The organism is Vibrio comitans (assembly GCA_024346835.1).
Classification (GTDB): domain Bacteria; phylum Pseudomonadota; class Gammaproteobacteria; order Enterobacterales; family Vibrionaceae; genus Vibrio; species Vibrio comitans.
In genome coordinates this window covers 691,591-749,261 of record AP024867.1, presented here as the reverse complement: position 1 = coordinate 749,261, position 57,671 = coordinate 691,591, and the positions used below count along the sequence as shown (strand labels likewise).

General features: G+C 45.9%; 46 protein-coding genes (2 of these 46 only partly in view). 19 read left to right on the top strand and 27 right to left on the bottom strand.

What is annotated here, in order from left to right:
- From atpD to OCU46_RS17145, 8 genes are all read right to left on the bottom strand, one after another.
- Positions 1 to 421 carry the beginning of a F0F1 ATP synthase subunit beta gene (atpD, locus tag OCU46_RS17180; RefSeq protein WP_141271619.1) on the bottom strand. Its footprint begins 965 nt before the window's first position, so only the first 421 of its 1,386 coding nucleotides appear in the window; it begins with the start codon at positions 419 to 421; its stop codon lies beyond the left edge, outside the window.
- A 29-nt stretch (positions 422 to 450) separates the two neighbouring features.
- A complete protein-coding gene (gene atpG, locus OCU46_RS17175; protein ID WP_141271620.1) occupies positions 451 to 1,320 on the bottom strand; it encodes a F0F1 ATP synthase subunit gamma in 870 nt (289 codons plus the stop codon).
- A gap of 45 nt (positions 1,321 to 1,365) precedes the next feature.
- Entirely contained in the window at positions 1,366 to 2,907 is a 1,542-nt protein-coding gene (atpA, locus tag OCU46_RS17170; protein WP_141271621.1) for a F0F1 ATP synthase subunit alpha, read from the bottom strand.
- Between the two features lie 9 nt (positions 2,908 to 2,916).
- Complete coding sequence (locus tag OCU46_RS17165; RefSeq protein WP_141271622.1) at positions 2,917 to 3,468, bottom strand: F0F1 ATP synthase subunit delta; 552 nt, start codon at positions 3,466 to 3,468, stop codon at positions 2,917 to 2,919.
- A gap of 11 nt (positions 3,469 to 3,479) precedes the next feature.
- Complete coding sequence (locus tag OCU46_RS17160; RefSeq protein WP_141271623.1) at positions 3,480 to 3,950, bottom strand: F0F1 ATP synthase subunit B; 471 nt, start codon at positions 3,948 to 3,950, stop codon at positions 3,480 to 3,482.
- Between the two features lie 63 nt (positions 3,951 to 4,013).
- Positions 4,014 to 4,250: a F0F1 ATP synthase subunit C gene (gene atpE, locus OCU46_RS17155; protein WP_004730405.1), complete on the bottom strand. Its 237-nt coding sequence runs from the start codon at positions 4,248 to 4,250 to the stop codon at positions 4,014 to 4,016.
- A gap of 46 nt (positions 4,251 to 4,296) precedes the next feature.
- Entirely contained in the window at positions 4,297 to 5,064 is a 768-nt protein-coding gene (gene atpB / locus OCU46_RS17150; protein WP_141271624.1) for a F0F1 ATP synthase subunit A, read from the bottom strand.
- A gap of 1 nt (position 5,065) precedes the next feature.
- Positions 5,066 to 5,467 (bottom strand): ATP synthase subunit I, encoded by a 402-nt coding sequence (locus OCU46_RS17145; protein ID WP_141271625.1) that lies wholly within the window; start codon positions 5,465 to 5,467, stop codon positions 5,066 to 5,068.
- A gap of 637 nt (positions 5,468 to 6,104) precedes the next feature.
- Here OCU46_RS17145 and OCU46_RS17140 point away from each other — a divergent pair.
- The 3 genes from OCU46_RS17140 to OCU46_RS17130 all read left to right on the top strand — a co-directional run bounded on the left by OCU46_RS17140 (position 6,105) and on the right by OCU46_RS17130 (position 8,806).
- Positions 6,105 to 6,590: an arginine repressor gene (locus tag OCU46_RS17140; protein WP_141271626.1), complete on the top strand. Its 486-nt coding sequence runs from the start codon at positions 6,105 to 6,107 to the stop codon at positions 6,588 to 6,590.
- 185 nt (positions 6,591 to 6,775) lie between these two features.
- Entirely contained in the window at positions 6,776 to 7,867 is a 1,092-nt protein-coding gene (locus OCU46_RS17135) for a DUF3541 domain-containing protein (RefSeq protein WP_141271627.1), read from the top strand.
- A 174-nt stretch (positions 7,868 to 8,041) separates the two neighbouring features.
- On the top strand, positions 8,042 to 8,806 hold the full coding sequence (locus tag OCU46_RS17130; protein ID WP_141271628.1) for a hypothetical protein: 765 nt from the start codon (positions 8,042 to 8,044) through the stop codon (positions 8,804 to 8,806).
- Positions 8,807 to 8,889: 83 nt separating this feature from the next.
- On the opposite strand, the gene ureG is transcribed toward OCU46_RS17130, so the two are convergent.
- The 16 genes from ureG to OCU46_RS17050 form a co-directional block, all read right to left on the bottom strand.
- Entirely contained in the window at positions 8,890 to 9,531 is a 642-nt protein-coding gene (gene ureG / locus OCU46_RS17125) for an urease accessory protein UreG (RefSeq protein WP_141271629.1), read from the bottom strand.
- Positions 9,532 to 9,581: 50 nt separating this feature from the next.
- A complete protein-coding gene (locus tag OCU46_RS17120) occupies positions 9,582 to 10,280 on the bottom strand; it encodes an urease accessory protein UreF (protein ID WP_141271630.1) in 699 nt (232 codons plus the stop codon).
- A 23-nt stretch (positions 10,281 to 10,303) separates the two neighbouring features.
- Positions 10,304 to 10,876: a HupE/UreJ family protein gene (locus tag OCU46_RS17115; RefSeq protein ID WP_141271631.1), complete on the bottom strand. Its 573-nt coding sequence runs from the start codon at positions 10,874 to 10,876 to the stop codon at positions 10,304 to 10,306.
- Between the two features lie 53 nt (positions 10,877 to 10,929).
- Positions 10,930 to 11,379, bottom strand: coding sequence for an urease accessory protein UreE (gene ureE, locus OCU46_RS17110; RefSeq protein ID WP_141271632.1), 450 nt, complete (start codon positions 11,377 to 11,379; stop codon positions 10,930 to 10,932).
- A 39-nt stretch (positions 11,380 to 11,418) separates the two neighbouring features.
- Positions 11,419 to 13,122 carry an urease subunit alpha gene (ureC, locus tag OCU46_RS17105; protein ID WP_141271633.1) on the bottom strand — a complete coding sequence of 568 codons (1,704 nt, stop codon included), beginning with the start codon at positions 13,120 to 13,122 and terminating at the stop codon, positions 11,419 to 11,421.
- A 34-nt stretch (positions 13,123 to 13,156) separates the two neighbouring features.
- A complete protein-coding gene (locus tag OCU46_RS17100) occupies positions 13,157 to 13,492 on the bottom strand; it encodes an urease subunit beta (RefSeq protein ID WP_141271634.1) in 336 nt (111 codons plus the stop codon).
- Positions 13,493 to 13,500: 8 nt separating this feature from the next.
- Positions 13,501 to 13,803 carry an urease subunit gamma gene (gene ureA, locus OCU46_RS17095; RefSeq protein WP_141271635.1) on the bottom strand — a complete coding sequence of 101 codons (303 nt, stop codon included), beginning with the start codon at positions 13,801 to 13,803 and terminating at the stop codon, positions 13,501 to 13,503.
- A gap of 120 nt (positions 13,804 to 13,923) precedes the next feature.
- The gene (locus OCU46_RS17090; RefSeq protein ID WP_141271636.1) at positions 13,924 to 14,853 is read right to left on the bottom strand and encodes an urease accessory protein UreD; all 930 of its coding nucleotides are present in this window, start codon (positions 14,851 to 14,853) and stop codon (positions 13,924 to 13,926) included.
- The gene (gene urtE / locus OCU46_RS17085) at positions 14,850 to 15,545 is read right to left on the bottom strand and encodes an urea ABC transporter ATP-binding subunit UrtE (RefSeq protein ID WP_141271637.1); all 696 of its coding nucleotides are present in this window, start codon (positions 15,543 to 15,545) and stop codon (positions 14,850 to 14,852) included. The genes OCU46_RS17090 and urtE overlap by 4 nt, the downstream gene beginning before the upstream one ends.
- 1 nt (position 15,546) lies before the next feature.
- Positions 15,547 to 16,389, bottom strand: coding sequence for an urea ABC transporter ATP-binding protein UrtD (gene urtD, locus OCU46_RS17080; protein WP_141271638.1), 843 nt, complete (start codon positions 16,387 to 16,389; stop codon positions 15,547 to 15,549).
- Positions 16,386 to 17,534, bottom strand: coding sequence for an urea ABC transporter permease subunit UrtC (gene urtC / locus OCU46_RS17075; RefSeq protein ID WP_141271639.1), 1,149 nt, complete (start codon positions 17,532 to 17,534; stop codon positions 16,386 to 16,388). The genes urtD and urtC overlap by 4 nt, the downstream gene beginning before the upstream one ends.
- 10 nt (positions 17,535 to 17,544) lie before the next feature.
- A complete protein-coding gene (gene urtB, locus OCU46_RS17070) occupies positions 17,545 to 19,170 on the bottom strand; it encodes an urea ABC transporter permease subunit UrtB (protein WP_141271640.1) in 1,626 nt (541 codons plus the stop codon).
- 110 nt (positions 19,171 to 19,280) lie between these two features.
- Entirely contained in the window at positions 19,281 to 20,564 is a 1,284-nt protein-coding gene (urtA, locus tag OCU46_RS17065; RefSeq protein ID WP_141271641.1) for an urea ABC transporter substrate-binding protein, read from the bottom strand.
- A 292-nt stretch (positions 20,565 to 20,856) separates the two neighbouring features.
- Complete coding sequence (locus OCU46_RS17060) at positions 20,857 to 21,663, bottom strand: fumarylacetoacetate hydrolase family protein (RefSeq protein WP_141271642.1); 807 nt, start codon at positions 21,661 to 21,663, stop codon at positions 20,857 to 20,859.
- A 77-nt stretch (positions 21,664 to 21,740) separates the two neighbouring features.
- Complete coding sequence (locus OCU46_RS17055; RefSeq protein WP_244311413.1) at positions 21,741 to 21,923, bottom strand: hypothetical protein; 183 nt, start codon at positions 21,921 to 21,923, stop codon at positions 21,741 to 21,743.
- Positions 21,924 to 22,127: 204 nt separating this feature from the next.
- Positions 22,128 to 23,012: a LysR family transcriptional regulator gene (locus OCU46_RS17050; RefSeq protein WP_141271644.1), complete on the bottom strand. Its 885-nt coding sequence runs from the start codon at positions 23,010 to 23,012 to the stop codon at positions 22,128 to 22,130.
- A gap of 234 nt (positions 23,013 to 23,246) precedes the next feature.
- Here OCU46_RS17050 and rimK point away from each other — a divergent pair, with 234 nt between their 5' ends.
- The 3 genes from rimK to OCU46_RS17035 are packed head-to-tail and all read left to right on the top strand — an operon-like array spanning position 23,247 to position 25,592.
- Positions 23,247 to 24,152 (top strand): 30S ribosomal protein S6--L-glutamate ligase, encoded by a 906-nt coding sequence (gene rimK, locus OCU46_RS17045; RefSeq protein WP_141271645.1) that lies wholly within the window; start codon positions 23,247 to 23,249, stop codon positions 24,150 to 24,152.
- Positions 24,152 to 25,168, top strand: coding sequence for a succinylglutamate desuccinylase/aspartoacylase family protein (locus OCU46_RS17040; protein ID WP_141271646.1), 1,017 nt, complete (start codon positions 24,152 to 24,154; stop codon positions 25,166 to 25,168). Before rimK ends, OCU46_RS17040 begins: the two co-directional genes overlap by 1 nt.
- Positions 25,161 to 25,592 carry an ATP-dependent zinc protease family protein gene (locus OCU46_RS17035; RefSeq protein WP_141271647.1) on the top strand — a complete coding sequence of 144 codons (432 nt, stop codon included), beginning with the start codon at positions 25,161 to 25,163 and terminating at the stop codon, positions 25,590 to 25,592. Before OCU46_RS17040 ends, OCU46_RS17035 begins: the two co-directional genes overlap by 8 nt.
- Before the next feature lie 49 nt (positions 25,593 to 25,641).
- Here the strand turns inward: OCU46_RS17035 and OCU46_RS17030 are convergent, their stop codons facing one another.
- On the bottom strand, positions 25,642 to 26,196 hold the full coding sequence (locus OCU46_RS17030) for a cysteine hydrolase family protein (protein ID WP_141271648.1): 555 nt from the start codon (positions 26,194 to 26,196) through the stop codon (positions 25,642 to 25,644).
- A gap of 217 nt (positions 26,197 to 26,413) precedes the next feature.
- Between OCU46_RS17030 and OCU46_RS17025 the strand changes: the two genes are divergently transcribed.
- From OCU46_RS17025 to OCU46_RS17015, 3 genes are all read left to right on the top strand, one after another.
- Positions 26,414 to 26,752 (top strand): hypothetical protein, encoded by a 339-nt coding sequence (locus OCU46_RS17025; RefSeq protein WP_141271649.1) that lies wholly within the window; start codon positions 26,414 to 26,416, stop codon positions 26,750 to 26,752.
- Positions 26,753 to 26,962: 210 nt separating this feature from the next.
- Positions 26,963 to 27,460 (top strand): GNAT family N-acetyltransferase, encoded by a 498-nt coding sequence (locus tag OCU46_RS17020; protein ID WP_141271650.1) that lies wholly within the window; start codon positions 26,963 to 26,965, stop codon positions 27,458 to 27,460.
- 110 nt (positions 27,461 to 27,570) lie between these two features.
- A complete protein-coding gene (locus OCU46_RS17015) occupies positions 27,571 to 28,230 on the top strand; it encodes an HAD family hydrolase (RefSeq protein ID WP_141271651.1) in 660 nt (219 codons plus the stop codon).
- 48 nt (positions 28,231 to 28,278) lie between these two features.
- Here OCU46_RS17015 and OCU46_RS17010 read toward each other — a convergent pair whose 3' ends face one another.
- Together OCU46_RS17010 and hpf are read right to left on the bottom strand one after the other, a co-directional pair.
- Entirely contained in the window at positions 28,279 to 43,074 is a 14,796-nt protein-coding gene (locus OCU46_RS17010; RefSeq protein ID WP_337972470.1) for an Ig-like domain-containing protein, read from the bottom strand.
- A gap of 346 nt (positions 43,075 to 43,420) precedes the next feature.
- Positions 43,421 to 43,777 (bottom strand): ribosome hibernation-promoting factor, HPF/YfiA family, encoded by a 357-nt coding sequence (hpf, locus tag OCU46_RS17005; protein WP_141270323.1) that lies wholly within the window; start codon positions 43,775 to 43,777, stop codon positions 43,421 to 43,423.
- A 666-nt stretch (positions 43,778 to 44,443) separates the two neighbouring features.
- Here hpf and OCU46_RS17000 point away from each other — a divergent pair.
- The 10 genes from OCU46_RS17000 to OCU46_RS16955 form a co-directional block, all read left to right on the top strand.
- A complete protein-coding gene (locus OCU46_RS17000; protein WP_141270325.1) occupies positions 44,444 to 46,522 on the top strand; it encodes a DUF4962 domain-containing protein in 2,079 nt (692 codons plus the stop codon).
- Positions 46,523 to 46,766: 244 nt separating this feature from the next.
- Complete coding sequence (locus OCU46_RS16995; protein WP_141270327.1) at positions 46,767 to 47,228, top strand: hypothetical protein; 462 nt, start codon at positions 46,767 to 46,769, stop codon at positions 47,226 to 47,228.
- Between the two features lie 92 nt (positions 47,229 to 47,320).
- Positions 47,321 to 48,214 (top strand): LysR family transcriptional regulator, encoded by an 894-nt coding sequence (locus OCU46_RS16990; RefSeq protein ID WP_141270329.1) that lies wholly within the window; start codon positions 47,321 to 47,323, stop codon positions 48,212 to 48,214.
- Positions 48,215 to 48,355: 141 nt separating this feature from the next.
- Positions 48,356 to 48,787, top strand: coding sequence for a universal stress protein (locus tag OCU46_RS16985; protein ID WP_141270331.1), 432 nt, complete (start codon positions 48,356 to 48,358; stop codon positions 48,785 to 48,787).
- Positions 48,788 to 49,058: 271 nt separating this feature from the next.
- A complete protein-coding gene (locus OCU46_RS16980) occupies positions 49,059 to 50,684 on the top strand; it encodes a phosphoethanolamine transferase (RefSeq protein WP_141270333.1) in 1,626 nt (541 codons plus the stop codon).
- Positions 50,685 to 51,377: 693 nt separating this feature from the next.
- A complete protein-coding gene (gene aspT, locus OCU46_RS16975; RefSeq protein ID WP_141270335.1) occupies positions 51,378 to 53,093 on the top strand; it encodes an aspartate-alanine antiporter in 1,716 nt (571 codons plus the stop codon).
- An 88-nt stretch (positions 53,094 to 53,181) separates the two neighbouring features.
- Positions 53,182 to 54,777, top strand: coding sequence for a bifunctional aspartate transaminase/aspartate 4-decarboxylase (locus OCU46_RS16970; RefSeq protein WP_141270337.1), 1,596 nt, complete (start codon positions 53,182 to 53,184; stop codon positions 54,775 to 54,777).
- A 424-nt stretch (positions 54,778 to 55,201) separates the two neighbouring features.
- Positions 55,202 to 56,161 (top strand): TRAP transporter substrate-binding protein, encoded by a 960-nt coding sequence (locus OCU46_RS16965; RefSeq protein ID WP_141270339.1) that lies wholly within the window; start codon positions 55,202 to 55,204, stop codon positions 56,159 to 56,161.
- Positions 56,162 to 56,229: 68 nt separating this feature from the next.
- The gene (locus OCU46_RS16960; protein WP_141270340.1) at positions 56,230 to 56,730 is read left to right on the top strand and encodes a TRAP transporter small permease; all 501 of its coding nucleotides are present in this window, start codon (positions 56,230 to 56,232) and stop codon (positions 56,728 to 56,730) included.
- Position 56,731: 1 nt separating this feature from the next.
- Positions 56,732 to 57,671: the 5' portion of a TRAP transporter large permease gene (locus tag OCU46_RS16955; RefSeq protein ID WP_141270342.1), read on the top strand. 365 nt of this gene lie beyond the right edge of the window; the window shows 940 of its 1,305 coding nt (coding positions 1-940); it begins with the start codon at positions 56,732 to 56,734; its stop codon lies off the right edge, out of view.

Below are 57,671 nucleotides of genomic sequence, written 5' to 3'. Positions count from 1 at the left end.
AAGGACAGATAAGGTCGATAACCTTAACACCGGTTTCCAGTAGCTCAGTGCTGTTCGCTTGATCTTCATAAGAAGGCGCTTCACGGTGAATCTCGTAGTTTTCTTTCTGGCCAATCTCACCACATTCATCGATAGGTTGACCTAGCACGTTCATGATACGGCCTAGTGTCTCTTCACCTACAGGTACTGTGATTGGAGAGCCTGTGTTCTCAACTTCAAGGCCACGACGAAGGCCGTCAGAGGTACCCATCGCGATACAGCGAACGATACCGCCACCCATTTGTTGTTGAACTTCTAACACTAGCGAGCCTACATCGTCGCCTAATACTGTTAATGCGTCATAAACGCGAGGACCGTTATTGTGGCTGAATTCGACATCCACCACCGCACCGATCACTTTTACTATTTTTCCAACACTCATGTCTAAATCCTCAAATTCTTTTCCGAACCCTATACCGCTTGGGCACCTGAAACGATCTCGCTCAGTTCTTGGGTTATGGCAGCCTGACGCGCTTTGTTGTAAACCAACTGCAAGTTGTCAATCAGTTGGCCGGCGTTGTCGGTGGCCGCTTTCATGGCTACCATTCGGGCTGCTTGCTCACACGCAATGCTCTCTACAATGCCTTGGTACACCTGCGATTCGATGTAGCGGTGTAACAATTCAGAGAGAATGTCTTTTGGTGCTTGCTCGTAGATGTAGTCCCAGCGACGTGCTTCTCTTGCATTGGCGTCTGCTTCTACATCTGACGGGTGTGGCAGCAATTGTGCTGTCGTTGGCTCTTGCACCATGGTGTTAACGAACTTGTTGTAAACCAAATACAAACTGTCGATCTTACCTTCGTCATAGTGTTCCAACATCGCGTTTACTGTGCCTAAGATGTCTTCCAATTTTGGAGAGTCACCCAGACCTGCAGTTTGCGCTACGACGTTACCGCCGCGTTGGAAGAAGCCGATAGCCTTTGAACCGACTAAAGTGGTATCAACCTCTACACCTTTTGCTCGCCACTGTTGCATCTCTTCAAGCACCTTCTTGAACAAGTTATTGTTCAAGCCGCCACATAAGCCGCGGTCAGATGAAATGATGATATAAGCAACGCGTTTTGGCTCACGCTGTTGAAGGTAGGGATGTTGGTACTCCAACGAACCCGATGCGACGTGAGAGATAACGTGACGCATATTCTCGGCATATGGGCGAGTTTGCTCCATATGGTCTTGAACTTTACGCATCTTACTTGCCGCAACCATCTCCATTGCACTGGTGATTTTTTGAGTGTTACCAACACTGCCTATCTTGGTGCGAATCTCTTTGGTATTTGCCATTATCTGCTCCTATTTGTTTCGATTTCCAGTCAACAAACCGGAGCTTTACAGTGATTTCACTGAAACAAAACCTTTCAGTATCTCGTGTAAACCCGCATCAATTTCGTCGTTGTAGTCACCCGTTGCGTTGATTTTTGCCATCAACTCTGGGTTTTGGCTGTTTGCGTAAGCCAACAACTCTTGCTCGAAATAACCGATCTTAGAAAGCTCTACATCAGACAAGTAACCCTTCTCTGCAGCAAAGATAACAATGGCTTGAGCGGCTACTGACATTGGTGCGTACTGCTTCTGTTTCATCAGTTCAGTTACACGCTCACCATGGTCAAGCTGCTTACGTGTTGTCTCATCCAAATCTGAAGAGAACTGAGCAAATGCGGCCAACTCGCGGTACTGAGCAAGTGCGGTACGGATACCACCAGACAGTTTCTTGATGATCTTACTCTGCGCTGCACCACCTACACGTGATACTGAGATACCAGGGTCAACCGCTGGGCGTAAGCCTGAGTTGAACAACTGAGTTTGCAGGAAGATCTGACCGTCAGTGATTGAGATTACGTTAGTCGGTACGAACGCTGATACGTCACCCGCTTGTGTCTCGATGATAGGTAGAGCAGTTAATGAACCTGTTTTACCTTTCACTTCACCTTTAGTGAATTTCTCTACGTACTCTTCGTTTACACGAGCAGCACGTTCTAGAAGGCGTGAGTGGAGGTAGAAAACGTCACCAGGGAATGCTTCACGACCCGGTGGGCGTTTTAGCAGTAGTGAAATTTGACGATACGCTACGGCTTGTTTAGACAAGTCATCGTAGATGATAAGAGCATCTTCACCACGGTCACGGAAGTATTCGCCCATGGTACAACCTGCATAAGGAGCAAGGTATTGAAGTGCTGCTGATTCAGACGCTGAAGCCACAACTACGATAGTGTTCTCTAGAGCACCGTGCTCTTCTAATTTACGCACTACGTTAGCGATGGTTGAAGCTTTCTGGCCGATAGCCACATACACACATTTAACGCCAGAATCTTTCTGGTTGATGATGGCATCGATTGCCATCGCAGTTTTACCGGTCTGACGGTCACCGATGATTAGCTCACGCTGGCCACGACCGATTGGCACCATAGTATCAACGGCTTTGTAGCCAGTTTGAATGGGTTGGTCTACTGACTTACGCTCGATTACACCCGGTGCAATTACTTCTACTGGGTCAAGCTGGTCAAAGCTTACTGCGCCTTTACCATCGATTGGCTCACCTAGCGTGTTAACTACACGACCAAGCAATCCATTACCGACTGGCACTTCCAAGATACGACCTGTACCTTTCACTTTCATGCCTTCAGAAAGGTCTGTGTAAGGGCCCATTACTACGGCACCTACAGAGTATTGCTCAAGGTTAAGTGCTAGTGCGTACTTGCCACCTGGCAACTCAATCATCTCGCCCTGCATTACATCTGCAAGTCCGTTGATTGTGATGATGCCATCACGAACAGAGACGATAGTACCTTCGTTGCGAGCTTCGGTGCTCACATTAAATTTTGCGATACGCTCTCTGATCAGATCGCTAATTTCATTTGAATTTAATTGCATATCTGTTACCTATCTCGCGTGAAGTTGACTAGCTAGTCGGGTAATTGATGTATCTATTGAACCATCAATGATTGTTTCGCCTGCTTGGACGACAATCCCACCCACCATTGTGTTGTCTAGCACTTGCTCTAGTTCAACTCGACGCTCTAATTTCTTCTCAAGTGCGGCAGTAAGTGCCGTAACTTGCTCTTGTGTAAGCGATTCTGAGCTTGTGACAGTGACAGGAATAACACGCTCATGTTCATCCTTAAGTTCGGTAAACAGTTCAAACAACTCTCTTACAACCGAAAGACGACCATTCTCTGCCAGGACTTTGATTAGGTTTTCGACGTGTTCGTCTACGAGTCCTTGGCAAACCTCAATAATGATGTCGGCCAGAATTTCGGCTTGCTGTGTGCCTGCACCTTCTGCGGAAGAAATCTCGTTTGCGATGGTTTCTTCTTCTGCCACAGCTACAAGAATTGACAGCATCTGTTGCCACTCTTGTAACTTGTTCTCACTCAAAGCAAAGTCGAACGATGCTTTGGCGTAGGGATGAGCAATAGTTGTGTACTCTGACATATTGCCTCCGCTTAGATTTCGCTTATCAATTGATCAACCAGAGCTCGGTTCGTCGCTGAATCCAGGTTCTTACTAATCAACTTCTGTGCACTTTCAATTACTGCGTCTGCCATTTTCGCCTGAAGTTCCTGACGTAATTTTTGACGCTCGCCTTCTAGTTCGGCTCTACCTTGCTCCAAGATGCGTGCTTTTTCTTGTTCAGCTTCTTGCTGAGCTTGGCTGATGATTTCGCTACGGCGTTTATTGCCTTGCTCCACCATTTCAGTCACATTGCGTTTTGCATCTTCGATGAGTTGAGCACCATTCGCTTTCGCTATTTCTAGCTCTTTCGCTGCATTTTCTGAGTGGCGTAAGCCTTCAGCGATTTCTTTTTGGCGCTCGTCTAACATCGCGGTGAGAGGTGGCCATACATATTTCATACATAGCCAAACAAAAATCACGAATGAGATTGCTTGTCCTAGCATGCTTGCATTTAAGTTCATACCTTCCTCACTAAATCTTGATTACTTATAAATCGATCTTTTCAAAGCTTGTTAATTGATGAATTAAGCTACTGCGAAGATGATGTATAGACCGATACCCACACCGATCATCGGTACAGCATCCACAAGACCCATCATGATGAAGAATTGAGTACGAAGCATTGGAGTTAGATCTGGCTGACGTGCAACACCCTCAAGGTATTTACCCGCTAGGTTACCGATACCAGATGCGGCACCCGCTGCACCAAGACCAATCAGTAATGCACCTGCTACATATAAAACTGCGCTTACGATATCCATTTGTATCTCCGATATATAAATTTGTTAATTAAATCTGTGTTGATAATTAGTGTTCTTCTGTTGCCATACCTAAGTAGACAATGGTTAGAACCATAAAAATAAATGCTTGTAAGAAAACGATTAATATGTGGAATAGAGCCCATGGAACACTCAGTGCCCATTGCATCCACCAAGGCATTAATGCAATCAGGATAAATATCATTTCACCTGCATACATATTTCCGAATAATCGTAAACCTAGTGATATTGGTTTTGAAATTAGCGTAATAAGTTCTAAAACAAGGTTTACTGGATATAGCAATGGATTATCAAATGGTTGAGTAGTTAACTCTTTAATAAATCCTTTCAGTCCTTTATTTTTGAACGTGTACGTTAATAGCAGAATAAATACACCCAGTGCCATCGACATTGGAATATTCACATCCGCTGTCGGTAGATCTCTAAAGTGTGTGAATCCCATTGCTTTAGTAAGCGCTGGTACTAAATCGATTGGTAGTAAGTCGACTGCGTTCATTAACAACACCCAAACAAAGGTGGTTAATGCCAGAGGACCAATCAATTTATCTTCTGCCTGAAAAATTTCTTTTACTAAGTTATTTACAAACTCAAAGATAACTTCGATAAGGCATTGGAAACGACCCGGAACACCACTGGTTCCTTTAGTAACAACGTATCGAAAAGCACCGATGAACAGTAAACCTGTTATCCAGGACATCAACATAGAGTCTATGTTGAATGCCCAGAAACCATCACCTGTAGTCAAGAAGGTTAAGTGATGCTCTATATACTCGTGAGCGGTAGTAACATTTTCCATACTACGCATACTCCGACTTATTAGAGCTGGTAATAAATGGTGTTAAGAAATACCCAATCATTGTCACTATGTATGCTTCTAGAATTACAGGGTTATCCAAACCGAAAAATCGGAAAGCTAGAATAAACATTACAAAGGTATAAATGATTTTTACTACACGACTCATTTGCATAAGATCGCGCAAACTGTAATTTGGGTTTCTTTGTACCTTAAGGCTTGCATATATAAAACCGAACAGCGGTGGTAACATCGCAATAACGATACCTAGTGCTGCAGATTCCATATCTACTTTATTACCAAAAAACACTTCAAATAAAACTACACCGACGGCTAATACTACTTGGCAAAGAATAACTCTTTTTGCAGCAACAAGAATGTCCCCGCTGATTCCATCCAGCCTCATAATAAACCTCGTATTTGGCAGTGTAACTTAATATAAAAAACAGTCGAAAGTGAACTTGTTCCTAGAAACTGACTCTTGGCTACTCTTTATATTTCCCCACGAAACTTAGCTCTATAAAACTTATTGTCTATCGCTTCGATATGGATAAGTTACGCCTAAAGTTCAGTGATCAAAATACCAAATACCGACATCAATCATTTCATTTTTGATAACTGGGTCACTTATTTATGAAAATTGACCAACTGACACTAGATGCGGTCATTTATGGCACTCGAAACTGCAATGAGGTGCACAGTGAGTTTGATTGACATCAATTTAATTATTTATTCACTGTAAATTTGCAAGGTAATTATTCAAAACTGAAATGGAGAGGGAATACAAAGAAATATCACAGCCTTTATATGAAAGTTACTTAATAGAAATTGAGTGAATAGCAGTAATAGTTGTTACCCAATTAAATCCAAGATCAATATGCAATAAGCCATATATAGTGAAGAAAATATTATGCAAGCCATTGATTATCAGTATAAAAATAATAGTAATTCAGTGATCTTCTTCATACCTTAGTGGGTTAATTCGATGGTAATATCCCGCCGCCCAACACTTAATACTATTAATGCATCACTAAGGTAATTCTATGCACAGCAGTGCCACTTTGAGTCATCCTCAATCTCAAGAGAAGTCATTGGAAAACGTATGCAAACGTCTACTTCAAGAAAACAGCTTCCATAATCAAAGTGAATTACGAGAGAGCTTGAGCAAAAATGGTTTCGCAGGAATTAGCCAATCAACCGTTTCACGCCTGTTAACTCAGCTTGGGGTTATCAAAGCGCCCAACGCTCTAGGAAAGAAGATCTACTGCTTAGCGCCAGAAACAAGCGCTATACAGTTCGACTCATCCATTGCCTCTCAGATCGATTCGGTTGAAGACAACAAGTCTATGATTGTAATAAAGACAAAGCCTGGAAGCGCGCAACTCATCGCTAGACTGATTGATTTTGATGCGGACAAAGCCATATTAGGCTCTATTGCCGGTGATGATACTGTGTTGGTCATACCCAGTGACGTAGAGAAAATAGAGCAGTGCAAACGGGCGATACGAAGCATACTCGCTCTTAATTAACCTTGGCTTTCACATGAAGCCTCTAAGGCTTCAATTCAAAAATCTAATCGGTAGCTTTTTCCCTTAGTAAAAAGCTCATAGCAACTTTGGCAGTAAAATAACTTTCAAAGTCATGCGCTTAATCAGTTATCGCCTAAAATAAAGCAATGTGGTGATTTCGCGACTGCGGAGGAAGTTTTACGAAAATGACAAAAAAGTCACTGGTTTATATTGGGTCTACCGCTATCGTTCTGTCGGGCGTCACGGCTTACTGGTTTCAAAACACCACCTCACCAGAAACCTACCGAAATGCAGCTCAAACCATCAAGCAAACCTATGAACAGCAGTTGTTTACGCTTTCTTCGTACAAACAAGGGCACTTTGGCTTGAGAATGTTCAGGCAAACTCAGGACCCTAAGTATTTGGTCGTGATTCAAGAAGACATCGGCATCATGTCCATCAGATTGAATCAATTATCTGAAGACTTGAGCTCAAAACAAACGATGCAGCAGTATGCCGAACAACGCCTGACCCAATATCGCCACGGCAAAGACGAACGTAGCAAAAGACGACTGGCAGCAACTGAGGATAAGCCAGAATATTTTTATTTGGGATTGGATTTATTGCGATATATGGCTCGAGTTGACGACTATGGCTTGAGGCATAGAAATGATAAAGCGTTTAGAAAACACTTGAAGCAGTATCCCTTTGATGAACTCTTTACCAACAAAACCATGATAAAGGCATGGGCGGCGCAGCTGGCGAACCAAGCCTATTGGCTGAAACAGCTAGATCTTGGAGATCACGTCCAAAAGTTTACCCAAGCATTACGTGAAACCTACCCAGACCATGAAGATTACCGATTATCTCTACAGCAATATGAGAACAAGCTTTACGGTATGACACATATCATTATCGCAGATTCCGGATATTATCAACATCAAGTCAATGAAGCAGACCATGCCTGGATATATGACTATTTCAGACAAAACATAGAAGACATCATCACCTACACAAAACAAGATATTATCGCAGAGGTGGGGATTAGCTTTCTACTTGCCGGTCTAGAGGATGATCCTGTGGTATATAAAGCCCGAGAAGCCATTCGAAATTCTATTGAAGAGTCAGCCGGTCGTATTCCTTCTGTATCCGGGAACCTAGATATTAGCTATGGTGAACATCGTAATGTTCTGGCAATCATGCTCCTAAATTGGCAATCGCCCAATATCGGTCCAAACACCACCACCACGCCAAGTCTATTTGAAACATTACCCTTCGGGCTGGCCTTGAAGCAGTAAGACTAAAACCCTTTACTCGTAAAGCTCACCATTCAAATTGAAATAGTGGTGCCTAATAAGATTTGCTTATCAGCGTACATAGCAATATCGATTAGAGCCAATCCCCCTACATTGCTATAAATACGCCCAAACTCACTAGGCTCATGTTTTGTGTGCCCCATCAAAGGTAAGTAAATGAAGCACTTTATATCGATCGTGTTATTAATGGCTCTTGCAGGTTGTAACTCTTCAAGCAACGACAACGCCTCTCAGCAGATACCACCAGCACACCTGCCTGAGGGGACTGTACCAGAGCGTCCATCCGCAGGAATTCCTGACCACTTGCCGGGAGATTTAGTCCCAGATCGCTTACCAATTGATTGGTACCATGAAGCCTCTTCGCGCTATGGTATGAACGTAGAAGATCTAGATGCAGTTTGTCGCTACAGCACCACCCACCCTCAAGTTACCACTCACGTTTCCTGTGATTGGAAAAATGATGAACTGACCATCGTTTACTTTGCCTCTCGTCATACTAGCGAGCCTGAAATGCTGTTTGACCATGCGTTTATCTGGGTTATTAATGACGTAAGAATAAACTACGGATTGATCTGGCCAATGGTTAACCATAAAGCCGTTGGTCTTGAAGGGCAGAGTCTGTCGACAAAATACGACGATGTAAGTTTTAATATTAGAACACAATGCTCATCTTCAGAATGTACCCAGATCGACCACGTTCTAACTCATTTATCTAATGACAACCACGTTTTATCAAACGGGATCCCATACAATCACACCAGTGACTTTGTCATGGAAACTTATAAGCAATCTGAAAAGTTCTACTTTCACGCTCGCTTTAACGACTTGAACACCGGTGAAGTCTACCGTAACACCTTGCACTTAGGTGATGATTTCCCTGCGCTGATTCATGATGTATTAGCGCCAGCGTTCGGCTACTAAGCTAGGGTCTGTTGACCTAGTACTCAACTAAAAAGAGAGAGTAGCCGAAACTACTCTCTCTTTCTTATTTGATGCAGACAGCTTTAGCTTATCGTCTGTGTCTCTTCTTTTAGGGTGAGCATCCCTTCTGTAACAATGAAATCGATAATAACGTCTAAGCCTTTACCTTCTTTTAAATTGGTAAATACATAAGGCTTAGTCGGTCTCATGCGCTGCGTGTCCTGTTCCATCACTTCTAATGAAGCGCCAACATAAGGTGCTAGATCGATCTTATTGATAATCAATAAATCCGAGCGAGTAATACCAGGGCCGCCCTTGCGTGGGATCTTCTCTCCCTCAGCTACATCGATAACATAGATGGTTAAATCAGCCAATTCAGGACTAAAAGTAGCACTTAAGTTATCGCCTCCACTTTCCACAAACACTACATCCAAATTCTTATGGAGTTTAGCCAACTCTTCAACCGCAGCTAGATTCATTGACGCATCTTCACGGATTGCCGTATGTGGGCATCCGCCAGTTTCAACACCAATAATACGATCCGGTTCTAGCGCTTCAGCGCGAGTCAGAATCTTTGCATCTTCTTGAGTATAAATGTCATTGGTTACCACTGCGATGTTTAGCTTGTCGCGAATGTTTTTACATAAGATTTCCAGCAGTGCGGTTTTGCCCGAACCCACTGGTCCGCCTATCCCAATACGAAGAGGTTGTTTATAGCTTTCCATTTCTTTTCCTTATGTTCTTATCTCTACCACGCTCTGCAGTTCGTTCCAATTTAAGAACGAAACAGGCGAGTATATTGAGTTTCGTGTAATGAGCTTGCTAATGCGATAGAGGGAGAAAAGCTGCCTATCATCCATGTCTCTATTTGGCTCGCATTTACAATAACTTGCGGAAATGAGCTCGTAATATTGATCAAGGCTAACTGTCCATCAGTTTGTCCTAGCGGAATCAATTTCACTCCAGCAGTTACGATATTCTCCAGCCAACTCCACAAATACCCTTGTTTCAAAGACTCGACACTAATACTCCAGTGACGAGCAGCAATGCATAAACCAAGCAGTTGGTTTGGATGACTCGTAATAGAATCAGTTACTGAGATGTCTATCTGCAGCTTTGTTAATAGAGTATTTAACGCCAACCCTCGTTGCTTTTCTTCCGCTCTCAACTCGCTAGTTTCTCGACTGGTGTATAGAAAGTCGCACCAGTACTCAATAGCATCGAGATCACCAGTTTCTAGAGCAGTGTATAGCCTGTCGAGGATGGGTAATTCCAACGTCGCTACACTCGAGCTGACCATGTAATTCAACCACTGCTCCATTGAATGGCGATCGCTTACCCAACCTGCTTCAACCGCAAATTCCAATCCTTGCGAATAGGTAAACCCGCCGATGGGTAACGATGGACTGATTAGCTGAAACAGCCGATAGCAAGCAACATCTGGCACTGGTACAGTTGATATTTCTTGACTCATAACGAAGGCCTATTGCGTAGCTGCTAAGCAGTCAACATCCATAAAGCACTAGCAGAGGCAACACCCACTGACAGCCACTTTGATGTCACTAGTCGCGACACAAATACCCCAACGGTCATCAATGCCGTTGCACTTAACGCCATACCTGTAGCAAACTGACCAAGATTAGCGGCAGCCTCTACACCGTGCGCATAGCCGTGGAAAAAAAGCAGGCCAATAGAGACTGCAAGCATACTATTTACGCGCTTTGTATTAGGAGAGAAGACCTGCCACAGGCATAAGCTCACCACAAACAAAGACGCAACGATCATTGGTTCAACAATTGCAGCAAAGCCCAACATTTTGCCTATTGCCATGCCTGCAACTAAAGAAATCAATCCAGCACCAACAAGTGCGGAGCTCTTTTTAAGCGACCAAGAAAGCGCACCAATAAGAAACCCAAAAGCAACCAACATAATCAGGTGATCCACCCCTGTCACTGGGTGAGTAACTCCAGACATAAATGAGTGCGTTTCATGATGGCTATGGCCAGGATGCGCAAAAGCCATAAACGGTGTAAGTAATGTTGCCAATAGAGCAGAATATTTAAGTTTCATCGCGATTTCCTTGCATTAATCCATTGAATCTAGCTGTGTTGTTTAAATAAAAATTAATGGTGGTGATGACCACCAGAGCGACCGCCATAAGCACCACCCTCAGGTTCAAAAGGCTGAGACTCCGATGTCACTTTTGCGCCAAGTCCCTCAACCATTTCATCCAGTACGTGATCATGCTGGTAGCGAACCCAGCCAAGTTCGACTTGCAGAGGAACGTGACGATTTCCCAGATGGTAAGCAACTCGAGTCAATAGATGCGGGTCATCGCAATAAACCGTAGATACTTGTTCAGGCGCAGCCTTAATCTCAACAACCACGCCACATTCGCTCGTGAGACGCTCCCCACCGCGCAATATATGACCACGAGGCAAGAATAGTCCTGCGTCTCTTCCATCATCCAAGGTCACTTTTAAGCGACTTTTAATGCGACTATCAATCGGCAAACTAAGGAAACCATCTGGCTTGTCGTGCCCATGTGAATGAATTTGAGTCAGTTGAATCATGTTATTACCCCAATCTCCTTTCGAGATTTATAACCTTGTTTAAAAAAGAAAATAGCGCTGAGCCATTGGTAGCTCTTCTGCCGGTTCACAGGTGAGTAGCTCACCGTCGGCACGAACTTGATAAGTTTGAGAGTCCACCTCAATTTTGGGCATCCAATCATTTAACTTCATGTCGGCCTTGCTGATATTGCGACAGTTGCTCACCACTCCTATCAAGCTCTTCAACCCCAACTTTTGCTCTATATTTTGCGCTTTGGCTTCTTTGGAAATAAACAGCATGGAAGTGCTTTGACTCGCTTTACCGTAACTGCCAAACATAGAGCGATAGTGAACTGGCTGAGGGGTTGGAATGGATGCATTTGGATCACCCATAGGGGCCATAGCTATCATGCCACCCTTCAGAATCACACTTGGCTTTACCCCAAAAAATGCTGGTTTCCACAGTACAAGATCCGCAAGTTTACCCACTTCAATTGAGCCGACTTCATGCGCCATACCATGAGTAATCGCCGGATTTATTGTGTATTTAGCGACATATCGGCGTAAACGGAAGTTATCACTGTAGTCTGAGTCTTCTTTCAAACTGCCTCGTTGAACCTTCATCTTATGAGCCGTTTGCCATGTGCGTGTGACCACCTCGCCCACACGCCCCATGGCTTGTGAGTCCGATGCAATCATTGAAAACGCGCCTAGATCGTGAAGAATATCCTCAGCAGCAATGGTTTCTCGACGAATACGAGATTCAGCAAATGCCACATCCTCGGCAATTGACGGTGACAAGTGATGACACACCATCAACATATCTAGATGCTCATCAACAGTGTTCACTGTATAGGGACGTGTTGGGTTGGTAGAAGAAGGCAATACGTTCGGCTCGCCAGCGGCACGAATAATGTCTGGAGCGTGACCACCTCCTGCGCCTTCTGTGTGATAGGTGTGTATCACTCGGTCGCCAATCGCCCCTAGAGTAGATTCGACAAAGCCAGATTCGTTGAGTGTGTCAGTGTGAATAGCGACTTGAACATCCATCTCGTCAGCAACACTCAGGCAGGTATCTATGGAAGCGGGAGTGGTACCCCAATCCTCATGTAGCTTTAAACCAACAGCACCTGCAGCAACTTGTTCTCGCAACGCTTCTGGCTGACTGGCGTTGCCTTTACCCAACAGACCAAAGTTCATTGGAAATTCATCCAACGCTTCAAGCATACGGTGCATATTCCAAGGTCCAGGAGTACAGGTGGTCGCATTGGTGCCAGTATTCGGCCCCGTTCCGCCTCCAATCATAGTTGTCACGCCCGATGCCAAGGCTTCTTCTATTTGTTGTGGACAAATAAAGTGAATATGAGAATCGATGCCACCAGCGGTTAAGATGGAACCCTCACCAGCCAGTATTTCTGTGCCAGGCCCTATGACAATATCAACGCCAGGTTGTACATCGGGATTACCCGCTTTTCCTAAAGCTTGAATGCGACCATCTTTAACTGCCACATCCGCTTTCACTATGCCCCAGTAATCAAGCACGATGGCATTGGTTATTACTAGATCCGGTGTTTCAGAACTTGGTCTCTGGCTCTGACCCATTCCATCACGAATGACCTTACCACCACCAAACTTAACCTCATCACCATAAACGGTATAATCCTTTTCTACTTCAAGCCAAAGTTCGGTATCCGCTAAGCGCACACGATCGCCCACCGTTGGCCCAAACATTTCGGCATAAGCCTGTCTGGATATTTTTGCCATGTTCAATCCTTGTAATTCTATCTTCGAAAACGAGCTACAATTTGCCCATTACCTTTCCCTGAAAACCATACACTTCCAATTTACCTGCATAACGCACAAGCTCGACGGTGCGAGATTGTCCAGGTTCAAATCGTGTCGCGGTTCCTGCGGCAATATTGAGTCGAAAGCCTTTGGTTACTTCCCTATCAAACGTGAGATAAGGATTAGCTTCGTAGAAATGGTAATGGGAACCAATTTGAATGGGGCGATCACCTACATTCTCAACGGAAACCGAAACAATATCGCGGCCTTCGTTGAGTTCGATATCACCCGCTGCAGTCTCGATTTTTCCAGGAATAAATCCGGCATGTGCTTTTGTAGAACCAGCCATAATCCCTCCTACACAATTGGTTCGTGTACGGTGACCAATTTGGTCCCGTCAGGAAATGTGGCTTCAACTTGAACGTCGGGGATCATAGAAGGGATCCCTTCCATAACATCGTCAACGGTAAGAAGTGTGCGTCCGTAATCCATCAACTCGGATACGGTTTTACCTTCACGAGCGCCTTCCAAAATTGCGCTACTAATAAGTGCTATCGATTCAGGATAATTAAGCTTCAACCCTTTGTCTTTTCTTTGCTGCGCAAGCATGCCTGCACAAAAAATTAGCAACTTGTCTTTTTCTCTTGGAGTTAATTCCATTTACTAGCCCACTGTTGTCATTGTTCATGCTTACTGCTCTTGGTTTAAGAGCATTAAGTGGTGATGCCAGCAAGTGGTGCAGTAGAAGCTAAATCTCCATTCAGCCTCTACCGCCTATGGTTATGTCGACCAAATTCTTGGCAAATCCGGTTCCACACCATTTTGATGCAAATGCATTTTTTGCCAAATATGGCCAAATGCAAATAAGATATCCTCACTCCAGGTTCCTAGAGCTCTCACTACGATAAGACCTTCTATTTGCGTCGCACCAATCAACAACGCAGGTGTCTTCGACTTGTTTGCAGAACTTCGTAGTGCATTCACTTGCTGTGCAATGGGTTGTAGCAAGCTCTGTACCAACTCTAAGTCTTCATGATCATTTGACGTAAAATAAAAACTCGCCATCATAGAAAAACCCAGCAAACCTTTATTAATCATAAGGTTATCACCACCAGAGAAGTTCAATCCTTCCGTCAGCAATCGCTTTCCATCTAGAAAAAACTCAGTCTTGCCAATAAGATAACCTTCATCATATCCCTCTTTCAGTGCAGGGCGTCCAAAGCAGTGCATCTCCCAGCCCCAAAACTGAGCACCCGTTTCAAGATGCACCTGCGTATCTAAGCGAGCATGCGCATTCGGGAAAAATATGTTCTCCTGTGGCAACCATTGCAGGCACGCCCCCTTCTTAACATCAAGGGTTTGCTTTTGCCTCGCATACTTATTGTTGGAACGGTAAAATTTAGTTGCGCCAGGGGTAGTGATTAACACATGAGCCCCTGATTCCACGGTGACATTAATACCTAAAGTATCACCACCCACAACACCTCCAGGTGGATGAAGCAGATAGGTATGACACGTTTGACCATCAGGGTAGAGAGGACGCTGTATAGCGAGTGGACCTGATTGAGTTCTGTGCTTCAGAACCGTTTTGTCTCCACGGTCAACAAAGGTCAGATTCAGTGTCGCCTTCCAGCCAGTGCGAATGTCTTCCTCTATGGCTAAACCTAACGAAGACGGGTGCAACTCAACGTGATCCAATATGGAACTCATACAGTCAAGTACTCCTTAATCAGTTGTTCGTTTAGACCACCCATCTCACCCTCTGCCACTTGTCGACCCCGATCTAGAATACAAAATCGGTCACCAACCCTTCTAGCAAAGGGCAGCTTTTGTTCCACCAGCAAAACAGTTAAGCCTAACTTTTCGTTTAACATACGAATGATGTCGCCAATTTCTTGGACTATGTTAGGTTGAATGCCCTCTGTTGGTTCATCAAGTATTAGAAGCTTAGGGTCAACGACCAGAGCCCTGCCGATAGCCAGTTGTTGTTGCTGGCCTCCAGATAAATCGCCACCACGGCGATGAAGCATCTCTTTTAGTACTGGAAAGATGTCAAAAATAAACTCAGGAATCTTACGATCCCCTTTCTTGCGTATTGGCAGACCAACTTCTAGATTTTCCTGCACAGTCAGCATCGGAAATATCTGTCGCCCCTGAGGTACATAAGCAATCCCCTTACGAGGCCGCTCTTCCGCATCAAGTTTCAATAGAGAGTTACCCTGTAGGGTAATATCGCCACTTTCAACTTTGACTAAGCCCATAATGCACTGCAATAGTGTGGTTTTCCCCACACCGTTGCGCCCCATCAATACCGTACATTTTCCCTCTGGAATCTCCATATTCAGATCCCACAAAGTATGACTCTCGCCGTAATACTGGTTAACTGATTTGACCTCTAACATCCTATTCTCCGAGATAAACTTGTTTAACTTCTGGGTGAGCTTGAACCTGATCCATAGTTCCTTCTGCGAGCACATGTCCTTGATGCAGCACGGTAACGTGACTTGCAATAGAGCGAACAAAGTCCATGTCGTGCTCGACTACAACTACCGAGTGCTTACCTGCTAGCGAATTTAATAACTCAGAGGTACGATCCATTTCTTGATGTGTCATACCCGCGACTGGTTCATCCACGAGTAACAGTTTTGGGTTTTGCATCAGCAACATGCCGATCTCCAGCCATTGTTTTTGACCATGAGATAAATTCCCGGCATTGTTTTGAGCTTCATCTTTAAGGTGAATTAGCTCTAGTACAGAAAGCAATTTATCCTTTTGCTCCCCTGTCATTCTGGCGGTGAACGTTCCCCAAACAGAGCGAACACCAGACATGGCTAGCTCTAAGTTTTGCCAAACAGAGAGACACTCAATAACCGTGGGCTTTTGAAACTTGCGTCCAACGCCTGCATTGGCAATTTCTGCTTCATTCATTTTCAATAGGTTAATATTGGAACCTAACCAAACTTCACCAGTATCGGGCTTTGTTTTACCGGTAATGATATCCATCATGGTGGTTTTTCCGGCCCCGTTAGGACCGATGATGCATCGAAGTTCACCTTCTTTTATGTACAAATTGAGGTCATTTATCGCTTTGAACCCATCAAAGCTTTTATTCACTCCCTCTACGTACAACAAAATATTATGACGAGTATCGATGGCAGGGTGCACATCTGGTTTTAGAAACTCAAACACCTCATCTCGGCGCGTCAGCGAGTGCATCGATTTTCTCATTGAAGATAATGCGTTCATGCTGTCGCCTCCTTAGACTTTGCCGATTTATTAGCCGACCGTTTTCGAACCCCATCCACTTGCTGGTTAACAAAACCGATAACACCTTTAGGGAAGTACATAGTGGATAAAACGAACAGACCACCTAGGGCAAATAACCAAACTTCAGGAAACTCTACCGTGAACCAACTCTTCGCATAGTTGATGATCAATGCACCAACAATGGCGCCAAATAATGTTGCTCGGCCTCCCAATGCCACCCATACCACTACTTCAATGGAGTTTAATGGTGCAAACTCTCCCGGATTTATGATACCTACCTGAGGTACGTACAAAGCGCCTGCAATACCCGCAATAACAGCGGATAACACGAACACCCCGAGTTTGATGCCATCAACGTCATAACCCATGAAGCGCGTTCGAGATTCCGTATCACGAATAGCCAGTGCGACTCTTCCTAGTCGGCTTGTGACCACCATCCTGCACACGACGTAACTGATAATCAGTGCAATACCAGTACAGATAAATAACCCGATTTTTGTTGCATCACTTTGTAAGCTAAACCCAAGAATGTCTTTGAAATCGGTCAAACCGTTGTTTCCGCCAAATCCCATCTCATTGCGGAAAAACGCCAACATCAATGCATAGGTCAGCGCTTGGGTCATAATGGATAAATAAACGCCAGACACACGTGAACGAAATGCCAAATGACCAAATATATAAGCCAATACGCCTGGTACTAATACCACCATCAGCATGGCAAACCAGAATTGGTCAAAGCCCATCCAAAACCAAGGAAGCTCTTTCCAATCAAGAAAGACCATAAAGTCCGGCAAGATAGGGTCACCGTATACGCCTCGATCGCCAATTTGGCGCATTAGGTACATCCCCATGGCATAACCACCGATAGCGAAAAACGCACCGTGACCTAAGCTCAAAATCCCCAAATACCCCCAGACCAAATCCAACGCCAATGCCAACATCGCATAGCTTAGGTATTTGCCCATCAAGGAAATAGTGAATGTCTCAACATGTAAGGGATGACCACTAGGCAACATAGTATTTGCCAGAGGTACAAAGATAACGGCAGCAAGCAGAGCTAGAATTGTCAGTTGCCCCCCCTTGTCTCCCCGCATCGCTGAAAGTACGAACGACTTTGACTGCATGATGTTCTCCTTAACCTTCAGCCGCACGACCGCGCTGAGGAAATAGACCTCGCGGACGTTTTTGAATAAATAAAATGATGAATACTAGAACGAGAATTTTGGCCAAAACAGCACCAGCCCAAGGCTCTAGAACCTTGTTAAATATGCCTAAGCTCAAGCCTGCAACCAATGTGCCCCATAAATTACCGACACCACCAAACACCACGACCATAAAGGAATCAATAATGTAAGCTTGGCCCATGTTAGGCCCAACATTAGTTAACTGAGACAACGCCACACCGGCAATCCCTGCAACGCCAGATCCTAAGCCAAAGGTCAGCGCATCAACACGTTCTGAGCGAATTCCCATTGCTCTTGCCATGCCCCGATTTTGCGAAACAGCCCTTACCTGCAAACCCAGTGGCGTTTTCTTAAGCACCATTAATAGTCCCCAGAAAACCAAGCCACAAAACAGTACGATATAGAGACGGTTGTATGTCAGTGACAGCATAGGGTTCAGTTGAAGTGCACCTGACATCCATTCAGGCGTACTTACGGATCGATTAAGTGGAGAGAAAATAGAGCGAACGGCTTGCTGCAAAATAAGGCTGATACCAAATGTTGCTAGCAATGTTTCTAAAGGGCGTCCATATAGGTGACGAATCACACTGCGTTCAATGGCTATTCCAACCAGTCCAGAGACGATAAACGCAGCAGGTATTGAAAGAATCAAGGCCATACCAATATTGTTCGGCATGAGTTGCTGCAATACATAGGTAGTGTATGCGCCGATCATGATCAGCTCGCCATGAGCCATGTTTATGACACCCATAACGCCAAATGTAATCGCTAAACCGATTCCCGCCAATACCAGCACAGAACCGAGGCTCAACCCAAAGAATGCAGTTTCAACACCAGAGTATAAGCGCTGGCTTTGTTCATATTTCGCTAAGGAACGCTCTGCCGCGACCAATACAGATTGCTGTTGTTCGCTAGCTAAGATGCCATTAAGAGTTTTTAATACGATCGCTTGCTTAGATTCACCAAGAACTTCTATCGCTGCAACCCTTGTCGCACTGTCTAGAGCTTGGTCTTGTGCCCTGCTGACAGCCAAAGACAATGTAATGAGGTCAATAATCTCATCTTCAGTCTCAACCTCTAGACGCTGGCCTAGGCTAACTAATACCGCACTATCTTTTGTTCCCAATAGATCTGAAACAGATTGCTTTCGCATATTGGCATCAGGGCTATCTAAGCCCAGTATCGCCATTTGAATACGTAATAAGCCTCTCAACTTATTGTTTACTGAGACCTTCTTATAATCTCTTCTATTCTCAATGGAAAGTGTTGATGCATCCCAAATAGAGGTCGCATCTAAGCCAACTTTCAAATCACTGACGAAGTAAATGCTCTTGTATAAGTCACTACTTCTATCGTTGAAGTAGTACAGTTTACCTTCTAGCCAATTTTGTAAGATAGGCCTAGCTTTCTGGGCATCCGCTTCTGTCACCAACCAAGTGATCGCTGACTCTTTATCAGCGTTTTTTTTCCCAACTAGCGCCTTTGAAAAACTACTTTCGTCCGTCACTGCCGCAGTAGAAAGCTGAGCAAAACAAAGAGAAATTAGTGTCACAACGGTTAAAAATATCCGTTTCATTAATCTGGTTCCTTGCTAAATATCGAGCAACCTTGTTGTTATTAAATATGTTACTCACAAGCCATATGGAAAAGCCCCCAACTTTAGGGGGCTGAATTGCGTTATCTGACTTACTTAGAACCAGAACATTTCTTAGTTTCAACATTGAACGCGCCACATGAGAATGGCTTAGACCAGCTTGAGTAAAGCTTTGCTGACTCTGGCAGATAAGCGGACCATGCATCACCAGCCACTAGTCCGGTAGTTTCCCAAACAATGTCGAACTGACCGTCATCTTGGATTTCACCAATCAAAACAGGCTTAGTTATGTGGTGGTTTGGTAGCATAGTAGAGTACCCGCCCGATAAGTTAGGCACAGACACACCAATCAAGGCATCTTGCACAGCTTCTGCATCTGTTGTACCGGCGTTAGTTACTGCCTGTACCCACATATTGAAACCTACGTAATGCGCTTCCATCGGGTCATTGGTAACACGATCTTCACTTTTGATGAATGCTTGCCACGTCTCAATGAATTCCTCATTTGATTCAGTGTCAACGCTCATAAAGTAGTTCCAAGCAGCCAAGTGACCAACAAGTGGCTGGGAATCCATGCCCGACAGTTCTTCCTCACCCACAGAGAAAGCAATAACAGGAATGTCTTCTGACGATACGCCTTGCGCGCCTAACTCTTTATAGAAAGGAACATTCGCATCTCCATTGATGGTTGAAACCACAGCAGTCTTTTTACCTGCAGCACCGAATTTCTTAATGTCAGAAACAATCGACTGCCAATCAGAGTGACCAAATGGTGTGTAGTTAATCATGATGTCTTCAGACGCTACGCCTTTATCTTTAAGGTAAGCTTCCAAGATCTTATTTGTGGTTCGTGGATAAACGTAATCGGTACCTGCAAGTACCCAGCGCTCAACCTCTAGCTCATCCATCAAATAATCAACCGCGGGGATCGCTTGTTGGTTTGGCGCAGCACCAGTGTAAAAAACATTTTTCGAAGACTCTTCGCCTTCATATTGAACTGGGTAGAAAAGAATACTGTTTAGTTCTTCAAATACCGGAAGCATTGATTTTCGTGACACCGACGTCCAACCACCAAAGACAACATCGACTTTTTCTTTCTCAATTAATTCTCGTGCTTTTTCAGCAAACAATGGCCAGTTTGACGCAGGGTCAACGACGACAGGCTCTAGTTTTTTGCCCAGTAGGCCACCTTTTTTGTTCTGCTCTTCAATAAGCATCAGAACAGTATCTTTCAAGGTAGTTTCACTGATTGCCATAGTGCCGGACAAAGAGTGAAGTACACCAACCTTGATGGTGTCAGCAGCCAGTACGCTGGCAGAAGATAGAGAAAGAGAGGTGCATAGTGCTGCTAGTGAAAGTTTGAACGCCTTGTTCATGATATTTACTCCGTGGTTGTGAATTGTTATTCACTAAAGACGTATCAAGAACAGTGCCAATTATTTTTATCTAATTACTTTTTTTTAACTCTTTGATTTATATAAAATATGCATTCAGTGCCAACCAAATTGGTGCAACTTATTGTATTCAAAATGTTGCGCAGTGGTGCACGTGAACCAGAATTGTTCACAGCTGTGCATCATTTTAGAAGGTCTAATACAAGTGCACGATAGACAAGCGAGCCTGAAAAAATAGCCCACTTTTAAAAACTTCAATTTCTATCTAAACAAGCTAAAACTTAATCGCGTTACTCAGTTCCCCAACGCCCTCTATAGAGACCGAAACCACGTCATTGTGCTTCAATGCTCTGGTACGGCCCGGTGTGCCCATGAAGATGAGATCACCTGGCTTGAGGGTAAAATACTGACTTAAATAAGAGACGACTTTAGCTGGACTATGAATCATGTTTCGGGTGCTTTCTTGCTGCACCACTTCACCATTTAGTCGAGTTGTTAACAGCACGTTTTGATAATCAACACCACGCGTAATGGTGCTCGCAATAGGGCCAAAACCATCAGAAGCCTTAGCTCTCATCCACTGCAGATCACGCCCCTGCCAGTTTCGCTCAGTAATGTCATTCCCTACAGTGACACCAAAAATGGCGTCTTTGGCCTGCTGCTCACTGATATTGCGCACTTCTTTACCGATGACGAGTACAAGCTCCCCTTCAAAGTGCACATTCGTTGCACCTTTAGGCACCAATACAGGCTCTCCAGAAAGCACTAGCGACGAGGGTAATTTCAGGAATAATGGGGGCGGCTTGTTGGAGGGGGAAGAAATGTGGCTGGCAAAGTTCATGCCTACCGCGAATACCTTTTCAGGCTCGACAGGCAACAGTAGTTTTATATCGCTGAATTTAATCGGCTTGCTAGAAATGGAATACTCGCCAAAGAGATCCCCCTCTATTGGATAAACCTCTTGCCCATTCAGCTGACCATAGCCAGTACTTCCTTGATACTCAAAGCGAACAAAATGCTCACTAGCGGCGTAGGTTAATACGCTAAAGCAAAGTGCACATGCGAGAAAAATCCATTTCATAAATACCCCCTAGAAACCCTAAACTTACGTAGAAGTCCAGACTCTCGATCATAGTAGAGTATTGAGCTGATAAAAGATTATTCTCCCGTCAACAAGGTAATCGGAGCTTCATCTATCAGCTCGTTAGCATCGCCAAATGCGAGTATCGTTTGGTTTAAATCATAAAACAAATAACCAAATGCAGCCGATAGAAGTAACACCACAAGCGTAGCCATCATCCCTTGCTTGAAGATAAACTTGAAACCTGATTCATAACACATAAGCACCTCAATCCTTTGAATTTGCTAATGAATTCAATATTTATATTAAGGGCTATTAAATCGATAGATTAGTGATAACTAGAGGTTTTGTGAGGTTTGATTTGGGTTCCAATTAAAATTGAAGGCACGATCACTTTCGGTGTAATCAGTTAGCCAGTTTGCGTGATCTGGGTATATGCAAACTGGCCAACAAATCCTAGTGGATCAACTCGTTTCGCTCCCCTGTTGCAGGGTAAACGTCGTTTGAGGGTCTATTTGTGAGAACAATTTCTCTACCTGTTTAATGGCATCAATTGATGTACTCGATTTTCTATAACTCAAATACACAGGTCGCTTCCATTCCTCTATTCCATCGACTAGATACAACTGACCTGCAGCGATAAAGGGCTCAGCTACCGATTTTGGCAAATACGCGGTGCCACTTTTCTCTAAAATAAAATCTAACGCAATACGGCCGGTAGAAGTTCTTAGAAAAGGAGCCGGTGTTTTTGGATGACGCTCTGCATGCTCAGAGGCAAAACGTGTGCCCCAATCCACATAAACATAACTATGGGAAAACGCTGTTTCCGCTGTACTTTTAGATGTAGAAACCAATACCAACTCAAGGTCGGCCACTTTAGCACTGAACAATTCATCAGATTTAAGCGGATCAAATACAAAGGCAATATCTAATGTACGCTCTAGCAAATTTCGATTAAGTTGCTCCCGTGACAAGGACTCTGCAATAAAGCCGTACCCTGAGAATGAATCAGTGATAACGCTCAAGCCATTTTGCAAGTACGCATCCCAAATATTAGGCGTGCCACCGATAGTCAATTGCAATGCTTTGCCACTGTCGAGAGACAGTTCGAACTTTGCTTGTTGTAAGGTACTTACCATAACCTCGGCATACCCTATCAATCGTTCTCCAGCACTGGTTAACTTGATAGCATTACGATCTCGAATAAACAGCGTGGTATCAAAATACGACTCCAGTTGCTTTATTCGCGCACTCACGGCAGCCTGAGTTATATAAAGATTCTCAGATGCACGACCAAAGTGTCTTTCTTTGGCCACTTCAAGAAAGGTTTTAAATACCTTTACATCCATAACGTTACTCTCTCATTGAGCCCTATTTTATTGTGATTGGGGCAAGTACCTACTAACTAGTCCTACACAATACTCCCAACAAATAGCCGAAGTACATAGGCTAGTATCGTAAATTTAAACTTATTTTCTACGACAAATATTCCTTATCTTGTCGACAAAAATTATTCGCTTACGTTTGCAGGAAGATCCGAATACAGTGCGCGCAAATTAACCATAACTGTAGGAACCGCTCCAATGCGCATAGCAATCTTATCTCGCAATGAATCTTTGTACTCTACTCGTCGCCTTAAAGAAGCAGGTGAAGCGAGAGGACACCAAGTAGATATTATTGATACTTTGCATTGTTATATGGACATTACTAGTAATAGTCCAAAGGTTCGCTACCAAGGTGAAGATCTGCCTCATTACGATGCGGTCATCCCAAGAATTGGTTCTTCGATTACCTTTTACGGCACAGCAGTGGTTCGTCAATTTGAAATGATGGGAACCTTTGCTGTGAATGAGTCTGTCGCAATCAGTCGTTCTCGCGACAAGTTACGCTCATTGCAATTGCTATCGCGTAAAGGCATTGGCTTACCTCGCACTGGGTTTGCAAATAAACCAGATAACATTCCCGATGTAATAAAAAACGTCGGTGGTGCTCCTGTAGTCATCAAGCTTCTAGAAGGTACTCAAGGCATTGGCGTTGTGTTAGCAGAAACTAACAAGGCGGCAGAGAGCGTTATTGAAGCGTTTATGGGCCTAAAAGCGAACATCTTGGTGCAAGAGTTCATTGAAGAAGCAAAAGGCGCTGACATTCGTTGCTTTGTAGTGGGCAACAAAGTCATAGCCGCGATGAAACGTCAGGCAGGTGAAGGCGAATTCCGCTCTAACTTGCACCGTGGCGGCACAGCGCAGCTCGTGCGCTTGACTAAAGAAGAGCGTCAAACTGCAATCAATGCGGCTAAGGCAATGGGGCTAAATGTGTGCGGCGTAGACATTCTGCAATCTAAAAATGGTCCTGTTGTGATGGAAGTAAACTCCTCACCAGGTCTAGAAGGCATTGAAAAAGCGACAGACAAAGATGTTACGAGCATGATCTTCGACTTTATTGAGAAGAATGCCAAACCAAACGCAAACAGAACTAAAGGAAAAGGCTGATGAGCAAGGCACTTACTATTGCTGGGATAGACATTCTACCTGGTGAGCAATGCCAGATTGATGTACCTGTTGCTAAGCTGTACACCGATACAGAACTATCGCTGCCAGTACACATTCAGCGTGGTAAGCGCCAGGGGCCAACCGTGTTCGTCAGTGCCGCGGTTCATGGTGATGAGCTTAACGGTATTGAAATCATCAGGCGTCTGATCTCGGCTAACCTAAATATCATCCGAGGCACCCTAATATTGGTGCCTATGGTAAATGTTTATGGGGTGCTAAACCAGAGCCGTTACCTGCCGGATCGCCGCGACCTCAACCGTAGCTTTCCTGGTTCAGTGAAGGGCTCGATGGCAGCGAGATTAGCGCATACTTTGATGGAAAATATCGTCAAGCACTGTGACTACGGCATTGACCTGCATACTGGAGCGATTCATCGCTCCAACTTGCCGCAGATTCGAGCTGATCTTAGTGATGCTGAGACACGTGATCTTGCCGAAACATTTGGTGTGCCAGTACTGTTAAATTCAGTACTGAGAGATGGCTCTTTACGTGAAGCAGCAACCAGCAACAATACTCGAATCTTGCTTTATGAAGCAGGCGAGGCGTTACGTTTTGATGACCTATCCATCAATGCCGGTTATCAAGGTGTGCAGAACGTATTAATGAAGCTAGGCTTGATTCGCAAGCGTCGAATCAAGCGTAAAATTGAGCCATTTATTGCTAACAAAAGCGAATGGCTGCGAGCGAGTGGCAGTGGCTTCGTCAACGAGATGTTCGAGCTTGGAGAACAAGTGATTAAAGGCCAAACCTTGGCTGAGATACACTCTCCACTCGGCGAGTTAATCCAAAAAGTGGTTTCTACACGCTCTGGAATCATTATTGGTAAGCAAAACATTCCTTTGGTCCAAGAAGGCGATGCCATGTATCACATTGCTTACTTTGGACAAAATGATGATGGTGTTGCAGAGCATATAGAGCTCCTGCAAGACACTTTAGGTGAAAGTGATAATGGATAGATTGATAATCGGTAATCTTGAGCTGTGTAGCTTGCCTGAGTTGGGCATTGATGATCTCGAAGTGCGAGTTGATACAGGTGCAAAAACCTCATCATTGCACGCCGATAACATCCGAAAATTTCGCAAAATTGGCAAGCCGTACGTGGAGTTTGACCTTCACCCTGATATCTACAACTTGGAAAAGGTTGTTACATGTCAGGCTAAAGTGATTGATTCACGTAAGATCAAATCTTCAAACGGAGAGGCGGAGCAGCGTTGCGTTATTAAGACCACATTCAGTATTGCTGGGCACAGTTGGCCAATTGAAGTGACGCTAACCAACCGTAAAGACATGTCATACTTGATGCTGCTAGGGCGTGAAGGTATGGGTAATAAGGTATATGTTGATCCTAGTCGCGCATTTACCTTGGGTAGTGAAGAGTAAAGTTTCTTACTCGAAATAAATGAAGGAAGCCATGGCTTCCTTCATTCGTTTACTGTGCATTAATAATTTGCTCCGAGCTCATTAACACGCTCATCTTAGGAAACAACTTCTCACAGCTATGCTGATGGCAAACTAAATCCATATCCGCAACGGCATCTTCTACAATCACCACATTGTAATCTAACTCAAAGGCTTGTCTCGCTGTCGATTCAACCCCAACACTAGTGGCAATTCCGGTGAGATAGATATGAGTAATTCCTAGATTTTTAAGCTGCTCATCTAGGCCAGTATTAGTAAATGCGCCCCATGAGTATTTTGTTAGGTACTTAAAGTTAGGGTTGTTGCTAAGGCTTTCTATCACCGGCCCCCAAACAGTCGCAGATGACGATTGAACACTTTGAGGTGCCCGTTGTTGCACATCTGTGAGCCCTTTTGTTCGACCTGCCACGTTAACAATGAATACAGGCAACTGGGCACGTTCAAATGCTTCACATAACGCTAGGCTATTGCTAATTACTGGCGCTGCTATCTCTGTAGGCACTTTATCAACAATACCTTCTTGAAGGTCGATGACGATTAATGCCGAATGCTTACTTATACCCATTAGTCGATGCCTTTATTGCTATATACGCTTTAAATCAGGATACACCCACTGTGTGCGTTTTGTCCGCAAAACATGTTAGCTGTTACTGCAACCCTCTGTTTCGCACAGTTCTACCAATCCAAAACACACCATTATTCTCTAAGTCGATCCATGTTTGAAAATTCACAAAGTTGTTATGTTATGTTTTGCAGAATTTATAACCATTGGAAATCTCATCTTGAAACGTATTTTAGTCGTAGCGGTAACTGCAGGAATTCTTACCGCCTGTGCAGGTCAACAACCTGTTCGTAAGCTTGGCCCCGCATGTGATACTGATGTCGCAATCACAAAAGAGAAGGTCGGCGTATCAAGCAGCTACTACGTGGAAAACAACAACCAACAACAGAGTGCAACAGGCCTTATTCAAGTAAACTATCGCCCAGACTCTGCTAGCGGTTTATCCGCAACAACACGCTACAGTTTTGACTTACAACCGGGCGAAATAACAAAGCTAGATACATGGGAAGCCAATGCCTTCCCTGAGCTTCAGTTTATGCGCTGTAACTATTACCAATAAAATGGTTATCCGTTTACTTTGACACATAAACCCACCACCTCAAATCTAGTCTTAAACTTCAAAAATGATTGGCCACTCGCAGAATTTGATGTCTACGCTCGATTGACCCTGTATAGGGATGATGAAAAAGATTACATCGATTATTCTAGTTACCAAGCACAATGAAAACGACGGCAGCCTTAAGGTTGCCGTTATTGTTTAAGAGGATATATGGACGTTACCTTTACGAGAGTCACCAACCAACAACAGATCGATACTATTGTCGACCTAGCTAATATCATATGGACCGAGCACTACACACCCATCATAGGCGCAGAGCAAGTTCACTATATGCTCACTCACATCCACTCGCCAACGACAATATCTACAGAAGTAAAAGATAGCAATATTCACTATTACCTAATCCATAAGGGCGGAAAGCCAGCCGGATATGTTGGTATAAAACTGCAACCAGAGCAGCTGTTTTTAAGCAAGATTTATGTGCTTTCTAGTCAGCGAGGCAATGGTATTGGAGCGCTCTCGATTAGCTTTATCAAGGATCTAGCCAAGTCCAACAATTTGAATAAGATTTTTCTTACCGTCAATAAATACAATGCCCACTCCATTGCAGCATACCAGCGCATAGGCTTTGAAATTACGGAAGAAATCGTTGCAGATATTGGAGGCGGGTATGTCATGGATGACTATAAGATGGAGCTAAACCTCTAAAAACTGCAATAAAATCGAAATAAAGAATCACTACTATCAGCGTACGCTGAGGCATAACTATGCCCTCATAGCTATATCCTCACTAAGAACATCGTCAAAGAGAGCAAGAAATGGCAAAGCCCCTATATGTATTTGATATGGACGAAACGCTAATCAATGGCGATTGTGCAATGATCTGGAACGAATTTCTCCTTGAGAAAGGCATAGTTCAAGACTCTAAATTTTTGTCTGAAGATAAGCGCCTGATGGAGCTCTACTCTCAAGGCAAACTTGATATGGACGAGTATCTAGAATTTGCAATGGCACCACTGCTTGATATGCAAAAGGAAGATGTTGATGCCTTAGTGGATGAATGCGTAGAAACTCATATTTTGGATCGCCAGTTTGGTGAGTCTAGGGCCTTAATACAGCAGTTAAAGAAAGATGATATAGATATGTTGATCATCTCAGCCACGGTGACATTTATAGTGGAAGCGGTTGCCAGACGTATTGGTATCAAACACGCCTTAGGTATTGATCTTGCCGAAAATAATGGAAGATATACAGCAAAAATAGAAGGTATACCGAGCTACAGAGAAGGTAAGGTAGTGCGCCTTGAGCAGTGGCTGTCTGAAAACAACCACGGTTACTCATCTATTCACTTCTATACAGATTCCATCAATGACCTCGCACTTTGTGAGCATGCCGACTACGCCTACCTGATAAATCCATGCCCACGTCTTGCAGTGTTGCCAAAACGACACAACTGGACGACTCTCAACTGGAGTTAATCTAGGCACAAATAAAAACCCCAAGCTATTTAGCTTGGGGTTATTCTATTAGCTATCAGTTAACTGAATTATGGTTGCTAAGTTAGCGGTCAACTCGGTGGAAGACACCCCTTGCAGTTCAATAGTGAACGACTCTTCACCTCTTTCTACCGTCAAGAAGGACTGCGTAGCGTCACCTGTAATAGTACCTTCTAGTTGGGTCAACAAAGCATCTAGATCAGTATCATCAGAAACATCTGAGAATACCTCACTAAGGTCCAACTTATCTCCATCAGCAATGGAGAAGTCTATGATAGTGTCCGTCTCATTGAAGACACGTAAGTCAGATTGAGTCCATACAAAGGTGTCGGCACCTGTGCCTCCAGTCATGATGTCTTCACCCATGCCACCATTTAGTATGTCGTCGCCTGCTCCACCCAACAGCAAATCATCACCAGTACCACCGGTTAGAATGTCGTTGCCACCTTGCCCGAATAGAATGTCGTCATCAGAGCCACCATCTAATATATCGGCTTTGTGAGTGTCGTTGGACTGATCGAACTCTTCACTATGTGTTGAAATGTAATCAAACATATCTTTAGTCGAAACACTTGAGACAGGAACATCAGAACCTGAGTCCTCACCCAACTTAGTTGCAATATATTCTTGAATTGCCGGTACGCCTTGAACACCGCCATCCTCAAAGATAACCGAATCTCCAAATAGGATATCTCTACCCTTTCCTGATTCAATTGAATCCTCACCTAGATCTAGCGCTGTCTTTTTACCCAGAATTACAGCTTCTAAGTCTTTAACGTCAATATTGGCTTCAACGTAAGCGTCACTATCAAACAACTGCAATGTACTCAACTGAACACCATCACCAATGCCAATCGCTTCCACTATCGACATCGCTGCAAGAATGCCAAAGTAGTGCTGAGCCTGCTGCGCTTCATTAGTAGAGTATGTCCAGCCGTCTTTATCACTAAAGCCATCAGGGGTAACCACACCAATAGTCTCTTCAGTGTATGGTGATGTTACATTGCCATTTGAATCTATGACTTTAATGCCATTCCACATTACCTCTGTACCTTCGGTGTAACCACTAGGCAATAAGTCACCTAGAGTCTCCACTTTTCCTGTTGACTCATTAAAACCAATCAAGAAACTGTCTAATGACACATCGGTAAGTTGATTTGCCCTTGTAGGCTCGCCATCAGTAATAAAGAAGGTTTGATTAGATGCACCTGTATCTGAAAGACTGTTAAACCACTCTATCGCCTTGTTGAAAGCCTCTTCGTAGTTAGTATGTCCTGATGCATTAATATCTTTTATTTCATTTTTAAAGTCTTCTAAAGCTCCATCTGGGTCATTCAGGTATTGTGATAGGTCAAGTGAGACTTCTAATACTGCACTCCCTGCCCCATCTGGTAATCCATTATCAGAATCAGCAGGATTTCTATATCCAGAAAAGCCTAATAACATGATATTCACTGTACCAGAGCTATCTTCTGTAGCGACTTTTGCTATTTGCTCAAAAGCATTCGTTATCTGAGTCTTAGCCTCTTCTATAACAGAGCCCATACTGCCTGACGTATCAAGAATAAATGCAATGTTATAATCTTCTCCAGCAACGATCTGGAAGCCTTGCACATCTCCAACGATCAGTTCGTTTGCATCTGTACCAACAATAACATCATCGCCATAAGAAGCGGTTTGCACCTTATATTCAGAGCTTTCAATAATAAGAGGAAGAGTCGCGCTAGAGGATGCTGTATCTCCAGTACTGGTTTCCGTGGCAGTAGCAGTAAAGACTACATCATAGTCTCCTGCTTCCGTCACATTCGCTTTTAATGTGGCAATATCAAGGCCAGTGATATCCACCCAACCGTTAGAGTCAACAACAACTTCGTTGCCGTTGATATCTTTAATAATTGTGCCTTCAGGAAGACCTTCTAAAGTTAGCGTTAGCGTCTCGCTCCCATCAGTATCAGTTAGCCCTGCACTTAAATCCCAAAGGTCAACAAACTCACCTTCTGTACCTTTTGCATCTGAAGACTCAAGCACTAGGTTATCAACAATGGCGCCATAGCTATTTGCGTCAGTAGATTGCAAAATTAGGCGATAATCCCCTTCCTGATCAGAAGGCAGTGTAACTTGTATATTTCTTTCCCATGTATTGTCATCAGGTCTGAAAGCAAAGAGTGTTACGGCTTCATCCATAATAGGATTGCCTTGATCGTCTAATCTCACCCAAAGCACGTCTAGATCGCTATCTCCATTTTCCCAGCGACGGGCGGCAGCATCAAAGGTAAAGCTATAATAACGCCCTTCCTCAACCGAGATATCCGTATAGATAGAGTTATCACCATTATCCGCTTCAATCTCTAACACCAAGTTACTCTGACTGGCACCAGAGCGATAAACTGACTCCTTACCAATTTCCACCTTGTTGTCATCATTCGCGTACCATGTGCCTAGGGTATCCCCCCCCAACACGGCACTCACATCGATATCTGAACTCCAGTTTTTTCCACTAGGAAGAACCGCGTCTTGGAAGTTTATTGAGGCTTCTGTTCGTTCTTGAAGAACCAACAAATCAGGAGCGTCCACCTCTGGATTAATATCGATGGTAATTGAAGCTTCTGTGCTTTCTGAGTTTCCATCGCTTATTGCGAAATCAAACTCTACATAGTTTGGCTTTTGATCACCAAACTCAGAATCAGAACCAGAGAAGCCATCATAGCCAGACTCGTTCGCATCTGGAGTAAACCGTAAACTACCGGCATCAATATCCGCTTTGGAGATAGAGTCATTAACGCTCACTTCCTGCCAAACATCGTTAATCAATACTTCTAAAATGCCGTCTGCTGGCAAAGACTTAATGACGACGGAAAGATCTGCATCCGCAGTATCAATATCGCTCGCATTGAATTGATTCCAGTTAAATACGATTGCGGTATCTTCTGTTCCAGTGACGGAATTATCTGAGGTGGTTGGCACTGCATTAGTGTCCCCCATGGTCGCACTGTCTATCCCCTGATCTGACTCATTGCCCGCTTGGTCAACAATGGTTGCTGTTACAGTCAGTGTCTCGCCATCGACTGGACGGTCGTATTCGTAGGTCACGCCATTGTCTAAGTGGTCTTGGGTCAGCGTCACGTCATCTTGACCGCTCACTTTCAGAATGTCGCCCACTTGCGCACCCACTGGTACGGTGACTTTTACGTCTACCTTTCCGCTGATTTCAGTGCGATCGATGGTGCCATCGTTGTTTGTATCTTCTGTGATGACCACGATTGGCGCGGCGGTCGCAGTAGTGTCGCCCATGATGGCACTGTCACTGCCTTCTGCAGATTCGTTGCCCGCCTGGTCGACGATGGTCGCAACCACTTCCAAGCTTTGGCCATCGGCAGGACGGTCGTACTCGTAAGTCACGCCATTATCTAAGTGGTCTTGGGTCAGGATTACGTCATCTTGACCGCTCACTTTCAGAATGTCACCTACTTGCGCACCCACGGGTACGGTGACTTTCACGTCTACCTTGCCATCGATTTCAGTGCGATCGATGGTGCCATCGTTATTGCTGTCTTCTGTGATGACCACGGTTGGCGCGGCGGTCGCGGTGGTGTCACCCATTACTGCGCTGTCACTGCCTTCTGCAGATTCGTTGCCCGCCTGGTCGACGATGGTCGCAACCACTTCCAAGCTTTGGCCGTCGGCTGGACGGTCGTACTCGTAGGTCACGCCATTATCTAAATGGTCTTGGGTCAGGATTACGTCATCTTGACCGCTCACTTTCAGAATGTCACCTACTTGCGCACCCACGGGTACGGTGACTTTCACGTCTACCTTGCCATCGATTTCAGTGCGATCGATGGTGCCATCGTTATTGCTGTCTTCTGTGATGACCACGGTTGGCGCGGCGGTCGCGGTGGTGTCACCCATTACTGCGCTGTCACTGCCTTCTGCAGATTCGTTGCCCGCCTGGTCGACGATGGTCGCAACCACTTCCAAGCTTTGGCCGTCGGCTGGACGGTCGTACTCGTAGGTCACGCCATTATCTAAATGGTCTTGGGTCAGGATTACGTCATCTTGACCGCTCACTTTCAGAATGTCACCTACTTGCGCACCCACGGGTACGGTGACTTTCACGTCTACCTTGCCATCGATTTCAGTGCGATCGATGGTGCCATCGTTATTGCTGTCTTCTGTGATGACCACGGTTGGCGCGGCGGTCGCGGTGGTGTCACCCATGATGGCGCTGTCACTGCCTTCTGCAGATTCGTTGCCCGCCTGGTCAACAATGGTTGCGGTTACTGTCAGTGTCTCGCCATCGGCAGGACGGTCGTACTCGTAAGTCACGCCATTATCAAGGTGGTCTTGAGTCAGCGTCACATCATCTTGACCGCTCACTTTCAGAATATCACCTACTTGCGCACCCACGGGTAAGGTGACTTTCACGTCTACCTTGCCATCGATTTCAGTGCGATCGATGGTGCCATCGTTATTGCTGTCTTCTGTGATGACCACGGTTGGCGCGGCGGTCGCAGTGGTGTCACCCATGATGGCGCTGTCACTGCCTTCTGCAGATTCGTTGCCCGCCTGGTCGACGATAGTGGCAACCACTTCCAAGCTTTGGCCATCGCCTGGACGGTCATACTCGTAAGTCACGCCATTGTCCAAGTGGTCTTGGGTCAGCGTCACGTCGTCTTGACCGCTCACTTTCAAGGTATCACCGACTTGCGCACCCACTGGTACGGTAACTTTCACGTCTACCTTGCCATCGATTTCAGTGCGATCGATGCTGCCATCGTTGTTCGTATCTTCAGTGATAACCACGGTTGGCGCGGCGGTCGCGGTGGTGTCGCCCATTACTGCGCGGTCACTGCCTTCTGCAGATTCGTTGCCCGCCTGGTCGACGATAGTGGCAACCACTTCCAAGCTTTGGCCATCGCCTGGACGGTCATACTCGTAAGTCACGCCATTGTCCAAGTGGTCTTGAGTCAGGATCACGTCGTCTTGACCGCTCACTTTCAGAATGTCGCCCACTTGCGCACCCACTGGTACGGTGACTTTTACGTCTACCTTACCGTCAATTTCAGTGCGATCGATGGTGCCATCGTTATTGCTGTCTTCAGTGATGACCACGGTTGGCGCGGCGGTCGCGGTAGTGTCGCCCATTACTGCGCTGTCGCTGCCTTCTGCAGATTCGTTGCCCGCTTGGTCAACAATGGTCGCAACCACTTCCAAGCTTTGGCCATCGGCAGGACGGTCGTACTCGTAAGTCACGCCATTGTCCAAGTGGTCTTGAGTCAGGGTCACGTCGTCTTGACCGCTCACTTTCAGAATGTCGCCCACTTGCGCACCCTCTGGTACGGTGACTTTTACGTCTACCTTGCCATCAATTTCAGTGCGATCGATGGTGCCATCGTTGTTCGTATCTTCAGTGATGACCACGGTTGGCGCGGCGGTCGCGGTGGTGTCGCCCATTACTGCGCGGTCACTGCCTTCTGCAGATTCGTTGCCCGCCTGGTCGACGATGGTCGCAACCACCTCAAGGCTTTCACCATCAACTGGACGGTCGTACTCGTAGGTCACGCCATTGTCCAAGTGGTCTTGAGTCAGGGTCACGTCATCTTGACCGCTCACTTTCAGAATGTCGCCCACTTGCGCACCCACTGGTACGGTGACTTTTACGTCTACCTTGCCATCGACTTCAGTGCGATCGATGGTGCCATCGTTGTTCATATCTTCGATAATGACCACGGTTGGCGCGGCGGTCGCGGTGGTGTCACCCATTACTGCGCTGTCACTGCCCGGAGCTGACTCATTACCCGCTTGGTCAACAATGGTTGCGGTTACCGTCAGTGTCTCGCCATCGGCAGGACGGTCGTACTCGTAAGTCACGCCATTGTCTAAGTAGTCTTGGGTCAGCGTCACGTCATCTTGACCGCTCACTTTCAGAATGTCGCCCACTTGCGCACCCACGGGTACGGTGACTTTTACGTCTACCTTACCGTCGATTTCAGTACGATCGATGGTGCCATCGTTGTTCGTATCTTCTGTGATGACCACGGTTGGCGCGGCGGTCGCGGTAGTGTCACCCATGATGGCGCTGTCACTGCCCGGAGCTGACTCATTACCCGCTTGGTCAACAATGGTTGCGGTTACCGTCAGTGTCTCGCCATCGGCTGGACGGTCGTACTCGTAAGTCACGCCATTATCAAGGTGGTCTTGGGTCAGGGTCACATCGTCTTGACCGCTCACTTTCAAGGTATCACCTACTTGCGCACCCACCGGTACGGTGACTTTTACGTCTACCTTACCGCTGATTTCAGTGCGATCGATGGTGCCATCGTTGTTCGTATCTTCTGTGATGACCACGGTTGGCGCGGCGGTTGCGGTGGTGTCACCCATTACTGCGCTGTCGCTGCCTTCTGCAGATTCGTTGCCCGCTTGGTCAACAATGGTCGCAACCACTTCCAAGCTTTGGCCATCGGCTGGACGGTCGTACTCGTAAGTCACGCCATTATCTAAGTGGTCCTGGGTCAGGGTCACGTCGTCTTGACCGCTCACTTTCAGAGTATCGCCCACTTGCGCACCCTCTGGTACGGTGACTTTCACGTCTACCTTACCGTCGATTTCAGTGCGAACGATGGTGCCATCGTTGTTCGTATCTTCTGTGATGACTACGGTTGGCGCGGCGGTCGCGGTCGTGTCGCCCATTACTGCGCTATCACTGCCTTCTGCAGATTCGTTGCCCGCCTGGTCGACGATGGTCGCAACCACCTCAAGGCTTTCACCATCAGCTGGACGGTCGTACTCGTAGGTCACGCCATTGTCCAAGTGGTCTTGAGTCAGGGTCACGTCGTCTTGACCGCTCACTTTCAGAATGTCGCCCACTTGCGCACCCACTGGTACGGTGACTGTTACGTCTACCTTACCGCTGATTTCAGTGCGATCGATGGTGCCATCGTTATTGCTGTCTTCGGTAATAACCACGGTTGGCGTGGCGGTCGCGGTAGTGTCACCCATTACTGCGCTGTCACTGCCCGGAGCTGACTCATTACCCGCTTGATCAACAATGGTTGCGGTTACCGTCAGTGTCTCGCCATCGGCTGGACGGTCGTACTCGTAGGTCACGCCATTGTCTAAGTGGTCTTGAGTCAGGGTCACGTCATCTTGACCGCTCACTTTCAAGGTATCACCTACTCGCGCACCCCCTGGTACGGTGACTGTTACGTCTACCTTACCGCTGATTTCAGTGCGATCGATGGTGCCATCGTTATTGCTGTCTTCGGTGATGACTACGGTTGGCGCGGCGGTCGCGGTAGTGTCACCCATGATGGCGCTGTCACTGCCTTCTGCAGATTCGTTGCCCGCCTGGTCGACGATAGTCGCAACCACTTCCAAGCTTTGGCCATCGCCTGGACGGTCGTACTCGTAAGTCAGACCATTGTCTAAGTGGTCTTGGGTCAGCGTCACGTCGTCTTGACCGCTCACTTTCAAGGTATCACCTACTTGCGCACCCACGGGTACGGTGACTGTTACGTCTACCTTACCGTCAATTTCAGTGCGATCGATGGTGCCATCGTTGTTGGTATCTTCAGTGATGACCACGGTTGGCGCGGCGGTCGCGGTAGTGTCACCCATTACTGCGCTGTCACTGCCCGGAGCTGACTCATTACCCGCTTGATCAACAATGGTTGCGGTTACCGTCAGTGTCTCGCCATCGGCTGGACGGTCGTACTCGTAGGTCACGCCATTATCTAAATGGTCTTGGGTCAGGATTACGTCATCTTGACCGCTCACTTTCAGAATGTCGCCTACTTGCGCACCCACGGGTACGGTAACTGTCACGTCTACCTTGCCATCGATTTCAGTGCGATCGATGGTGCCATCGTTGTTCGTATCTTCAGTGATGACCACGGTTGGCGCGGCGGTCGCGGTAGTGTCGCCCATTACTGCGCTGTCGCTGCCTTCTGCAGATTCGTTGCCCGCTTGGTCAACAATGGTCGCAACCACTTCCAAGCTTTGGCCATCGGCAGGACGGTCGTACTCGTAAGTCACGCCATTGTCCAAGTGGTCTTGAGTCAGGGTCACGTCGTCTTGACCGCTCACTTTCAGAATGTCGCCCACTTGCGCACCCTCTGGTACGGTGACTTTTACGTCTACCTTGCCATCAATTTCAGTGCGATCGATGGTGCCATCGTTGTTCGTATCTTCAGTGATGACCACGGTTGGCGCGGCGGTCGCGGTGGTGTCGCCCATTACTGCGCGGTCACTGCCTTCTGCAGATTCGTTGCCCGCCTGGTCGACGATGGTCGCAACCACCTCAAGGCTTTCACCATCAACTGGACGGTCGTACTCGTAGGTCACGCCATTGTCCAAGTGGTCTTGAGTCAGGGTCACGTCATCTTGACCGCTCACTTTCAGAATGTCGCCCACTTGCGCACCCACTGGTACGGTGACTTTTACGTCTACCTTGCCATCGACTTCAGTGCGATCGATGGTGCCATCGTTGTTCATATCTTCGATAATGACCACGGTTGGCGCGGCGGTCGCGGTGGTGTCACCCATTACTGCGCTGTCACTGCCCGGAGCTGACTCATTACCCGCTTGGTCAACAATGGTTGCGGTTACCGTCAGTGTCTCGCCATCGGCAGGACGGTCGTACTCGTAAGTCACGCCATTGTCTAAGTAGTCTTGGGTCAGCGTCACGTCATCTTGACCGCTCACTTTCAGAATGTCGCCCACTTGCGCACCCACGGGTACGGTGACTTTTACGTCTACCTTACCGTCGATTTCAGTACGATCGATGGTGCCATCGTTGTTCGTATCTTCTGTGATGACCACGGTTGGCGCGGCGGTCGCGGTAGTGTCACCCATGATGGCGCTGTCACTGCCCGGAGCTGACTCATTACCCGCTTGGTCAACAATGGTTGCGGTTACCGTCAGTGTCTCGCCATCGGCTGGACGGTCGTACTCGTAAGTCACGCCATTATCAAGGTGGTCTTGGGTCAGGGTCACATCGTCTTGACCGCTCACTTTCAAGGTATCACCTACTTGCGCACCCACCGGTACGGTGACTTTTACGTCTACCTTACCGCTGATTTCAGTGCGATCGATGGTGCCATCGTTGTTCGTATCTTCTGTGATGACCACGGTTGGCGCGGCGGTTGCGGTGGTGTCACCCATTACTGCGCTGTCGCTGCCTTCTGCAGATTCGTTGCCCGCTTGGTCAACAATGGTCGCAACCACTTCCAAGCTTTGGCCATCGGCTGGACGGTCGTACTCGTAAGTCACGCCATTATCTAAGTGGTCCTGGGTCAGGGTCACGTCGTCTTGACCGCTCACTTTCAGAGTATCGCCCACTTGCGCACCCTCTGGTACGGTGACTTTCACGTCTACCTTACCGTCGATTTCAGTGCGAACGATGGTGCCATCGTTGTTCGTATCTTCTGTGATGACCACGGTTGGCGCGGCGGTCGCGGTCGTGTCGCCCATTACTGCGCTATCACTGCCTTCTGCAGATTCGTTGCCCGCCTGGTCGACGATGGTCGCAACCACCTCAAGGCTTTCACCATCAGCTGGACGGTCGTACTCGTAGGTCACGCCATTGTCCAAGTGGTCTTGAGTCAGGGTCACGTCGTCTTGACCGCTCACTTTCAGAATGTCGCCCACTTGCGCACCCACTGGTACGGTGACTTTTACGTCTACCTTACCGCTGATTTCAGTGCGATCGATGGTGCCATCGTTATTGCTGTCTTCGGTGATGACTACGGTTGGCGCGGCGGTCGCGGTAGTGTCACCCATGATGGCGCTGTCACTGCCTTCTGCAGATTCGTTGCCCGCCTGGTCGACGATAGTCGCAACCACTTCCAAGCTTTGGCCATCGGCTGGACGGTCGTACTCGTAAGTCAGACCATTGTCTAAGTGGTCTTGGGTCAGCGTCACGTCGTCTTGACCGCTCACTTTCAAGGTATCACCTACTTGCGCACCCACGGGTACGGTGACTGTTACGTCTACCTTACCGTCAATTTCAGTGCGATCGATGGTGCCATCGTTGTTGGTATCTTCAGTGATGACCACGGTTGGCGCGGCGGTCGCGGTAGTGTCACCCATTACTGCGCTGTCACTGCCCGGAGCTGACTCATTACCCGCTTGATCAACAATGGTTGCGGTTACCGTCAGTGTCTCGCCATCGGCTGGACGGTCGTACTCGTAGGTCACGCCATTATCTAAATGGTCTTGGGTCAGGATTACGTCATCTTGACCGCTCACTTTCAGAATGTCGCCTACTTGCGCACCCACGGGTACGGTAACTGTCACGTCTACCTTGCCATCGATTTCAGTGCGATCGATGGTGCCATCGTTGTTCGTATCTTCAGTGATGACCACGGTTGGCGCGGCGGTCGCGGTAGTGTCGCCCATTACTGCGCTGTCGCTGCCTTCTGCAGATTCGTTGCCCGCTTGGTCAACAATGGTCGCAACCACTTCCAAGCTTTGGCCATCGGCAGGACGGTCGTACTCGTAAGTCACGCCATTGTCCAAGTGGTCTTGAGTCAGGGTCACGTCGTCTTGACCGCTCACTTTCAGAATGTCGCCCACTTGCGCACCCTCTGGTACGGTGACTTTTACGTCTACCTTGCCATCAATTTCAGTGCGATCGATGGTGCCATCGTTGTTCGTATCTTCAGTGATGACCACGGTTGGCGCGGCGGTCGCGGTGGTGTCGCCCATTACTGCGCGGTCACTGCCTTCTGCAGATTCGTTGCCCGCCTGGTCGACGATGGTCGCAACCACCTCAAGGCTTTCACCATCAACTGGACGGTCGTACTCGTAGGTCACGCCATTGTCCAAGTGGTCTTGAGTCAGGGTCACGTCATCTTGACCGCTCACTTTCAGAATGTCGCCCACTTGCGCACCCACTGGTACGGTGACTTTTACGTCTACCTTGCCATCGACTTCAGTGCGATCGATGGTGCCATCGTTGTTCATATCTTCGATAATGACCACGGTTGGCGCGGCGGTCGCGGTGGTGTCACCCATTACTGCGCTGTCACTGCCCGGAGCTGACTCATTACCCGCTTGGTCAACAATGGTTGCGGTTACCGTCAGTGTCTCGCCATCGGCAGGACGGTCGTACTCGTAAGTCACGCCATTGTCTAAGTAGTCTTGGGTCAGCGTCACGTCATCTTGACCGCTCACTTTCAGAATGTCGCCCACTTGCGCACCCACGGGTACGGTGACTTTTACGTCTACCTTACCGTCGATTTCAGTACGATCGATGGTGCCATCGTTGTTCGTATCTTCTGTGATGACCACGGTTGGCGCGGCGGTCGCGGTAGTGTCACCCATGATGGCGCTGTCACTGCCCGGAGCTGACTCATTACCCGCTTGGTCAACAATGGTTGCGGTTACCGTCAGTGTCTCGCCATCGGCTGGACGGTCGTACTCGTAAGTCACGCCATTATCAAGGTGGTCTTGGGTCAGGGTCACATCGTCTTGACCGCTCACTTTCAAGGTATCACCTACTTGCGCACCCACCGGTACGGTGACTTTTACGTCTACCTTACCGCTGATTTCAGTGCGATCGATGGTGCCATCGTTGTTCGTATCTTCTGTGATGACCACGGTTGGCGCGGCGGTTGCGGTGGTGTCACCCATTACTGCGCTGTCGCTGCCTTCTGCAGATTCGTTGCCCGCTTGGTCAACAATGGTCGCAACCACTTCCAAGCTTTGGCCATCGGCTGGACGGTCGTACTCGTAAGTCACGCCATTATCTAAGTGGTCCTGGGTCAGGGTCACGTCGTCTTGACCGCTCACTTTCAGAGTATCGCCCACTTGCGCACCCTCTGGTACGGTGACTTTCACGTCTACCTTACCGTCGATTTCAGTGCGAACGATGGTGCCATCGTTGTTCGTATCTTCTGTGATGACCACGGTTGGCGCGGCGGTCGCGGTCGTGTCGCCCATTACTGCGCTATCACTGCCTTCTGCAGATTCGTTGCCCGCCTGGTCGACGATGGTCGCAACCACCTCAAGGCTTTCACCATCAGCTGGACGGTCGTACTCGTAGGTCACGCCATTGTCCAAGTGGTCTTGAGTCAGGGTCACGTCGTCTTGACCGCTCACTTTCAGAATGTCGCCCACTTGCGCACCCACTGGTACGGTGACTTTTACGTCTACCTTACCGCTGATTTCAGTGCGATCGATGGTGCCATCGTTATTGCTGTCTTCGGTAATAACCACGGTTGGCGTGGCGGTCGCAGTAGTGTCACCCATGATGGCGCTGTCACTGCCTTCTGCAGATTCGTTCCCCGCCTGGTCGACGATAGTGGCAACCACTTCCAAGCTTTGGCCATCGGCTGGACGGTCGTACTCGTAGGTCACGCCATTGTCTAAGTGGTCTTGAGTCAGGGTCACGTCATCTTGACCGCTCACTTTCAAGGTATCACCTACTCGCGCACCCTCTGGTACGGTGACTGTTACGTCTACCTTACCGCTGATTTCAGTGCGATCGATGGTGCCATCGTTATTGCTGTCTTCGGTGATGACTACGGTTGGCGCGGCGGTCGCGGTAGTGTCACCCATTACTGCGCTGTCACTGCCCGGAGCTGACTCATTACCCGCTTGATCAACAATGGTTGCGGTTACCGTCAGTGTCTCGCCATCGGCTGGACGGTCGTACTCGTAAGTCACGCCATTATCAAGGTGATCTTGAGTCAGGGTCACGTCGTCTTGACCGCTCACTTTCAGAATGTCGCCTACTTGCGCACCCACTGGAACGGTAACTGTTACGTCTACCTTGCCATCGATTTCAGTGCGATCGATGGTGCCATCGTTATTGCTGTCTTCAGTGATGACCACGGTTGGCGCGGCGGTCGCAGTAGTGTCACCCATTACTGCGCTGTCACTGCCTTCTGCAGATTCGTTACCCGCTTGGTCAACAATGGTTGCAACCACTTCCAAGCTTTGGCCATCATCTGGACGGTCGTACTCGTAGGTCACGCCATTGTCCAAGTGGTCTTGAGTCAGGGTCACATCATCTTGACCGCTCACTTTCAGAATATCGCCCACTTGCGCACCCACTGGTACGGTGACTTTTACGTCTACCTTACCGCTGATTTCAGTGCGATCGATGGTGCCATCGTTGTTCGTATCTTCAGTAATGACCACGGTTGGCGCGGCGGTCGCAGTAGTGTCGCCCATGATGGCGCTGTCACTGCCTTCTGCAGATTCATTACCTGCTTGGTCAACAATGGTTGCGGTTGCAGTCAGTGTCTCGCCATCTGCAGGACGGTCGTACTCGTAAGTCACGCCATTGTCTAAGTGGTCTTGAGTCAGGGTCACGTCATCTTGACCGCTCACTTTCAGAATGTCGCCTACTTGCGCACCCACTGGAACGGTAACTTTCACGTCTACCTTGCCATCGATTTCAGTGCGATCGATGGTGCCATCGTTATTGCTGTCTTCAGTGATGACCACGGTTGGCGCGGCGGTCGCGGTAGTGTCACCCATTACTGCGCTGTCGCTGCCTTCTGCAGATTCGTTGCCCGCTTGGTCAACAATGGTCGCAACCACTTCCAAGCTTTGGCCATCGGCTGGACGGTCGTACTCGTAAGTCACGCCATTATCTAAGTGGTCTTGAGTCAGGGTCAAGTCGTCTTGACCGCTCACTTTCAGAGTATCGCCCACTTGCGCACCCTCTGGTACGGTGACTTTTACATCTACCTTGTCATCGATTTCAGTGCGATCGATGGTGCCATCGTTGTTGGTATCTTCTGTGATGGCCACCGTTGGCGCAACTGTGGCGATGGTGTCGACAACCGTTACCACGACGTCCGCCGACGACTCCAATCCACCTTCATCTTTGATAACGTATATAATCTTTACTTCGCCGGTAAAATCTTTCGCCGGCGTAAATTTCAATTTGCCATCGACGATTTCGACGATACCTTGTGAAGGGTCAACCAGTGATACCTCCTCTAACTTGATATCGTCGCCGTCGATGTCCTTGTCGTTCTCGAGGACATCGATAACAATCGGCGTATCTTTTTCAATGATGGCAGTGTCGTCAATAGCGCTAGGTGCATCATTTACTGGGACAACGACGACAATAGCAGTCGCGCTGTCTTCGTTACCACTACCGTCTTTAATGGTGTATTCGATTTCGGCTTCGCCATTGAAGTCTTTGGCTGGTTTGAAGTAGTAGCTACCGTCTGGGTTTTGGTGGATAGTACCTTGATCTGCTGGTACAGAAATATCGACGATCTCGATGTCATCTAAATTTACAAAGTCGTTATCGAGTAAGTCTAAGTTTACATTCTGGTCTTCTAGGGTTTCTAGCAGATCATCAACAGCGGTAGGGATGACAATCTTGTCATCTTGAGGCTCTGATCCTTCAGCAGGAGGAAGAATAGTATTGGCATCAGCAAAAAACTGATTAACGGCACTTTCTTGCTCTTCGGTAAACTGATAGCCAGCAAAACCTTCTGTATCGAAGGTGGTTTGAGCGATAGTTTCTGCATTATCACGCTGAACAGCGCCAGTGGCAGTTAAACTAGAGCCAGACTCGTCTCCAGCCGCAGACTCCGCACCCTCTACTTGGGTTGGATCTTCGCCATCTTGAAGATTTTTGGCAATTTGCTGGTCCGAAGAATTTTGTTGAGCTTGGCTTATCTTAAGCTCTTTCACTAGGTCTTCTGGGACGCTAATAGCCTGATCACCAACCGATAGAACGACTTCACCGTTTTGAGGGATGTACCCCTCGTTGGCTAACTTCAAATTACCGTTTGCATCTATGACTAGCCAAGCGTCGCCCAGCAACACTTCCTGTGCAAATGAGATACTGTCCATGTTTTCTCCCGCTAACATTCTGTCAGCATTTGTTTCAATTCTTGCGCATCCTTTGCGCCTAACCGAAATGTATCATTAAGAAGTCAACAACTCTATTGTAATATTTAATTAACAACTTATATTCGTTTCAAACCTTACATTGGATCACAAATAGAACGTCAGATACTCAATCGGTCGAGCCAGATACTGCACTTTGAGTGATTCTTACAAGAAGCATGCCAGTAGATAACTGCGTTTTGAGGGGAGGAAAGTCAAAATGACTTTCATTTTGAGAATAGCAAGCATCCAAATATGAAAAAGCCGGCATATGAATGCCGGCTGATGGTAGAACGTGTCTTATAGAAAACTAAACTAATTTCATTTCCTGAATAATGTCAGATGCAATTTCGGGCTTAGTGCTGGTTGGCTTTTCATGTAAATCAGACTTAAGTTGCCCTTTGCGGTTACGAAGACCTGTTTCTAGTTTTTTCAGCGCGCTCGCAATGGCTGGGTACATGATTTCATTGTTTGATTTTGCTGAAACTCTTACGCCTTCATAGTTGGTAAAAATCTCTACCTCGTGTTCCCCGTGTTCTTTAGTGATAATAATGTCGCAACTGATGAGTTGCGGAAAATGACTTGCTACCTTATCAAATTTCCCTTCAATCTCTTTGCGTGAATCTTCAGTAATTGATACGTGATGCGTTTGAACATTTACTTTCATTTATTATACCTTTCTTATCACTCTGTAACTTAAACGTAGCAAACGACTGGCACTTCCACCAACAAAACTCAGAGACATCTGTGATTGGCTTCCCTGATATAAAATAATCTTAACTTTACCCCTTGAATATCACTTCAATAGACAGAATATGTTTGTCACCGGAGATCATCCGTCTCTCCAGCGCTTGCGATTTTTCCCTAGGTCTCCCCAAACAAAAAATGTAACTAAACGTATCTATCCTTTAATCCTCAAAAGGCGTTTCTCACGATCTATAAGAATCTCGAACAAGTTTTCACACTGATCACATGATGTGATTTTTCGACTATCTTTGACTCGGTTAATGAACCATTTGACCGGTATTCTTGAGCAAATAGTCATACTATATAAGGGAATTCAGCCACATAGTTGATGAGAAAATACCAGTGAAAAAGTTTTGAAATGAGCGTCGTTTCATCGAGAATAATCTCGGGAGAATACTTCCTAGGCTCATATAAACATTGCTATTTTTTAATCAATGTCTTGCATAAGGAAACGCTAGACCTGCGGAGGGCGTCACAAAATGAACAATTTTGTGAAATGGCAATCGTGATCTTTGGTTAATTGTATTACAATAAGCTTTATAAGAATTTTATTTGTTCCCCCAAACACATTTTACGGGAGTTCGTAATGAGCAACGACAAAGCGCTTGATGCTATCAGAAAGATGAAGCTGGAGAATGATACTTCAGCTGGCAACCTGGTAGACCTTCTACCGATCGAAGTTCAAAAAAGAGACTTTGACCTTTCTTTCCTAGAAAACCTATCTGAAGCACGTCCACGTCTTCTAGTACAAGGTGCAGACCTAGCTGAATTCAAAGCTAAAGTTAAAGAAGATCCTTCTTTCTGCATGTACGATGATTTCATCAAAAATTCTACTGAGAAGTTCTTCGACACAGCACCTTTTGAAGAGCCTCAAGCTTACCCACCTGAGACAGTAGGTAAAGCTTCTCTTTGGCGTCCATACTGGCGTCAAATGTACGTTGATTGCCAAATGGCTCTTAACGCTACTCGTAACCTATCTATTGCTGGTATCGTTAGCGAAGACGAAGATCTTATTGCAAAAGCAAAAGCTTGGACTCTAAAACTAGCGACTTACGATCCAGATGGTGTAACTTCTCGTGGCTACAACGATGAAGCGGCTTTCCGCGTAGTTGCTGCTATGGCTTGGGGCTACGACTGGCTAAACGCTCACTTCTCTGATGAAGAGCGTGCAATCGTAAGAGATGCATTGGTTACTCGTCTAGACGAAATCATGCACCACCTACGCGTAACGGTTGATCTACTGAACAACCCACTAAACAGCCACGGTGTTCGTTCTATTTCTTCTGCTATCATCCCAACGTGTATCGCGCTTTACCACGATCACCCGAAAGCAGGTGAGTACATTGCATACGCACTAGAATACTACGCAGTACACTACCCACCATGGGGCGGTGAAGACGGCGGTTGGGCTGAAGGTCCTGACTACTGGAACACTCAAACAGCATTCCTAGGCGAAGCATTTGACCTATTGAAAGCGTACTGTGGCGTAGACATGTTTAACAAAACATTCTACGAAAACACAGGTGACTTCCCACTATACTGCATGCCTGTTCACTCTAAGCGCGCAAGCTTCTGTGACCAGTCTTCAATCGGTGATTTCCCAGGTCTAAAACTGGCTTACAACATCAAGCACTACGCAGGTGTTAACCAGAAGCCTGAGTACGTTTGGTACTACAACCAACTTAAAGGTCGTGATACTGAAGCGCACACTAAATTCTACAACTTCGGTTGGTGGGACTTCGGCTACGACGATCTTCGCTTCAACATCCTTTGGGATGCGCCAGAAGAGCAAGCACCGTCTAACGACCCACTGCTAAAAGTTTTCCCAATCACTGGTTGGGCTGCGTTCCACAACAAAATGACTGAGCGTGATAACCATATCCACATGGTATTCAAGTGTTCTCCGTTTGGCTCTATCAGCCACTCTCACGGTGACCAAAACGCGTTCACTCTACACGCATTTGGCGAAACTCTAGCTGCAATCACTGGTTACTACGGTGGTTTCGGTGTTGACATGCACACTAAGTGGCGTCGTCAAACGTTCTCTAAGAACCTGCCTCTATTCGGTGGCAAAGGTCAATACGGCGAGAACAAGAACACTGGCTACGAAGGTCACCAAGATCGCTTCTGTATCGAAGCTGGCGGTAACATCACAGACTACGACACAGAATCTGCTGTGAAGATGGTTGAAGGTGATGCAACGGCTTCTTACAAGTACTTCGTTCCTGAAATCGAGTCTTACAAGCGTAAGATCTGGTTCGTTCAAGGTAAAGTATTCGTAATGCAAGACAAGGCTACTCTTTCTGAAGAGAAAGACATGACTTGGCTAATGCACACTACTTTTGCTAACGAAGTAGCTGAGAAAGCATTCACTATCCGTGGTGAGAAAGCGCACCTAGACGTGAACTTCATCAACGAGTCTGCTGACAACATCACTTCTGTGAAGAACGTTGAAGGCTTCGGTGAAGTTGACCCATACGAGTACAAAGATCTTGAAATCCACCGTCACGTTGAAGTGGAATTCAAGCCTTCTAAAGAGCACAACATCCTTACTCTTCTAGTTCCTAACAAGAACGAAGGCGAGCAAGTTGAAGTGTCTCACAAGCTTGTTGGTAACACGCTAGAACTAACTGTTGATGGCGAGACAGTAACTATCGAGCTGTAATAGCTTGATGTAATCCCCCCAAACGCCTAAATCCCAGAGTGATTCCCCTCACTCTGGGATTTTTTTATGCGCCATTTTTAATTCAAACACTTCTTCATTATTTCTCTCTTAATTTTACATCCCATTAATGAGATTGAAGTTTCTAATATTTTATATTTACGGAATCAATAGCTAGGCGTAATATTCTTCTTGTCGGCAGGGAATGCGGAATATCAACTTTTAATTAATCTATAAAGGTGAGCGTATGAAAACCCTATCAACACTATTAATTACAACTCTATTTGTTACTCCTGCTGTATTCGCAGCAAATCAAGACACGACTCAAATCACCGACCAACAAACCACGATCTCGTTTACGGATTACAGCCAAAAAACGGGCGGTGGTTACACTTGGGAAGACCCTAGTGACAAAACTGGCGGCAACTTTGCTTGGATAGATCCTAGCGAGAAAACGGGTGGCGGCTATACATGGGAAGATCCTAGTGACAAAACTGGTGGTAACTTTGCTTGGATAGACCCTAGCGAGAAAACCGGTGGCGGATACACGTGGGAAGACCCTAGTGACAAAACTGGTGGCAACTTTGCTTGGATAGACCCTAGTGAGAAAACGGGTGGCGGATACACTTGGGAAGATCCAAGTGATAAAACCGGTGGCAGTTTTGTCGGCGACGAAGACGGTAAACGTAACGGTGGACGCTTCTCGTAACCCTTTAGACTCGTTTTCTAAGCAAATAAGCTCGCACCTTCAGCGTCTGTAATGTATTTTTATAACAGATACTTACAGACGTTGTATGGAACATGGTACGTAACCTAGATGACTTCTACCTATTCTGTCAGGTAGTAAAACTTGGCAGTATGAAAGCCGCAAGTGAAGAGCTTGAAATCCCTCTTTCAACTATCAGTCGACGCATTGCATACTTGGAAGAGCAAGTCAGATCCCCCCTGTTTATTCGTTCTAAAGCCAGCCTTAAACCCACTAACACGGGCAAGCAATACTATGAACGTCTGTCTTCCCATTTTACCAACCTTTGTGATGAGCTAGAAAACATCAATAGCGATAAAGACGATGTATCCGGACGGGTAACTATTGATTGTACTGACTTCGTTTATCAGTACTTTATTAAAAATAAAATGGAAAGCTTGCTTCGTAAATACCCGAAACTGAAACTGAAATTTATCCCAGCCTCTGATACCTCAGCTTTGGATCCAGATGCTGATATAGGCGTACTCGTTGGCGATCTTCCAGACAGCAACTTAGTCGCTAAAAAGCTCATGTCCATTAACGTCAGAATTGTGGCTTCACCTACGTTGTTAAAAACGCCTCCAACAACATTAACGCAACTCAAAGACATTGATTACGTCGGCCACTTGCAGCATCAACTAATTACTGGTTACAACAAAAGTGCGCATAACCTCGAAACCGTTAAACTCTACCCTAAGATATCGCTAGCAAGTGCAGAGTCTGTTATTCAAATGGCTGAAAATGGTATGGGATTTGCGTTTGTTTCTGAGTATTTCGCAGAGCAGGCCCTAGCCAAAGGGACCTTAGTAGAATGGCTTAAAGAGTATGATTTCTCTCAGCGCGATATTCTCTTGGTTTATCGCCATAGAACCCGTAAAACCAATGCTCAACAAGCGGTTATCGATGGGATTCTCGAGGAATTTCAAGACTACAAAAACAGGCACCAGTAGCCATAAAACAGAAGTATATATCGGTGTCACATAAACCTTAGTATTAAAGTGGTTATTCTCTGATGTGAGAGCTCCCCTACACTCTTTTTTTAAAAAAGTGTCTATTATTGAAAGTGTTATTAAGGAAACAGGAGTGCCGTTATGAAATACAAACATATACTAGTCGCACTAGAGCTCGCAGAAGACAGCAAGGTGCTTATTGATAGAGCTGCCGTCCTGGCAAAAATACTCGACGCTGAGGTTTCATTTATTCACATCGATGGATCACACGGAGAGATTTATCCAGACTTGGTAGATATTCAGGTAGATGAACAAGAACCACCGATCAAGCGTGCTTCTCTAGAGCAGTTGAAACAACTCGCAGAGTATACCGATCAGCCCATCAAGCACTTTCTGATTGGTACAGGAGACCTGAGCGATAAGCTAGCTGACACCATCGCAAGTTACGGCTGTGACATCCTAATCTGTGGACATCACCATGACTTCTGGAGTCGCATTATTTCCTACTCCAAACACCTAATACACAACTCACCAGTCGATATCTTAGTTGTGCCGCTAGGCGGAAGTAATTAGTCTCACTTAGCCTTACTTAATAAACAACAAAGCCTCTCAAAAATCCAATTTGAGAGGCTTTCTTTTATTTGTCTTACTCCAAACACAAAAAATCAAAGGGTTAGCCTCCTTACCTAGCGATGATTTGCACATCACATTGTCATTAACAGCTAGAATCTTTATAAGCAGAGCATTCTTCGCAGTAATCTAATTTTTACTTTCAGTCATCACTGCACTCAATTGCTATCTTGCTCCCCTTTAAGGGGATAATTGTGAGCAAAGGGTTAATACAATGAACTTTCTATTTAGGATGATCACCGGACAATATCGGCTAATATGGTTATGTGCCATCGCCTACTCCGCACTTTTCAACTTTTCGTTCTTTAAGCACTTTACTGATGCCTTTCCCGCAAGTGATGGCAATACCGGATTTTTAATCAGTGTTGTTGTGTTTTTAATTGCTGCCCATGCCTTGGTCTTTTCTATCTTAGGTGGACGACTATTCACTAAGTTAGTGCTGATAATTGGATTCTTAATTGGCGCTTCAGCTGCGTATTTCTCTTGGACTTACGGCATCGTGGTTGACACTGTGATGCTAAGAAACATCATCGAGACAGACACTAGTGAGGCTTTTGGCCTGCTCTCGGTAGAGTTTGTGGTTGTTATGCTTCTGGGAGCGTTAGTACCCGCATATCTTGTTTATAAAGCGCCTGTAGGCTATCAGGGTATTCTCAAAGAAATCAGAGCGAAGCTTTTCTCTATCATGTTAGCGGTTGTGATGATAGCCGCAGCACTGGTGCCTTATAGCGCGAATTACGCCTCATTTTTTCGAGAGTACAAGAGTGTTAGGTTTTACTCTGCTCCTCTTTTCCCACTCTATTCTGTTGGTAAGTATTTTGGCAAAAGCCATGTCAGTCCGCTTAAGCCTGAGTCTGAAATGATCAATGTTGCTCCGGATGCCAGGGTAGAGCATAGCGACCCCAACAAACACGATCTCATTGTACTGATTGTCGGAGAAACGGGACGCGCCGACCATTTTTCTCTGAATGGTTATAAACGCCAGACAAATCCAAGGCTCAGCAAGCGCAAGGGAGTCATTAGCTTCACTCACATGACCAGTTGTGGCACCTCCACCGCAGTGTCTGTACCCTGTATGTTCTCGCCTGATCCAAGAGATGAGTTTGACAGCAAATCAATCTACAACAAACTCAATGCCCTAGACACGCTGCACGAAAATAACGTCGCCGTACTTTGGAGAGATAACAACTCCAGCTCCAAAGGGGTTGCTGAACGCGTTGATTATCAATCATTTAAATCTTCCGACCTGAATACAATTTGCGATCCTGAATGCCGAGATACCGGAATGCTGGTTGGTCTGGATGACTATGTTGATAAGCACCCAAACCAAGATATTGTCATAGTACTTCATGCGATGGGCAGTCACGGCCCTGAGTACTTTAAGCGCTATCCTCAAGTCTTTGAACAGTTCACTCCCGTGTGTAAAAGCAATCAATTAGCTAAGTGCTCAAGTGACGAAATCATCAATGCTTACGATAACACCATGCTATTTACTGATTTCTTCATTGATAGCAGCATTGATTGGTTAGATCAGTATTCAAAGCAATACAAAACCGCTCTGTTCTACGTCAGCGATCACGGCGAATCTTTGGGAGAGAATGATGTTTATTTACATGGAATGCCTTTTGCATTTGCACCAGAGGTACAAAAACACGTCGCGGCTGTCGCTTGGCTAAATGACTCATCAACGTTCAAGTATGATGACGTGGTTAAAAATAAAGAAGTGCCGTTCACTCAGGACAATTTTTACTGTTCAGTGCTCTCTCTGCTCGATGTAAATACGACGTTTTGTCCTCATGAGAAATCCATTTTCTTTGAACACCACACATCACAACAGTAATAGTGTTCGCTTAATCTGTTGATTTTATTTAACTCTTAATGAAAGAGATTTATAAATGAAAGCATTTGATGGGTCTGATCAGACATATGTGAGTGTGTTGATAGCACGGCTTTGATTACACTCACTCGTGAACCTCGCTTAGTATTTGATTAAGCCACAAATACTAGGCAGTTCGACCTACAAAGTTAACGCCTTGAGCGTTTTTATGGTCATCTTGACCACCATCTCTTATTGAAAAGTCCACACCTGAGACTCCCTTTGCCCTAACTAGTTTGTTGGGGCATTTTTTTGCCTACATTTATTGCCACTAGGCCAACTGTAATCCCCGTCCTCTTTGAACACTCAAAATACTTAGCGCCTGACCTGATAATTTTATGAAGATGAGCGCAACAAGAGCATACAAATAGCTATTTCATAGGACTAAACCATCGTTTGCCTACCCATAAATGAGTATTTAGAACAAAATTCAAGTTAGTTCAACAAGGTACTAATCCATTAAATACCAATAAAACAAACACTTAGTAAACCACGCCGTCTAAGTGAGGGTTTGATCATTCAACACAGATTGCTTGATTCTAAATTACATCGTTAAAGTTGCCTCACTCACTGAGTTGGTGAGTTAACTTTTCAGTCAATACAAGCAATGAGCCTCTGATTGGCCCCCTATTTTAGAATTTAGAAAGTGATTTAGTTATGAGCATAATTTCAGATTTATTTAACTTATCACCATTTATAGCTTTATTTATTACTCTCTCTTTAGGTTACCTAGTCGGTAAGATCACTATTGGACGCTTTGTCCTTGGTGGCGTTGCTGGAACACTATTGATGGGCGTAGTTGTTGGCCAATTTGGTGTAAACATCGACCCAGGCGTGAAAAGCATCTTCTTCGCGCTATTTATCTACGCTGTTGGTTATCAGGGCGGAGCACAGTTCTTCAAAGCCCTAAACTTTAAAACCATCAACATTCTGCTTTCCGCTGTAGTGATGACAGTATCAGGCCTTCTTTGTGTCTTAGCAGCAGCATGGTTGTTTGATCTAGACAGAGGTACAGCTGCAGGCCTTGCTGCCGGTGGTTTGACTCAATCTGCAATTATAGGTACTGCGGGTGATGCTATCGGGCGCCTTGGTGGCTTAACCGAAGAAGCTAAACACCTAATGCAAACTAATGTAGCTGTAGGTTATGCCGTTACCTATATCTTTGGCTCTTTAGGTCCAATCCTAATGGTGACGTGGGTATTCCCAACACTCATGAAGTGGGATATCCGAGCTGAAGCTATCAAAATGGCAGAAGCAAATTCAGATGGTCAGCAAACTCTAGGGGAAGGCGAATTTAACGCCCTAACCAAGCTAGAAACTCGTGCTTTTAAGATTAATAGCGAAAGCTCTCTTCGAAATAAGACCATTGCCAACATCAATCAAGACTCAGTCAATGCTCGCATCGAAATCATCGAGCGAGACGGCAAAGAGCTAGATGCAGATAGATATAGCGTTGTTCAAGAAGGTGATGTTCTTGTCATCACCGGCACTCGAGGTGCTATCTACCAAGTGCAACACGCTGCAATTGGTGAAGAAGTAATGCTTCCAGCCGACTATCAGGTCATCGAAGAAAATCGCCAGCTTATTGCAGACAACAAAAAACTGATTGGCCGCACACTAAGCGACATACGTTCAGAAGCTAATGATGGTACTTACCGCGGCGTTTATGTCACCGACTACATCCGTGAAGGCAGTTCTATCGCAGTAACTTCCGACCTGGTTGTTCAGAAAAATGATGTTATTCAGCTAACAGGTTCAGCTAAAGACATTAACCGTGTTGAGAAAAACATTGGTAAACGCATGAACACAAGTGCGATGACAGATTTCGTGATTCTTGGCATGGGTATGGTTGTGGGTCTTCTAATCGGCCTAATCAGCTTCAAAATTGCTGGAATTCCGGTGACCATTGGTTCTGGTGCAGGCTGTCTGATCTCTGGTTTGTTTGTGGGCTGGCTGCGTAGCCGCAACCCTCATGTGGCTCAGTTCCCAACATCAGCTGCAGCGTTTATTCGTGACTTTGGTCTAGCAGCATTTGTCGGCATCGTTGGTCTAGAAGCAGGTCCTCAAGCTGTTGAAACTATTAAAGAACATGGCATGAGCCTTCTGTTCTTAGGTATGGCAGTAACCATTATCCCACAAATTATTTCGTTCTTCTTTTCTTACTATGTATTGAAGATTAAGAACCCAATTGAAGCACTAGGATGTGTGACTGGTGGCCGCAGTGCAAACCCTGCATTCGCCGCCCTAATGGAAAAAACAGGTAATGCAACACCAGTATTCACCTTCACCGTCACCTACGCCGTAGCAAACGTTCTGCTTACGCTATGGGGCCCTATTATCGTCGGCATTATTACTGTTAACGCTGGCATGTAAACAACACAAATATTCAAGACTGATCCCTTTCTCAATTGATTAGGGAGGGGATCGTCTTACCTAAAATTATTCAATTAAGGTTTTAAAAATGACTACTGCAACTACAAACATCGACTTTTCAAAATTCGCAGACCTAAGCCCATTCGAGCTAAAAGACAAACTTATCGAAGTGGCGCAAACTGTTCCTGACCGCGCTCTTCTAGACGCTGGCCGTGGTAACCCTAACTTTCTAGCAACCTTGCCTCGTAAAGCATTTATCCGTCTTGGTGAGTTCGCTGTAGCTGAAGCTGAACGTAACTACGCTTACCTTGGTGGTGATTTTGGTGGTATCCCTGATGGCGTTGGTATCGTTGAGCGTTTCGATACCTTTGCTAAAGAGTACTCAAATGACAAAGGTGTTCAGTTCATCGAGCGTGCACTTAGCTACGCTAAAGATCGTCTAGGCATCCAAAAACAAGCATTCCTTAACGAGCTAGTTCTTGCTTACCTTGCATGTAACTACCCTGTACCACCTCGCATGCTTGTGAACATTGAAAAAGTAGTTAAGCAATACATCGCAGAAGAAATGTACGGTCCTGTGCCAATGACGACAGACTTCGATCTATTTGCAACGGAAGGTGGCACGGCTTCAATGACCTACACATTCCAAACTATGTTCAACAACGGCCTATTGAAAAAAGGCGATAAAGTAGCGCTAATCACGCCAATCTTTACTCCTTACCTAGAAATTCCAGAGCTTTCTGAGTACGAATTAGACGTTGTTGAGCTGCGCCTTGATGAGACGACTTGGCAGCTACCAATGTCTGAAATCGAGAAACTAGCTGATACAGATATCAAGCTACTTTGTGTGGTGAACCCTGCTAACCCAGCATCAGTAAAATTCTCTGACGAGACTTTGGAGAACCTAACAAACTTTGTGAATGAACAACGCAGTGATCTATTCATCATCACAGATGACGTTTATGGCACATTTGCCGATGACTTCGTATCTCTGTTTGCAAAACTACCGTACAACACGCTTTGTGTTTACTCGTTCTCTAAATACTTCGGCGCAACGGGCTGGCGTTTAGGTACCATTGGTATCCAACATAAAAATGTGTTTGACGACACACTACGTTCTTTCAGCGAAGAAAAACAATGCCAACTTGATGATCGCTACAAAACACTGACTCCAGAGCCACGTGAAATTAAGTTCATTGACCGCATCGTTGCAGATAGCCGTAGCGTAGCGTTGAACCACACCGCGGGTCTTTCTCTACCACAACAAGTCCAAATGGCGATGTTTGCTCTTACTTGCCTAATGGATTCTGAAGGTAGCTACAAAGCAGCATGTAAACGCATTATCCGCGAACGTTACACCACTTTATACAACAACATGGGTCTAGAAGTTGAAGAGAACAAAGATCGCGTTGATTACTACACACTACTAGAGCTGGATACTCTGGGTGGCAAACTCTACGGTCAGGAGTTCGTTGATTGGTTCAAAGAGAGCGGTAAAGGTAAAGATTTTCTATTCCGTCTAGCTCACGAAACTGGTGTTATTTTATTACCAGGCAAGGGTTTTGATACCGTGCATTCTTCTGTTCGCGTATCTCTAGCTAACCTAACTCATCACGACTATGAACTGATTGGTCGTGCCACACGCACTGTACTTGATGAGTACTTCCAAGAGTTCATGGCTTAATCTGAACTAGCAGAAAAGTAAGCCCCCAGATAGATAATTCTATCTGGGGGCTTTTATTTTTTCGATTAACAAAAAACACCATACCCCAACAAAATCAACAACTTAATAACAACCCTTCTTGCATATACCGATTGAAATAGATGAGAGCAGGTTTGCATTTTTACCCATTTAGACAAAAAAGCCTCTTTTACATTCACTGCGTGAATATACATTTATGATGCAACGTTTCATTGTTCAAAAAACAAACTTGTGACAAGGGACTGTTATTACAGATAAAACAGTCATAAATCAGTCTTAGTGAGAGTTGGCTCGAAAATATCCGTTTATTTGTAATATAAGATTACTTTGCTTTTACATTGACGGCGTGAATTATTCCGCCGGATACACGAATAAAAATCCATAACGATAAGAAAGGACATCGTAAATGAAAAAGACTCTCGTAACCCTAGTCGCTACCTCGGTTCTGGCCGCTTTCGGCGTTAACGCAAAAACCCTAACGTTAGGTCATGCTATGAACCTAGACAGTGCCGCTCACGCTGGCATGGTTATCTTCGCAGACAAAGTCAAAGAGAAGTCAGATGGAGATATCAATGTTAAGATCTTCCCTAATGGCATGCTAGGATCTGAACGCGACCAAGCTGAACAAGTGGTCACTGGCGCTTTAGACATGGCTAAAATCAATGGCTCATTAGCAGAATCGTTTGAACCGACGTACAAAGCAATTTCTATTCCCTATTTATTCCGCGATTCAAACCATATGCACACTTTCATGCGCAGTGAATCTGCTGAAAAGTTACTTGCTTCAAGTGCAGGCAAGGGCTTTGTTGGCATCACTTTGTATGACTCAGGCTCACGTAGTTTCTACAGCTCAAAACCTATCAACACCCCAGAAGATTTAGCTGGTCTTAAGATCCGCGTTCCTGAATCACCAACGATGATGGAAATGGTTCGTCTTCTTGGCGCTCGAGCAACACCAGTGCCATTCACAGAAGTGTATACAGCACTACAGCAAGGCGTTATTGACGCTGCAGAGAACAACATTTCGAGCCTAGTTGAGATGAGGCACTCTGAAGTAGCTAAATACTACTCTATGGACCAGCACATGATGACTCCTGATTTGATCATGATCTCTGAAGCGACTTGGGCAAGTCTAAATCCTGAACAACAAAAAATTGTAAAGGAAGCGGCTATTGAGTCTATGGAAGAAGAAATCAAGATCTGGGCGGCAACCGACGAGAAGAACATGAAGATTGCTAAAGAGTCAGGCGTAACCTTTATTGACGTCGACACAAGCAAGTTCCGCGAGAAGGTACTTCCTATGATTGAGGATGCAAAACAAGACCCTACATTGAAGTACTACATCGATTCTATCGAAGCTATGTAATCACCTTTAACTCTCATAGATGCCCTCTTTATAGAGGGCTTATTTTGCTGATTTGACGTGGAGGGAAGATGTACTCAGTTTTACGTCAGTTTAAAACAATCCTAGACAAGAGCATTCTCACCTTCTGTGGAATAGCAATAGTCACACTGGTCATCACAGTGACATGGCAGGTATTTAGCCGTTATGTACTTAATGACCCAAGCTCATTTACTGATGAATTAGCTCGCTACACCATGATCTGGTTTGGTCTTGCTGGCGCTAGCTATTTGTTTGGTAAAAATGGACACCTTGCTATCACCTTGTTCATTGGCTCGGTCAAAGCGAAGCATCGCAAATACTATCACGTACTGATTAACCTAGTTTCTGTGGCATTTATCAGTTTAGCTATGGTCAAAGGCGGTATGTTGCTGATGAGTCGCACTATGATGCAGTTCTCTCCAGCACTGCAGATCCCTATGGCATATGTTTACCTGATCTTGCCTCTTTCTGGAGTCATTATGCTCATCTATCTTGCATTGAATACTGCTGAAGTCTTCGCTCCTGCTCAAAACATCAAGGAAGGCCAATAGTATGGATATCTCAATCGGCTTTTGGCTACTGTGTTTATTTCTATTTCTGATCGCCTTCAGCGTACCTATCGCAATAGCCATCGCTATGTCTTCACTCGTGATCATGTGCACTATTTTGCCAACCAATGTCGCCTTTATGACAGCGGGCCAGAAAATAGTGACCGGTATAGATAGCTTCAGTTTACTCGCAATACCCTTCTTTATTCTCGCCGGTAACATTATGAACCGCGGGGGCATTGCATCGCGACTTGTGCAGTTTGCCAAAATATTAGTTGGCCGCTTACCTGGCGCACTGTCTCACGTAAACGTACTGGCTAATATGTTATTTGGTTCTGTGTCTGGCTCTGCAGTTGCAGCGGCAGCAGCGGTTGGTAAAACCCTTGAGCCTGAGCTCGAAAAAGAAGGCTATGACAAGTCTTACTCAACGGCGGTTAACGTGGCGTCCTGCCCTGCAGGCTTGCTAATTCCACCAAGTAACTCATTGATTGTCTTCTCTGTAGTGAGTGGTGGTACGTCAATCGCAGCGCTCTTTATAGCGGGTTATGTCCCAGGTATCTTGATGGGTCTTAGCTGTATGGTGGTGGCTTATATCATCGCTAAGAGAAAGGGCTACAAGAGCACTGCAATTGAGCTTACCCTGCGTGAAAAGCTCATCATCACGTGGCGTGCCATACCCAGCTTAGGGTTGGTAGTTGTCGTCATTGGCGGCATCATCGGCGGTGTCTTTACCGCAACTGAAGGGGCCTGTATTGCGGTTCTCTACTCATTTGGTCTTTCGCTTTGTTATCGAACGTTAGGTGTCAAAGAGCTCAAAACTATTTGTGTGGAAACGGCTGAAATCACAGGCATCATGCTGTTCTTGATTGGTGCTTCAACCATCATGTCATGGGCAATGGCCTTTACTGGCCTGCCGAGCATGATCAGCGAATGGATGCTCTCTA

What these genes read in the sequence shown, in the direction of transcription:
- atpG (WP_141271620.1), bottom strand. Translation starts at nt 1,320, where the DNA reads ATGGCAAATACCAAAGAGATTCGCACCAAGATAGGCAGTGTTGGTAAC.
- atpA (WP_141271621.1), bottom strand. Translation starts at nt 2,907, where the DNA reads ATGCAATTAAATTCAAATGAAATTAGCGATCTGATCAGAGAGCGTATC.
- OCU46_RS17165 (WP_141271622.1), bottom strand. Translation starts at nt 3,468, where the DNA reads ATGTCAGAGTACACAACTATTGCTCATCCCTACGCCAAAGCATCGTTC.
- OCU46_RS17160 (WP_141271623.1), bottom strand. Translation starts at nt 3,950, where the DNA reads ATGAACTTAAATGCAAGCATGCTAGGACAAGCAATCTCATTCGTGATT.
- atpE (WP_004730405.1), bottom strand. Translation starts at nt 4,250, where the DNA reads ATGGATATCGTAAGCGCAGTTTTATATGTAGCAGGTGCATTACTGATT.
- atpB (WP_141271624.1), bottom strand. Translation starts at nt 5,064, where the DNA reads ATGGAAAATGTTACTACCGCTCACGAGTATATAGAGCATCACTTAACC.
- OCU46_RS17145 (WP_141271625.1), bottom strand. Translation starts at nt 5,467, where the DNA reads ATGAGGCTGGATGGAATCAGCGGGGACATTCTTGTTGCTGCAAAAAGA.
- OCU46_RS17140 (WP_141271626.1), top strand. Translation starts at nt 6,105, where the DNA reads ATGCACAGCAGTGCCACTTTGAGTCATCCTCAATCTCAAGAGAAGTCA.
- OCU46_RS17135 (WP_141271627.1), top strand. Translation starts at nt 6,776, where the DNA reads ATGACAAAAAAGTCACTGGTTTATATTGGGTCTACCGCTATCGTTCTG.
- OCU46_RS17130 (WP_141271628.1), top strand. Translation starts at nt 8,042, where the DNA reads ATGAAGCACTTTATATCGATCGTGTTATTAATGGCTCTTGCAGGTTGT.
- ureG (WP_141271629.1), bottom strand. Translation starts at nt 9,531, where the DNA reads ATGGAAAGCTATAAACAACCTCTTCGTATTGGGATAGGCGGACCAGTG.
- OCU46_RS17120 (WP_141271630.1), bottom strand. Translation starts at nt 10,280, where the DNA reads ATGAGTCAAGAAATATCAACTGTACCAGTGCCAGATGTTGCTTGCTAT.
- OCU46_RS17115 (WP_141271631.1), bottom strand. Translation starts at nt 10,876, where the DNA reads ATGAAACTTAAATATTCTGCTCTATTGGCAACATTACTTACACCGTTT.
- ureE (WP_141271632.1), bottom strand. Translation starts at nt 11,379, where the DNA reads ATGATTCAACTGACTCAAATTCATTCACATGGGCACGACAAGCCAGAT.
- ureC (WP_141271633.1), bottom strand. Translation starts at nt 13,122, where the DNA reads ATGGCAAAAATATCCAGACAGGCTTATGCCGAAATGTTTGGGCCAACG.
- OCU46_RS17100 (WP_141271634.1), bottom strand. Translation starts at nt 13,492, where the DNA reads ATGGCTGGTTCTACAAAAGCACATGCCGGATTTATTCCTGGAAAAATC.
- ureA (WP_141271635.1), bottom strand. Translation starts at nt 13,803, where the DNA reads ATGGAATTAACTCCAAGAGAAAAAGACAAGTTGCTAATTTTTTGTGCA.
- OCU46_RS17090 (WP_141271636.1), bottom strand. Translation starts at nt 14,853, where the DNA reads ATGAGTTCCATATTGGATCACGTTGAGTTGCACCCGTCTTCGTTAGGT.
- urtE (WP_141271637.1), bottom strand. Translation starts at nt 15,545, where the DNA reads ATGTTAGAGGTCAAATCAGTTAACCAGTATTACGGCGAGAGTCATACT.
- urtD (WP_141271638.1), bottom strand. Translation starts at nt 16,389, where the DNA reads ATGAACGCATTATCTTCAATGAGAAAATCGATGCACTCGCTGACGCGC.
- urtC (WP_141271639.1), bottom strand. Translation starts at nt 17,534, where the DNA reads ATGCAGTCAAAGTCGTTCGTACTTTCAGCGATGCGGGGAGACAAGGGG.
- urtB (WP_141271640.1), bottom strand. Translation starts at nt 19,170, where the DNA reads ATGAAACGGATATTTTTAACCGTTGTGACACTAATTTCTCTTTGTTTT.
- urtA (WP_141271641.1), bottom strand. Translation starts at nt 20,564, where the DNA reads ATGAACAAGGCGTTCAAACTTTCACTAGCAGCACTATGCACCTCTCTT.
- OCU46_RS17060 (WP_141271642.1), bottom strand. Translation starts at nt 21,663, where the DNA reads ATGAAATGGATTTTTCTCGCATGTGCACTTTGCTTTAGCGTATTAACC.
- OCU46_RS17055 (WP_244311413.1), bottom strand. Translation starts at nt 21,923, where the DNA reads ATGTGTTATGAATCAGGTTTCAAGTTTATCTTCAAGCAAGGGATGATG.
- OCU46_RS17050 (WP_141271644.1), bottom strand. Translation starts at nt 23,012, where the DNA reads ATGGATGTAAAGGTATTTAAAACCTTTCTTGAAGTGGCCAAAGAAAGA.
- rimK (WP_141271645.1), top strand. Translation starts at nt 23,247, where the DNA reads ATGCGCATAGCAATCTTATCTCGCAATGAATCTTTGTACTCTACTCGT.
- OCU46_RS17040 (WP_141271646.1), top strand. Translation starts at nt 24,152, where the DNA reads ATGAGCAAGGCACTTACTATTGCTGGGATAGACATTCTACCTGGTGAG.
- OCU46_RS17035 (WP_141271647.1), top strand. Translation starts at nt 25,161, where the DNA reads ATGGATAGATTGATAATCGGTAATCTTGAGCTGTGTAGCTTGCCTGAG.
- OCU46_RS17030 (WP_141271648.1), bottom strand. Translation starts at nt 26,196, where the DNA reads ATGGGTATAAGTAAGCATTCGGCATTAATCGTCATCGACCTTCAAGAA.
- OCU46_RS17020 (WP_141271650.1), top strand. Translation starts at nt 26,963, where the DNA reads ATGGACGTTACCTTTACGAGAGTCACCAACCAACAACAGATCGATACT.
- OCU46_RS17015 (WP_141271651.1), top strand. Translation starts at nt 27,571, where the DNA reads ATGGCAAAGCCCCTATATGTATTTGATATGGACGAAACGCTAATCAAT.
- OCU46_RS17010 (WP_337972470.1), bottom strand. Translation starts at nt 43,074, where the DNA reads ATGGACAGTATCTCATTTGCACAGGAAGTGTTGCTGGGCGACGCTTGG.
- hpf (WP_141270323.1), bottom strand. Translation starts at nt 43,777, where the DNA reads ATGAAAGTAAATGTTCAAACGCATCACGTATCAATTACTGAAGATTCA.
- OCU46_RS17000 (WP_141270325.1), top strand. Translation starts at nt 44,444, where the DNA reads ATGAGCAACGACAAAGCGCTTGATGCTATCAGAAAGATGAAGCTGGAG.
- OCU46_RS16995 (WP_141270327.1), top strand. Translation starts at nt 46,767, where the DNA reads ATGAAAACCCTATCAACACTATTAATTACAACTCTATTTGTTACTCCT.
- OCU46_RS16990 (WP_141270329.1), top strand. Translation starts at nt 47,321, where the DNA reads ATGGTACGTAACCTAGATGACTTCTACCTATTCTGTCAGGTAGTAAAA.
- OCU46_RS16985 (WP_141270331.1), top strand. Translation starts at nt 48,356, where the DNA reads ATGAAATACAAACATATACTAGTCGCACTAGAGCTCGCAGAAGACAGC.
- OCU46_RS16980 (WP_141270333.1), top strand. Translation starts at nt 49,059, where the DNA reads ATGAACTTTCTATTTAGGATGATCACCGGACAATATCGGCTAATATGG.
- aspT (WP_141270335.1), top strand. Translation starts at nt 51,378, where the DNA reads ATGAGCATAATTTCAGATTTATTTAACTTATCACCATTTATAGCTTTA.
- OCU46_RS16970 (WP_141270337.1), top strand. Translation starts at nt 53,182, where the DNA reads ATGACTACTGCAACTACAAACATCGACTTTTCAAAATTCGCAGACCTA.
- OCU46_RS16965 (WP_141270339.1), top strand. Translation starts at nt 55,202, where the DNA reads ATGAAAAAGACTCTCGTAACCCTAGTCGCTACCTCGGTTCTGGCCGCT.
- OCU46_RS16960 (WP_141270340.1), top strand. Translation starts at nt 56,230, where the DNA reads ATGTACTCAGTTTTACGTCAGTTTAAAACAATCCTAGACAAGAGCATT.